Genomic DNA, 55637 nt, shown 5'->3' with positions numbered 1-55637 from the left:
TCCTTGGGCCGACCAGCGCGCGGGTTGGGAGGGGTTCGTGATGATCTATACCCCAATCAATGAAACCGAATTGGACGTGGTGCTGCAACTGGTCCGTGGCTCTTATACCTACATCACTGGCGAGGCCTTACCCGAAACGTAGCGATAGCAGCCATTCACATGCCGTACAGCATTGGGCAAAATGGGCTCATTGCTGCCGATCGCCGCTTGTGCCACGAAGGTCTGGTGTGCTGATGGGACTGGCCGTTCGATCAATTGGTAGAGTCGGTCGGTTGACGTGGTGTCGATGCTTGGAGCGGGAGGGTCGGATGGAGGACGATCAATGTCCAATATTCAACTTCCCGCCATCAAACCGCAACGCACGCCGTGGAATAAGGGGCGCCTGATCGGTCAGAAACGCCCGCTTCTTGCCAAGCAGGTCTGGGCCATCCGCGCCCGGCTGGAACTCGCGGGGAATCTCAGGGATTTGGCACTGTTCAATCTGGCGATCGATAGCAAGTTGCGCGGTTGTGACCTCGTCCGTCTCAAAGTCACCGATCTTGTTGTTGGTGACCGGGTTCGTGAGCGCGTGACAGTGATCCAGAGCAAGACTCAGCGACCCGTCCAGTTTGAGGTTTCCGAGAACACCCGCGATTCTATTTGGAATTGGGTGTGTCGCCCGGAGATGCTGGGATGCACGTTCTTGTTTCCCAGCCGCTTCCACGACAGGCCGCATGTATCGACCCGGCAATATGCGCGGCTGGTCCGTGATTGGGTGTCCGCAATTGGTCTTGATCCGAGCGGTTATGGCACGCACTCGCTACGGCGCACCAAGGCAGCGCTGATCTACCGGAAAACCGGCAATCTTCGCGCGGTGCAGCTTTTACTCGGCCACACCAAGGTGGACAGCACAGTTCGATACTTGGGCGTAGAGTTGGAAGACGCACTGAGTATCGCTGAAAAGATCGACATATAATCATTAGGCGGGCGGCAGCCGCCGCCCGCCTTTGATGACCTTTAAGGTCCGCATGATTGTCACTCTTCCACTGGACTTCCGAGCCAAGGCGAGCGTCACTAACGACGTTGAACGAATTGAGTCTCCCGCCCGGATCGCCGGGCTTTGGTCAGTACAGGGCGCGAGAAAGCCCTGCTTCCAAGAGGAGATGACAATGACCGAACAACAATCCCAGCCCCCTGAGACCGACCATGCCAAACCAAGGCCATTCAAACCCGCGGGCAGGACCAAGTCTGGAGAACTGTGTAAACTGCTATCGCGCCGTTCCGGGGCGACGGTGGCTCAGCTTCAAAGGCGACTGGATTGGCAACCGCATACAATTCGGGCGACGATCTCGCGGTTGAGATCGGCGGGCGTGGCGATCGAACTTGACCGGTCGGGCAAAGTGGCCCGCTACCGCATTGCGTCCGGAGGAAATAGATGAGTTCCAGGGAGGCAAGCATCAGACTTCAGTGGTTGGAAGAAGCTAACGCGGCCACGCTCCGACAGTTTTGGGCTGAGACTAGGGGCTCAGAACCACCTAGAACCTTGACAGCACGTCTGATGCGGCTGGCGCTGGCTTGGGATGTGCAGGTTGCTCTCTCTGGTGGTGAAACGGCCGGGACGCGCCGAGCGTGGAACCGGGCCATTCGGGCCCGGACTTACTCTCGCTCCCCGAAAAACCCCAATGGCGCCGTGCCACGAATGATTGGCGAGGGGACACGCATTCTGAAGGACTGGGGCGGAACCACTCATGAGGTTCAGATAACCGAAAACGGCGGCGTTACCTGGAATGGCCAGAGCTATTCATCGTTGTCCGCCGTCGCTCGGGGGATGACCGGCACCAACCGGAACGGGCCAAGGTTCTTCGGACTGCGTGAGGGTGGCAAGCGATGATCCGAAAACGCTGCGCCATTTACACCCGCAAGTCGACACAGGAGGGGCTTGAGCAGGACTTCAACTCGCTGGATGCGCAGCACGAGGCCTGTGCAGCTTACATCCTCAGTCAAAAGCACGAAGGCTGGACGGAACTCTCAAACCGCTATGACGATGGCGGGTTCTCGGGAGGGTCGATGGATCGTCCGGGGCTCACACAACTGCTGGAGGATGTGCGCGGTGGGCGCATCGATATCATCGTCGTCTACAAGGTGGATCGCCTGACGCGGTCCCTGGCCGATTTTGCGAAGATGGTGGATGTGTTTGAAAGGGCAGGGGTGTCGTTTGTGTCGGTCACCCAGGCTTTCAACACGACATCGTCGATGGGGCGGCTGACCCTGAATGTGCTTTTGTCGTTTGCCCAGTTCGAGCGTGAAGTGACCGCCGAGCGCATTCGGGACAAGGTCGCCGCCTCCAAGAGAAAAGGCATGTGGATGGGTGGTTCCGTTCCGATGGGCTATGACGTGGTGGAAAAGGCGCTGGAGGTGAATGAAACGGAAGCCTGTGCCATCAGGATGATCTTTGCCGAATACCTGACAACGGGATCTGTGCGGCAATTGTCTGCGCGACTGAACGACATGGGGGTTGTCAGCAAGCGCCGAACCGACCGGCATGGTCGCGGCAGCGGCGGCGAAGCCTTCTCGCGCGGTGCGCTTTACCACATCCTGCGCAACCCAATCTACATCGGGAAAACACGCCACAAGGGCGAGCTTTACGACGGGCTCCACGAGGCCATCATCGATGAAGAGACATGGCAGCGGGTTCAGGCATTGCTGGCGGATCACGGCGGCAAACAGATTAACGCGCCCCGCCGATGCGCAAAGCGACCTCTGGATGGCCTGCTGTTTGATTCAATGGGCCGTGCGATGCGCACGACCTATGCCAGCAAGTCGGCGCAGCGGGAAGGCACAACCCAAACGAAGCGCTATTGGTACTACACTTCAAAGACATCTTGCATAGAAGACAGAAACTGCATTGAGCGGTTGCCGGCGAAGGAGATTGAGGACCTTGCTCTCAGCAGCCTCAAAACCCGATTCTGCGACAAGAGCTGGTTAGCGGACCAAGTGGGGCAGGCTAAAGAATGCGATACCTCGATCGCCGATGTCGTGCGGGCGGCGGATGCTTGGTCTGCAGAGATTGCCGCGAATACCCACGGAATCGAGGCGCAGTTTCCTCGCGGATTGATTGATCGGATAGATGCGCAAAAGGACCAGCTGCATATCTCAGTAAACCTCCATGCGCTGCCGGGGCTTGGCAGGTCGCTTGAAACTCTAGTCGCTTCCTTCGAGGCCCCGTTCCAAAAGCGTCAGAGCGGACGGGCCAAACCAATCATCATCGTTCCGGAAGGTGCCCCGCAACCGGACCCGAACCTCATTGCGCTGGTCGCCGATGCAAGGCGATGGGCAGACGAACTTCTTGCGGGGAAGTCTTCATCGATTCAGCAAATCACCGAGCGGGAAGGGCTGCGCAGTGGATCCGTCAGCCGCATCCTGCCGCTCGCCTGGCTGGCACCTGACATATCGTCAGCAATTCTTGAGGGCCGTCAGCCACCGCATCTCAACGCAACAGCATTGCGCAATCTCCTAGAACTGCCGCTGGATTGGAACGAGCAGCGCCAGATTCTGGGCTTCCCGCATCCTTGAGTTCGCCTAAACGGGCCCAAGACCTCACCCGCACTTGCCCCGCTGAGACTTTCCTGGAAACAGCCCCCAAACGGGCAATATCTGAGACCTATTGTGAGGTCTCTGGTGCTCTGTGGTCCCGTAACTAACGGAAAAATAAACACTAATTAGAGCGCACGTTTTTTCTACGGTTTTAGGGAGATTGAGTGGTGGGCGACCCTGGAATCGAACCAGGCGTGCGTCTCCGCGAGGGAGTTACAGTCCCCTGCCACACCTTGCGGCCTGTCGCCCACGGACCGGACAAAGATTGCGCCGGACGTGAAGGCGTGATTACAAGCGCGCCTATGGGGCGTCAACCTCAAATATCACCTGTGGCGGGTGGATATACGACGCATGGGCACAAAGGCGGGATCAGATGAAAAAACCCAAATGGGTCGTTGAAAAGGAACAGGCGAAAAAGGCGGCCGGGGCCGAAACCGTCTGGCTGTTCGGTTTGCATGCGGTGCGGGATGCGCTGCAAAACCCGGCGCGGGCAAAACTGCGCCTGATCGTCACGCTGAATGCACAAACGAAACTGGCCGATGCGATCGCCGCGTCCGGAATCGAGCCCGAAATTGCCGATCCGCGCCGCTTTGGCGCGCCGCTGGATCCCGGATCGGTGCATCAGGGTGCAGCACTTGAGGTAAAGCCGCTGAACTGGGGGCGGCTGGAAGAGGTTTGTATCGGGGCCAAGGTACCCCGTGTGTTGTTACTGGATCGTGTGACCGACCCGCACAATGTCGGCGCGATCCTGCGTTCGGCCGAGGTTTTCGGTGCATCGGCGGTGATTGGAACGCGCCACCATTCCGCCCCGGAAACCGGGGCGCTGGCGAAAACCGCCAGTGGCGCACTGGAACGCCAGCCGTATCTTCGGGTGCGCAATCTGGCGGATGCCATTCGCGAATTGCAGGGCTATGGCTATCTGGTTCTGGGATTGGATGGCGAGGCTGACCAGACCATTGAACAGGCCGTCGCCGGTGCAACAGACCGCCCGATCGCTCTGGTTCTGGGCGCAGAGGGGCCGGGATTGCGCGAAAAAACCAAAGACACCTGTGATGCCCTGGTCAAAATCGACGCAGCGGGCAATTTTGGATCGCTCAACGTCTCAAATGCGGCGGCAGTTGCCCTATATGCCACGTTAGGACGTTAACAGGAGGCCGATATCGCCTATCCGACGAAAATCGCGACCTGCTGTTATTGCGGGACACGCGCGGCGCTAGTGCTGCGCGGCAAAGAGCGGCACGAATTGGCCTGTGCCTCTTGCGGGGCGCCGCTGCATGATCTGAAAATGCTGCGCAAGGACAAGGTTGGCGACCGGGAACTGGTTTCGCCCAGCCGCATCCGGGTTCGCCCCAAAGACCCGACGCCCGGTGGCAAGTGGGAGCCGCGACCGCATGTCAAAAAAACGAAGTACCGCAAAAAACGCAAAGGCTTCCTCAAATGGGCATTTGAAGAGGCGTTTGACGTGATCGAGGATATTTTTGACTGACATGTGCCTGCGGTCAAAAAAACCGATCACGTAAATGTCAGCGCCCCTTTTCGATCCGCAAATCGTTCCTATCTTTAATGCATGTAGCCGGTCCGGAACTCCGGTTACACCCTTCACTGTCCCTCGTTCCGCTACTGGCGCCCCTGGCTTTTTGCCTTGGGCGCTTTTTTCTTCTGATCGGGCGATGTATGGAACCAACATGACAGCGTATTCTGATGATCTTTTGCGATCCATTCTGACAAAAACCCGGCGCATTGCGGTGGTCGGGGTGTCAGCCAACCCCGTGCGCCCGAGTTATTATGTGGCGCGCTATCTGAATCTGAAAGGCTATGATGTCGTTCCGGTCAATCCGGGGCATGCGGGCGAGGTTTTGTTTGGTCAAAAAGTCGTCGCATCCTTGTCCGAGATCGACGGCCCGGTGGATATGGTGGATATTTTCCGCCGTTCCGAAGCGGTGCCACCGGTGGTGGACGAAGCGCTTGCAGCCTTTCCGGATCTGCAAACGATCTGGATGCAGATCGGGGTGGAACACGAGGCCGCCACTCAAAAGGCGCAAGCGCGCGGTGTTACGGTGATCCAGAACCGCTGTCCGAAGATCGAATATCAGCGCCTGTTCGGAGAGCTGCGCATGGGCGGGTTCAACACCGGTTTGATTTCATCCAAACTGTGAAGACCGGGGGCTGTCTGCCCCCGGACCCCCGAGAATATTTGGAAACAGAAGAAGATCAGGGCGTGCGGCCGGCTTTTTCGGCGATGCCGCTTTGGTTTTGGCGGCGATCAAGTTCGGCCATCACATCCGCCAGCGGTACGTCGCGCGCGGCCAGCATCACCAGCAGGTGATAGAGCACATCCGCCGCTTCGCCGGTCAGTGCGGCGGTGTCGCCCTTCACGGCTTCGATAATGGCCTCGACCGCTTCTTCCCCGAATTTTTCGGCGCATTTTTCGGGGCCTTTGGCCAGCAGTTTGGCGGTCCAGCTTGTTTCGGGATCGGCGGATTTGCGGGCGGTGATGGTGGCGTAAAGATCGTCCAGTGTCATGTCAGCCTCATCGGGATGCCTGCCGCGGCCATGTGGGCCTTGGCCTCGCGGATGGTGAAATCGCCAAAGTGAAAGATCGAGGCTGCCAACACGGCGCTGGCGCCGCCCTTGGTGACACCATCGACCAGATGATCAAGGGTGCCGACACCGCCGCTGGCGATGACAGGAATGTCCACGGCATCGGATATGGCGCGGGTCAGGGGCAGGTTGAACCCTGCGCGTGTGCCATCGCGATCCATTGAGGTCAGCAGGATTTCACCCGCACCCTTGGCGGCAACGGTGCGGGCAAATTCAACCGCGTCGACCCCGGTGGATTTGCGCCCGCCATGGGTGAAAATCTCCCATTTTCCGGGGCTGACGGTTTTTGCATCTATGGCCACCACAATGCACTGGCTGCCAAAATGATCTGCTGCTTGCGTCACAACATCGGGATTGGCCACGGCGGCGGAATTGAACGACACCTTGTCGGCCCCCGCCAGCAGCAGATCGCGCACGTCCTCGCGGGTGCGCACACCTCCACCCACGGTCAGCGGGATATAGCATTGTTCGGCTGTGCGGGTGACAACATCAAACATGGTGCCGCGGTTTTCATGAGTGGCATTGATGTCCAGAAAACACAATTCGTCTGCGCCTGCCGCGTCATAGGCCTTGGCGCTCTCCACCGGATCACCTGCATCAATCAGATCGACAAAATTCACGCCTTTGACAACGCGCCCGTTGGCAACATCAAGGCACGGAATGATACGGGTTTTCAGCATGATGCCGACATAATGCGATGCGGCCAAAGGATCAATGGCCAAGCGCTGGTGCATTGCACCGGCGGATATCATGTTTTCCCGTCAAGCGAACAGGTTGAACAGCCCCAGAACGACCATGTACCGGAGCGTTTTGGAAATCGTCACCAGAAGCAGGAACAGACCAAACCCCATCCGCAGGACGCCCGCAGCGACCGTGATCGGATCACCGATCAGCGGCATCCATGCCAGCAACACTGCCCAGTATCCCCATCGTGAAAACCAATTCTGGGCCTTTTCCAGTTGGCTGGCAGATGCCGGGAACCAGACGCGATCCTGAAAGCGGAGCGCGATGCGGCCCAGCAGATAATTCAGGATCGAACCAAGGATATTGCCGGTGCTGGCCACGACAAGCAGTGTCAGGGCGGAATATGTCGACAGCCACGCCAGTGCCAGCAGCGCAGCCTCGGACCCGCCGGGCAGCAGGGTGGCCGCGGAAAGCGAAATCAGGAACAGGCCGGCCAGAGGCCAGATCATCTCAGCCATTCAGAGCAGTCAGCGCCTCGGCCAGATCAATCGCCCCGTCATAAAGCGCGCGCCCGGATATCGCGCCGTTCAAATCTGCGCCGCAATCACGCAACGCGATCAGATCGGCAAGCGAGGACACGCCCCCTGATGCGATGACCGGAATACTCACGGCATTGGCGAGGGCTGCCGTCGCCTCTATGTTCGGGCCTTGCATCGCGCCATCGCGGTAGATGTCGGTGTAAATGATCGCCGCCACACCGGCGTCTTCGAACGACCGCGCCAGATCGGTGACCATCACATCGGTTTCCGTCGCCCAGCCTTTGGTTGCGACACGGCCGTTGCGCGCATCAATGCCGACAGCCACCTGACCGGGAAACGCACGCGCGGCCTGACGCACCAGATCAGGGTTTTCCACGGCGACCGTGCCCAGAATGACCCGCGCCAGACCCTTGGCCAGCCAGCGTTCAATCGTTGCCATATCGCGGATGCCGCCGCCCAGTTGCGCGGGCACGCGGGTTTGCGCCAGAATCGCCTCGACCGGCGCGGCGTTGACGGGTTCGCCTTCAAACGCGCCGTTCAGGTCGACGAGGTGCAGCCATTCGCAGCCTGCGTTGACGAATTCCATCGCCTGTGCGGCGGGATCATCGTTGAACACGGTGGCGCGGCCCATATCGCCATGGACAAGCCGTACGGCCTGTCCGTCTTTCAGATCAATCGCGGGGTAAAGGATCATGCTGCATCTCTTGGTAATGGTCCGCGCGTTCTTATCCCCGACTTGACGTCAATTGCAACGCGACGTTGGGTTACACTTGCCAGATTGCAGAATTGGTACGCAGGGTTTCGCCAGGTCCATCAAAACGAGGAGATGATGATGAGAAATCTGGCATTAACTGCGGCTATCGCGCTTGGTCTGGCGGGACCGGCTTTGGCCGATCCGGTTCTGGGCACGTGGCAAACCGTGAGCGATGACAATGGCAATTATGGCCATATCGATGTGGCGCCATGTGGTTCCAAAATCTGCGGCACGTTGGTGAAATCTTTTGCCGCTGGCGGCGCAGCCGGCCCAAGCGGCAACATCGGCAAGCAGATCATCTGGGATATGGAAGCCGAAGGTGGCGGGGCCTATGGCGGTGGCAAGGTCTGGTCGCCGGACCGTGACAAGACCTACAATTCCAAGATGCAGTTGAACGGCAATACGCTGGCGATTTCCGGCTGTATCCTTGGCATATGCCGTGATGGCGGTACATGGACCCGGGTGAACTGATCCAACTTCAACATTGACCCGTCGCTCAGGTGCGGCGGGTTCAAAACTGATCCCTTGGCTTGTGGTAAAATCGCATTATTGTTTTGAACAGTGTCGTTGGACCCTGATCAAGGAGTGATGCGGATGTTCAGATTTCTGTTTGCGGTGTCTTTTTCTGTAATCTGCACCGTATCAGCGGCGCAGGCCAGCGATGCCGTAATTGGCCTCTGGAAGACAGAGCCGGACCGCAAGAAACTGACTTCGCATATCGAAATCCGCGAGTGTGGCGTCAAAATATGCGGCAAGGTCATGGAAGCCTTCGACGTTTACGGAAAATCCGTGAAAACGCGCAATGTGGGGCGCGAACTGTTCTGGGATGTCGAGGATCTGGGCAGTGGAAACTATGGCAACGGCACGGTGTTTGTGCCTTTGCTGAATGTCAAAGCGTCAGCCAGCATGAAATTGGCAGGCAACACTCTGAAAGTGACCGGTTGCAAAGGCAAGATCTGTGACGGTCAGACCTGGACCAGATTGAAATAACTGGACGTGCGCCTAGGGTGACCATTTCAGGAAATTTGCGATCAGACGCAAGCCCGTGTTCTGGCTTTTTTCCGGATGGAATTGCATTCCGATCATGGTGGAGTGGCCGATCACAGCGGTGATGTCACCGCCATATTCCACATGCGCCAATCTGTCTGAAGAACGCGACACAACATAATGATAGGAATGCACAAAATAGGCGTGGTCGCCGCTGGAAATCCCGTCAAATACCGGGTGGGGCACATCAAGGATCAGATCATTCCAGCCCATATGAGGCACCTTCAGCGACGGATCGTCGGGCGTGATGCGCACGACTTCACCACTGATCCAGTCCAGGCCTTTGGTATCTGAATATTCGCGACCCCATGTCGCCATCAACTGCATCCCGACGCAAATGCCCAGAAACGGGCGGCCTTTTACCTCGACCGCTTCGCGCAGGGCATCAAACAACCCGCTATGTCCGGTCAGCGCCGCGTGGCAGGCGGGAAACGCCCCGTCACCCGGCAATACGATTCTGTCAGCGCGGGCCACAACATCGGCATCGCCGGTCACAACCACATCCCCGGCACCGGTGTCCTGCGCCATGCGCTGAAACGCCTTTTCGGCGGAATGCAGGTTGCCGCTTTCGTAGTCGATGATCGCAGTCAGCATGGCGCTACAGCGCGCCCTTGGTCGAGGGCAGGGCACCCGCGCTGCGCGGATCAGCCTCAACCGCTTCGCGCAGGGCGCGGGCGACCGATTTGAACGTGGCCTCGGCGATATGGTGGCTGTTGATCCCGTGCAGAGCATCGATATGCAGCGTTATGCCGCCATGGGTGCTGAGTGCCTGAAAGAATTCGCGCACAAGCTCTGTATCGAACGTGCCGATTTTTGCGGTTGGCAGGTCTGCGTTCCAGATCAGAAACGGGCGGGCCGACAAATCAAGGGCACAGCGCACCTGCGCATCATCCATCGGCAGCAGGCACGATCCGTAGCGGCGAATGCCGCGCTTGTCGCCCAGTGCCTTTGTCAGGGCCTGCCCCAAAGCAATTCCGGTATCTTCCACAGTGTGGTGATCATCAATGTGCAGATCGCCCGTGGCGGAAATTTCCAAGTCGATCATCGAATGGCGCGCCAACTGGTCCAGCATGTGATCGAAAAAACCGATCCCGGTCTGGTTGTCATAGGTTCCGGTGCCATCAAGGTTGATCTTGACCGAAATATCGGTTTCGGCGGTTTTGCGGGTGATCGTGGCCGTGCGCATGGTGTTTATCCTGAACGATTTCGAGGTCTTATAGGCGGGACGGACCAGCGGGCCAAGCACCCAGTTTGAGGGATTGCAGCGCCCGTGTCCGATATGCCAGTTTGTGCAGGCCTGAAGGAGCACCAAAGATATGAGCACCTGCGTCTTTATTCAAATCCGCTGTACCCCCGGAACCACCTATGCCGTCGCCGAAGAGATCGCCCTGCGCGAAATCCATTCGGAACTGTTTTCGACCAGCGGTGAATATGATCTGCTGATGAAACTCTACATTCCCAAGGACGCGGATGTCGGCAAGTTCATCAATGACAACCTGCTGACCATCAAGGGAATCGAAAGGTCGCTGACGACATTGACGTTCAAAGCATTCTGACCGGGCCACAAGGCAGGGGCGGACGATCTGGTTCCAGCTGCTGCGTTTACGGCGCGGGTTCCTGCTGGGTAATACAATGAATGCCGCCACCACCGATCGCGATTGACGGGATGTCTACCGCCACGACCTCGCGCTCGGGGAATAAATCATGATATATTTCAAGCACTTGGCCGTCTTCCTTGATCCCGTATGACGGCATGATAACGCCGCCGTTCACGATGTAGGAATTGACGTAAGAATCGCAAAAGATTTCGCTTTCGCTGTCCAGACCGGTCGCGCCGGGTAGCGTGCGTATCGTGATCGGCCGGCCCCTGGCGTCTGTCTGGCCCTTCAGCGCATCAAGATTGGCCAGATAGACCTCGTGCAGTTCATCATTCGCTGTCTCGGCGCCTTGGATCGCGACGACGCCGGGGGCGACAAAGGTGGCGATGCCGTCAACATGGCCGTCGGTTTCCACTTCGAACGCATCGCCTGGCAGCCAGATCACCTTTTCGCCGCCCAGCATCTCTTTCAGCTCTGCTTCGATCTGCGCGACCGACCAGTCGGGGTTTCGATTGGCGTTGGGAAAACAGCTGAGTGTTGTCAGAATGGTGCCTTCTCCATCCACGCTGACGCCGCCGCCTTCTGCAATCAGGTTGGATGTAAAGGCTGTCAGTCCGGCGGTATTCAGGATGGTTTCGGCCACGGCATTGTCGCCGTCAAAAGGCGTGTATTTCCTACCCCATGCGTTGAATTCGAACGCCGTGCCCGCGCGGTTGCCCTTGCCGTCGATCAGAAAGCAGGGGCCGGAATCGCGGCACCAGCTGTCATCAATCGGCGCCTGCAACATGTCGATATCGCTGCCCAGCAGATCAGCGGCCTGATTGGCATCGCGCGGATGCACAACCATGGTCAAAGGTTCAAAGCGGGCAATGGCGTGGGCGACCGCCGCATAATTCGCGCGTGTTTCACCGATATCATCCCACACTTCGGTCCGGCAGGGCCACATCATCCATGTGCGCAGGTGGGGCGCCCATTCGGCGGGCATGTAAAAACCGTCTTTTCGGGGCGTGGACATGATCGGCCTTTCTGTATTGCTACTGTCGAGCGCTATTCCGTCGCAAGGGTCTTGGAATATTGAACAAACGGAGTGAGCGTTGATACGCGATCATAAAGCTGGCGTGCGGTTTTGTTGTTGTCCTGCGTGTGCCAGTAAACCGACGCGGCCCCGTTTTCTGATGCAGCCTGATATACGGCCTCGATCAGGGCGCGGCCCAGTCCGGTGCCGCGCTGGGCAGGGTCGACATAAAGATCCTGAAGATAGCAGGTGTTGGCAACGGTCCACATGTCCCGATGGAACAGGTAATGCGTCAGCCCGACCGCTTTGCCGTCCAGCCGCGCGATAAAGCCGTGATATTCATGCGGATCACCCGATAACAGGCGCGCAAAGCTGTGTTCATACACAGTTTCGGGCACAGTGCTTTCGTAGAATTCAAGATATCTGGTCCACAAAACACGCCAATCGGCCTGATCCGCAGCCGTGACGGGGCGGATTGCCCACGCGGGCGTCATGTGGTGCCTGCTGGTCTGTTTGCGTTCAGCACGCAATTCGGGGCGGATAACGTCATGGGCAAATCCTTTGTGACAGGCGGGTTCGGGGGTTCGGCGGCCAGTGTCGTGCCGCGCGCGTCATTCTGCAATCCCTCGGATGCATGAAAAACGGCGGCTTTCAGGACGCGCAAAAAAGAAAGACCGCCCGAAGGCGGCCTGATCTTTGTTCCACTTTAAAGTGGATTGGAGCGGGCGAGGCGATTCGAACGCCCGACCCTAACCTTGGCAAGGTTTCGAGGTCCCCAGAAATACTAAACCATTCCAACGGCATAACAGGCTATCACCCCGAAATGCTCTGAAAATACTCCTAGACTGGCGCGGAATGGCAGTCAAGTGGCACGGATTTTGTGTGTTAGGGCAGCTCAGCCTTGCCGCTGAAACTCCTGACAACAAGACGATCTCAATCGACGCGATTTCCAACCAAGCAGGTAAGATTTAACGACGAATTATCTATTGCATCAACTCTTGTGCTCTGAGTGTGGGAATGACCGCTTATTCCAACACTGGACGTTCGCCGCGCTCCGCATCTATGACCGAGTTGCGGGACAAACCCGCCTGATGCTGATGCAGAGAAAATCCACTCTAAGTGACGGCCAAGTCGCCGAACATGTAGCGGCATTGCGGCACGCTTCCCCGAACCAGACATTCAAAATGGTCTAATGTGTCGCAATTCAAACCGGACTCTTGGTGCATGGGCACTGCTAGCCTCACTTGCGGGCTTAGTTGCTGTTGGTTTTCAACCAGTTCACTTCTTACGGCTCAGTTCAGTCATCGAGCAAGTGCTCGGACACCCAATCGCCCGCTTTGCTAACAGCAACTCTGGACTCAGGCGACTCCGGCAAAGCCGCCATGAAGACATGTGGCATACCTTCATAAAGGTCGAGCTTCACGGTCTGCCCGGCCTGATCCAATGCCTGATGGAGCCTGACAAAATTGCTGAGGAATATCTCTTTGGTGCCGCCCTGGATGAGCGTTGGCGGGAAGCCCTTTGCAAAGTCGCCGTAAACCGGAGAGACGTAGGGGTGCCGGTGGTCCGTTTCATCGGCATAAGCAAGCGCCGAGGGACCGAGGACGTCCTGGTATGTGAAGAACGGCTCGGCATCCCGGAGCGTCACATAGCTATCCCCAGTCTCAGAGATATCGGTCCAAGGCGACCAGAGAATCAATACTGCGGGCATTTCCATGCCCTGATCACGCATCTTCAACACACTGCCGGCCGAGAGGCCGCCGCCCGCCGAGTCGCCGTAGAGCACGATATCCGAAGCCGCAAAGTCTTTCTCACCAAGAGCGGCGAAGACGGATAGGACCTGATCGGTTGTTTCTTGCCACTTGGAATGTGGCGCCAGAGTGTAGTCGACGGCCATTACTGTCAGACCCGTTTCATCGGCAAGTAGGATCGCTGAGGTAATCGCACCTCTGGCGGAGTTGAAGACATAGGCGCCACCATGTAAGTAAACTGCGATCTTGTCGTTGCGTGCCAGTTTGTCAGGTGTGACCTCGACCACTGGGACGCCGCCAAGCGTGATATCCCGAAGCGCACCGTTGAACGCCTCAACGAACGGTGCCGCCGCTTTGATCTTAGCAGTGCTGTCGGCGTCCTGCAGTGCTTGCCACGCTTGCACATCATCCGGGGAAGGCACCGCCGCGTCCCGCCCTTGGCCAAGTGCGTTTAGCACTGCGCTCCATTCAGACGAGATCGTATCAGGCGCGTGCGCCCACAGGGGCTCAGCATCTTGAGCAAGCGATACTGTGGCGATTTGTGCGACGGCGGTGACACTCGCTATAAGCCAGAGCAGATGGTTGCGTTGCTTCATAGCGGATACACTCCTGAGCTGTTGTGGTTCTGCACAATGATAATTGATTTTCTCAAGGTTAGCGTTGACTCAAGTCATCTTGTGCTTTGAACTGGCCTTCGCCTCTCGCTAAACGTCGCCGCAACTATTTGTGGCTGAAGGATAGATGTCTACTTTACCTGCAGCGCCAAGTTTTGATTTATTACTGGCTCAGATCAGTAGCGAAGGACTGGTTCTGTCCGTAGCGCGGAAATAGATGTCCCAATCTCGCTGCGCTGTGAATGTACAGCACAAACCCAGCCAAAACTGAACCTTCTATACCGTCGGGTGCCAATCAGTGCTACGATTCCAACCCAAGACAAGGTTGCAGATGTCGAAAACCGAACGAGACGCAGTCCAACTCAAACGATCGATCGGCCTGATGGGGCTTGTCCTGTATGGTCTTGGGGTTACGATCGGGGCTGGGATCTATGTTCTTGTGGGCGAGACGATCGTGCGGGCCGGACCATACGCCCCTGCTTCCTTTTTGCTCTCAGCCTTTGTCATGGGATTTACCGCTGCGTCATTCGCTGAATTATCAGGGCGTGTGCCGCAAGCAGCGGGGGAGGCAGTCTACGTCGAGAAATCGTTTGGTATTGCCTGGATGACCATTGCCGTTGGTCTTGCTGTACTGATAGAGGCGATGATTGCGGCTGCTGCCATCTCTGTCGGGTCAGCAGGCTATATCGCTGAACTCATCCCCTTACGCAGCGAAGTGTTGGTAGCTTTTGTCGTCCTGTCGATGGCAATGATCGCAGCTTGGGGTATTCGCGAGTCCATCGCGATCGCGGGAGCAATGACGCTTGTAGAGGTCGCCGGACTGCTTATCATTATCGTCCTCGGACTGGTCAACGACCCCGGCAGCATCGCCGAATTGCCGCGATCGCTGACTCCGCCTGTTGGGGACTGGCCAGCCGTGTCTGGTGTGCTGGCGGCCAGCATGCTTGCCTTCTTTGCCTTCATCGGGTTCGACGACGTCGTCAATCTTGTGGAAGAAGCTAAGAACCCCAAAAAAATCATGCCCTGGGCTATAGGAATTACATTGGCCGTGGTCACGTTGCTCTATGTTTTGGTATCCTTCGTGGCCGCGAAAAGCGTATCGGTCGAAGAAATGGCCAAAACATCTGCCCCGATCAGCCTGCTTTTTGAACGCCTTACCGGATTACCCCCGCTCACGATCACATTGATCGCGATCATTGCCACGATGAACGGTGTGGTCATTATCCTTATCATGGCTGCCCGCGTCACCTACGGGATGGCAAAGGCGAGAAGATTGCCCGCTTGGATCGGGACCGTGTCGCCGCGCACGCAAACACCGGTTCGCGCAACCGTGATCATTGCCGCGGTCGTTCTGGTTATGGCGATCTTCACGCCGCTGGACGTCCTGGCAGAAACATCTTCGGAGGTGCTTTTGACAGTCTTCGCGGTGATCAATCTGTCACTGGTCTGGTTCAAGATCAAAGGCGTGGCGGCACCCGAAGGTGCTTTTACGGTTCATATCGTATTTCCGATTGCGGGCGCAGTATTCTGCTTCGCCCTGGTGGTGGGCGCGTCACTTGCCGGGGGTTGACGGCTAACACCGGCTCACGTGGATCATGGACCGCTGAACAGACTGCCGATATTGTCCTTATTCGCCGCAGTCTGCACCGATGTCGGCTCGGCGGACAATGAGGACATTCGTCTGCATTGCAGATGTCTTGCAAGCGGACAACGATTTCTTTCTCCAAACTTTCTGTTTTCCGGGACACCCAGTTTAGCACATGACTTGCCAACCGCCAAATTCGACCGATCAGGCTGATTTTTTTGAATTGACCAAGCATGATTGCGACTTGAAGCGGTCGTAATCCTTGCAGAGATATGAACAAAAACTGACCAAGGCTAAACCGTCATTCGGAGTCCTTTGGCCATGGTGCAAAACAACATTTTCCAAAACATGCTGCAGGCAATCGCGGAAGTCTATGAGAGCGAACCCGATCCGCAAGGGCCTCATACGGCCAAAACTCTTTTGGTGACACCATCGCCTGTGGCCTTTGACCCTGTTCTGCCCTGCCGGTTTCATGCGGGCATTCGCGCGGTCTTGGCTGACAGCACCCACCCGACAGCACGCTCGGTTCTGACAGCACAGAAATTTCTGTCTTGGGGATCAAACCCCGTCGAAGGGAATACCGAAGAGAGTATTGCCGCGATGATAAGCGTGTTGACACTGATGGGGCCAGAGGGACCGATCCCCGCGCCAGATGTAAGGCTGGGCTTGGTCTATATGCGACCCGAATGCTATTACCCGCTGCACCTTCATGATGCTGACGAGACCTATGCCATTATTGCAGGACAGGCGCTGTGGACAGCCGGCGATGACACCCGGATGCGAGGGGCGGGCGACATGATCCATCATCCCAGCCTGATGCCGCATGCCTTTCGCACCGGATCTGAGGGTTTTCTCGCAATCTGGCGTTGGAGTGGAGACATAAATACCCATTCCTATGCCTTCATCGAGGATCACGAGACTGAGTTGATGGCCTGACGAGCGCTTGACCCAGTTGTTTTCAATACTGTTGTTAGCAGAGTTATCCCAAAAGCAGACGTCAAAGATGATAGTAATAAATGTCGGCTGTGCGGGACAAAACGCTCTTTCGCTGCAGTAGGGTCAACGGCCGCTTCCAGTGCTTTGTACATGTGCTGGCAAAATTGCTTTGTATCATTAACTATTGAAAGTGCGCGGTTTGAAGAGCTTTATGCATCATGAACTGCGATCAAAAAATCACTCAAATCATCACTTGGCTAATAGCCGGAGCGCCTCCACCCGGCACGTTCGAGAACTTCATTGGGATATTCTCGGAGAAACTATTTGCCGCGGGCGTTCCGATAGCTTCCATTGCGTTTTACAAATTTAATGTTCATCCAATATTGCCAGCCGAAGGCGTTATTTGGACCATAAAAAAGGGTGTGTGGCATGTCCCTGTTTCCAATGACATGGTCGAGAGCGAAGCATTCCATCATGGACCGCAGGCGACGACGATACGCATGCAACGTATGCTCCGTTTCAGATTTGATGACGAAGAGGACGACGGTGGCGATGCAACCCTGAAAGGATACCGCGATGCAGGTTACACCGATCTCATTTGCCTGCCTTTGTTTAATGTTGATGGATCTGTCTCCCGTTGCGTGTTTGTTGGGACGAAGACCGATAACGGGTTCGATGACGATGTAGTCGCGCAATTGCGCCGATTGCAGGCGCCCGTTGCTCGTGTGTGTGAGCACTTTGGCGACCGAAGCGATATGAGGGTCTCCCTGACCACCTATTTGGGACAGGACATCGGCCGCAAGGTTATGGACGGGAAAATCCAGCGCGGCGAAGGGGAAACCATTTCTGCGATCATATTGTTCGTGGACTTGGTGAGCTACACCGCAATGTCAAATTCGCGTTCGGGGACCGAAGTTCTAAAGGTGTTGAATGCATTTTATGAAATTATCGATGCTGCCGTGGTTGCTAACTACGGCGAAATTCTGAAATTCATTGGTGACGGCGCTTTGATTATTTTTCCAGTTGTCGATGATCTAACCGCTCTGGAAGCTGCTGCGCAAAATGCATTGAATGCTGTTGCGAGTTCAAGGACCGGAATTGAAAAACAGCGCAGTGAAACGCCAATAGAATTTCGCGCCTCGCTCCACATTGGAGAAATATTTTATGGCAATGTTGGTAGTCAAAACCGTCTTGATTTCACGGCAGTTGGCCCAGCCGTCAATCTAGCGTCACGTTTGCTAGATCATGCAGCTAAATTGAATGCAAAGACGGTCTGCTCCCATGAGTTTCACACAATCACTGGAGACGTGACTGATGCAGGCATAAAATGTGATCTAAAGGGGTTCGATAACGCCGTGCCGGTTTTCATCTTGGAGTAACCCCCGAAGACTGAAGGCTCCTGCTTTTATAAGCCGACATTCAGCCCTACCACATTGTCGGTCAAAATGGGCTCAAAGCGGAAGTTCACAGGTTTTTGGCGAGTGTCTGCTGTGTCGCGTCAAGCCGCCGTTAGCGACTGGAAATTCGAAACTTTGGTTCCGAATAGCTGCTTTTACCGGCACCAGACGTTCGCTGCACTCTGTATTAATGACCGCCTTGCAGGACAAAACTGCCGTTCATTTGTGATGGTGATGCCAACCACATCAGCGTGTGTTAGCTGTCAGAAATGGATAAGCCAAACTCAATCAAAGGAGCAGCTACCCCCTATGCCCTTGCGGTAGCTGGTGTTCTTTTTGCATCCATCTGCTTTGGCTTTGTCCCGTATTTTAGCCGCGGGTTGACCGATCAGGGTCTCGCTCCCTACGCGGTTGCATTCTATCGTTACATATTGGCAGCGATTATCCTGATACCGGCAATTCTGAAGTATCGCTCAAATTGGCGGGAAATCGTCTGGGGAATGGTGGCCGGAAGCGTGATGGGGCTTGGCTGGGTCGGTTATGTCACGGCTCTTGAGACAGTTCCTGCATCGACCGTTGGTGTTTTATATATGACGTATCCGGTGTTCACGATTGTGATCGCATGGGCGCTTTTTGGCGACCGACCGACACGGCGCAGCATCGTTGCAGCTGGATTGATAGTTGTTGCGGCGATCATTGCTGGTTCTCCGGCATCTGTGCCCCCAGACCAGATTCCAACGCTAATCGTGTCCTTGGCGGCACCTTTTGGATTTGGTTTTGGCATATGTGTTCTCGTTCATCGCCTGTCTCGCATTGCTCCTTTGGCCAGAATAGCGTCGGTCTCGCTTGGGTCGGTCATTGGCCTTGCCCCTCTCATTCTGACGTCTGAGGTTGGCGAAATCCTGCCAAAGGGCGGGAGTAACTGGTTTCTGATTGTTGGGATCGGCCTTGTGACCGCGCTTATTCCGCAACTGATTTACACTGTCTGTTCACCTATAATCGGTGCGACGCGCACGGCTGTCATTGGAAGTATTGAATTGCCGACGATGTTTGCCGTTGGCGTGCTGGCTTTTGGTGAAGTGATTACGGCTGCACAGGCGATTGCCTGCGCTTTGGTATTGGGGGCGATAGCCATGACGCAAAGCCGCTCGACGCGAACTGTCACGACCGTAATCAGTAAGGAGCCATAAAGGTAACCTCTTCCGATTTAGGCTCGACAAACCGCATCTCCGGGCGCTGCGCAGCAATGACAATTGCTTCAGCGTCAGCAGCATCGTTCTTATGGCGCTTTACAAATGGTTTCACATATTGCGGCGCAATCAGTTTTGTCTCATGGCCTAGGCGGACCATCTCACGCGATCAATAATATGCGCTGCCGCATGCTTCCATTACAACGACTGCGGGTGGGTGGTCTCCCATGAACCTCAAAAACTGCACGCGTGTCAGCTTCTTGCAGAACCTGACTTGCCCTGTCATCGATGCGCCGTGAACCTGAAAACGCTCTCCGCCAGATCGACGCCTATCATTGTATCCTTCGTCATGGTTGCCGTCCTTTCCTGCTTCAGTGGCTGTACTCCACCATCATGGCACATTGCGATGCCGTCGAGGGAGGGCGGCAACCACCCCATCTTCAATCAGGAACGCAGCCTTTCAACTCGAACGAATTTCAAACTCAACCGTGCCGCCGCTCTGGCTGAGTGGCGCGGTCTCTTCGTGAATTAATGGACAGTGTCGCTGTCCTTGCAGAGACGGGTTCGAATTGGTCTGACAGCGCCATTGCAACCGCTTACCAGCCGCCTTCTGCACGGCGGTCATAGCTTTCGCCGCCCAGATCAAAGACTAGAAGTTTCTTCTCGGTGAAGGTTTCCAGGAACCATTGGGACAACTCACGGCCCACACCGGATTGGCCTGCGCCACCGAAGGGCGCGAGCTGATCCCAGTAGTTTGAGGTTTCGTTGATATTCACCGATCCGTGCGGCAGCGCCTCGCCCACACGCCAAGCGGTTGCCAGATCTCTGGTCCACAGGGAGGCAATTAGTCCAAGCCCCGACAAATGCGCGATGTCGATAGCTTCCTGAGCGTCTTTAAATTTGTAGATCGGGGCCACGGGGCCAAAGGTCTCTTCGCGCATGATGTCCATGTCCAGCGTAACATCGGTCAGGATCGTAGCTGGATAATAAAACCCTTCTTCATTGCCGATCTGCTCGATCTTGGCACCCTTTGCACGTGCGTCTTCGACATGTGCCTTTACCCGTTTCAACGTGTCGGCGTTGCAAAGCGGCCCCATTTCGGTATCTTCCTTGCTCGGATCACCGATCTTTAACTGAGCTGCCCGAGCCCGGAATTTTTCAAGAAATTCGTCATAGACGTCTTCATGCACAAGCAGTCGCTCGGCCGAAGTGCAGACCTGACCGGTGTAATAAAAACACCCGTTCATGGCGCCTTCGACGGCTGCATCGATATCGGCATCGCCCATGATGATGAATGGTCCGTCGCCCCCCAGTTCCAGAAGATGCGGGCGCAGAGCGCATTTCTCGGCGATCTTGCGGCCAGTTGCGGTCGACCCTGTAAAGAAGACCCCATCTACGTCGGAGTGATCGACAAGTGCCGCACCAACGTCGCCTTTGCCCTGCACTATGTTGATCACACCGTCTGGCAGGCCCGCATCGCGGAAAACGTCGCCCATCATGGCACAGGAAACCGCAGCGTATTCCGACGGCTTCCAGATGACCGTGTTGCCCGCGGCCGCAATATGCGCCAGTGCAATCGACGAAATGTCAGTGGGGAAGTTATAGGGCGTGATCGCCGCAACGACACCCAGGGGCCGATGGCTCATCACCAGACGTTTGTTGCGAGTGCGTTCCTGGGTTGATGGAAAGCTCAGTCCGCGATGTCGCAAAATCTCCTCGGCAGATTTGGCCCAAGACGGGGCCGAGTATTCGAAGACTTCCTCGCGCGCATCGGTGATGGTCTTGCCGATTTCGGCGGTGATCATCTGGGCAATCGGTTCGGCCCTTTCAAGAAAAATCTGGTGAATCCGGCGCATAATCTGCGCGCGCTCTATCGTCGAAAGCGCGGCCCAGCCCGGCTGTGCCGCCCGCGCGGCGGCCACGGCTTTGTCAACATCGCCGACATCCGCGCGCCCAACCTGGTGCAGCACCGATCCGTCATGCGGATTGTGGACATCGAATGTTCCGCCGCTGCCGTCCTGCCAACTGCCGTTCACAAGCATGGCCTTCAACGTGTCTGTATTTTTACTAATGTGCTTATTCATTGTGGTATCCTCCTTTTTTCGCCGCCTAGCGGCTGTTTGTTTTGTCTCTTAGAAGCAGAACCGACGTGACGATCAGAAAGGCCGAGGCCAGTACGATCAGTGCCCCAACGGCATTGATTTCCGGCGTGATGCCCCGCCGCATGGTTGACCAGATGTACATCGGCAGAGTGTTGTCGCGCCCGGTCAGGAAAAATGTCACTGGAATTTCGTCAAAGCTGAGTGTGAAGCTGAGTAATCCCGCCCCGATGACGGCTGCGCGGATATTGGGCAAGGTGACAAACAAAAAGGTGTGCAAGGCACCCGCCCCCAGATCCAGAGAAGCTTCCTCGTAACTTTTGGGAAGACGCTGAAGTCGCGCAAACACCTGTGTCACAACCACCGCAAGAAGGGCCGTTGCGTGCCCGATGATCACGGTTTCAAGGCTGAGCGGCATGCCAAACAGCTTGAACATCGAAAGCATCGAAATACCGGTGATGATCCCCGGCAGCGCGATTGGCAGCAACACAAGCTTGCGGAATATAGCCTTGCCAGGGAAATTCAGCCTATCCAGTGCAATCGCTGCGGGAACCCCGATGAGTAGGGTCAGGACCGTGGCACAGGTGGCGACATAGAGCGAGTTCCAAAGTGCCTCCAACAGTTGTTCATTGGCGGCAAGCTTGCGATACCAGTCGAGCGTTAACCCAGTCATCGGCCAGCTTAGCGAGCGCGAAGAGTTGAAGCTGAACAGAACCAGTACCGCGATCGGCAGATAGAGGAACGCCAAGATGGCACCTATGACCGTCCGCCAGACGGTGTCTTCGAAAAACTGCGCAGACCGGAATTTCTGCTGTTTCGCCGAAGCGGCCAAGACACGTAGTGTAGATGATGTTGAAACTGTCATGCCAACCGCCCTTGGCCAAGCCGTTCGAACCGGTCAGATGCGGAGATGATCAGCAGAACAATGACCAGCATCACCAATGCAAGGGCAGAGCCCAGCGGCCAGTTCAGTGCCGCGCCGAATTGTGAGGCGATCACATTGGCAACCATCGTTCCGTCAGGTCCACCGACAAGGAAAGGCGCGATGAAATCACCGAATGACAGACAGAAGGTCATCGTGAAACCGGCGACGACGCCGGTCAGCGACAATGGAAACGTCACCTTGATAAAGGTCGACAATGCGTTTTCGCCAAGATCGCGGGACGCCTCGATGTATGACCCGGGTATCTTCTCCAGCGCTGCATAGATCGGCATGACCATGAACGGGATGAACACGTAGGTCAAAGTCAGGACCATGGCGGTCTGATTGTAAAGAAACACCGACGACGGTTCATTCAGGATGCCGGTGGACATCAAGAATGAATTCAGGATTCCCTGCGTTCCTAGAATGGTTTTCCAAGTATAGGCGCGCAGAAGATAGCTGACCCAAAGCGGTGCTACGACCGCCATATAAAGCGCGAGCCTCACCCCCGGTCGCTTGACCTTGAAGACAAGGAAATAGGCGTATGGATAGGCTAGAACCAACGAACAGACACTCACCAGACCGGCGATTTTCAGCGTCCGCAGCAGGACATTGAGGTATTGCGGATCGGTGATCAGCGTCTTGTAATTCCCTAGCTGGAAATCCGGCACGAATAACGGAAATTGTGCCCTCCAGAAGGAATAAACCAGAAGAATAGTGTAGGGTACGAACATGAAGACGACCGTCCACAAAAGCGGCGGGGACAGAACCAGCGCCGCGCGAAGTTTGTTGCCGCGCGTCATGCACTCGCCTCTTGTTCAAAACACATCAGTGATTCCGGCGCGACTTCGACAGTAACCTCGTCACCAGGTTTGGGCAGACCCTCGCGCCCGCCGTGTCCTTGCAGCATGTGCGAGACCAAGATGGATTGTTCGCCTGTGCCGATAACAAGACGGGCGGTGCTTCCGTGGTAGAGAACTTCACTTAGCAGTCCGGAAATTTGGTTGGGGCCCCTTTGGGAAGCGGTGACGATCCGCGCCTTTTCCGGACGGAACCCGAACTGGCCATCGGCGTGCTGCTTGAGCCGATCCGGCAGATCAAGCGTTTGCCCGTTCAGGGTGACCTGCCCATCGATGACTTTTGATGTGAAAAGGTTGGTCGACCCTACGAACTCGGCCACATAAGGCGAAGAAGGGCGATCATATAGATCATCAGGGCTGCCATCCTGAATCACGCGGCCAGCCCGCATGACCAGCACACGATCTGCCATGGCAAGGGCTTCGTCCTGATCGTGGGTGACCATGATAAAGGTCAGCCCGACTTTCCGGTGCAGATGCCGCAACTCGACCTGCATCGCCTCGCGCAGGTTTGCATCCAAAGCCGAAAGCGGCTCGTCCAGCAACAACACTTTAGGTTGCCTGACCAGCGCCCGCGCCAGCGCGACTCGCTGTCTCTGCCCACCCGAAAGCTGACTGGGCATTGCATCGACCTTGTCCGACAGGCCAACAAGATCTAGCGCTTCGAGCGCTTTTTCGACGATCTTGCTTCGCGGCCCTTTGGTGAATTTCAACCCATAACCGACATTTCGCCCAACGCTCATATGCGGGAACAGTGCGTAGTCCTGAAAGACCATGTTCACGTCCCGGCGGTTCGGGGGCAGGTGCGTAACATCCCGGCCATCCAGCCAAATTGTCCCCGAGGTCGGCTGCTCGAAACCACCTATCATCCGCAGTAAAGTTGACTTACCACAACCTGACGGCCCCAGCAGTGTAACAAACTCGCCTGTTTCGACGGACAATGAGGCATCGTCGACACCGACAACATCACCCCACCGTTTCGTCACTGATTGAATTTGTACGATTTCTGACATGCGTTTCACCCTGAAAAAGCCGGACCCGTTTCCGGGTCCGGCGCAAAGGATTATTGGCTTTTCACGGCGTTCCAGGCGTTGGTGTAGGTCTGAAGGCGATCACCTAGATTTTCCCACAGCAGCAAGCTGTTGAGGTATTCCGGATCGTCTTGGTGCAACGCCGAGAACTGCTCTTCGCTCATGCAGTTCTTCGCCGCGACCGGGTTGGTGACTGAATAGCCGTTCACATTGGCCACACCGCACTGACCTTGCTCGCTGATCGCCATGTTCAGGAATTGGTATGCACATTCCTCGTTCGGCGTACCAGACACGATCATGAAGCTGTCCATCCACCCTTCCGCGTTTTCTTCCGGGATGAATTCGACAACCTCGATCCCTTCATCCGCCAGGAGCGCGGATTGGTAACCGGCCCAGGTGTTCGATATCCAAACCTCACCGGATTTGTAGAGATCGACAAGTTCGCCAGCGGTCGACCAGTACTTGCGCACAAGCGGGCGCTGCTCGGCAAGCGAGTTTTGCGCGGCCGCGATCTGTTCGTCGCTCAGGTTGTAGATGTCCATGTCGCCATTGTGACGGGCCGCAACGTAAAGCGCGCTCTTGTCATCCCAAAGCGAAACGCGTCCTTCCAGTGCCGGATCCCACAACGCCGCCAGAGATGTCGGCGGGGTGTCGAACTTATCCGGACGATACATGAAAGCAATTGCTCCCCAAGCATATGGCACGCCAAAGACCTTGCCATCGGCATTGATGTTCTCACCTGAGCGAAACTGTTCGTAAAGTTCGTCCCAGCGATCAATCCGGCTTGTATCGACCGGATCAACGAAACCTGCGGCAATAAGCGGGGCGGTCGAGTCGCTCGACGGCGAAATCAGGTCGAAAACGCCCCCGCCGGCCGCAAGTTTGGGCGCGAAATCATCGTTCGAGCCGACATATGTGGCCGTGACTTTACAACCGGTTGCTTCTTCAAAGGGTTTGATGAAGCTGTCGTCTGCATACCCTTCCCACGTTAGCAGGCTCAATTCACCGGCAAAGGCTGGCGCTGATGTTGCCAGCGCAAGCGCCATGGCACTGATGCCCAGTGTCAGTTTTGATGTCTTTCTCATACTTTTTTCTCCCTGTCAGGTGATTGTTTTGATGAAGGTGCCTGTGTCGTAGGTGCGGTCTTGCGAACCACTGTTCCGATATCCACGCCAAGTGCCTTTGCGGCTTTTCGTTTCGATCCGTGAACCTGAATTGCCTTGTCGATCAGCGCCCGTTCGAAACGGCGCACCTCGCTGCGCAAATCCAGAGTTGCGGCCCCTGAGAGTTCCTGCATCGCGCTGTCATTCGGGATGCTCATCGGACTCAGCAAGTCGCCCATGATTTCATCTAGCCCGTCCGCATCGTCGATGAAGACGGCGATGCGCTGGACGATGTTGTGAAGCTCGCGAATATTGCCTGGAAAGCTGTAATCGCTCAGGATTTCGCGGATGCGCTGGGGAATGATCACCGGGGCATGACGGCGCTGGTTTATCGTTCTGGCGAACCGGTCGACTAGATGGTTTACCAGAGGCGCCAGATCACGCAGTGGCGGTACCTTCAGGTCGATGACCGCAAGACGGAAATAAAGATCCGACCGGAACTGGCCCTTTGCGACAAGTTCTTTCAAGTTCCGGTTGGTCGCGGCAATGATACGCGACTGCCGATGCCGCGAAGCGGGCTGATATTCATCCCGCCGTTTCCTGTCTTCCAGATACCCGATCAACCTGACCTGAACCGCTGGTGGCAATTCGGCGACCTCGTCCAAAAAAACGGTTCCCCCGTTCGTCTGGCCCAGAAAGCCTTGCGTTCGGTCGCCTGGGGTGCCGAATAGCATCTCGCTCAATTCCACCTCGCCGGCAGACGCGCAATTTACCAGGTAAAATGGATCGCGCGAGTCAGAGATCGAGTTGTGAAGGAACCGTGCTATTTCCGTTTTTCCGACCCCCGGTTCACCTGTTATCAGAACACGCGCGCCCTGTCGTGTGGCGCGCTCACCTCGATTAAGCAGGCGATTGATCTCGGGGCACAATTGGCGCTGCACTTGGAAATCCGGTCGGGTTCCTTCTGAGGACATAAACCGGGAAGCGCCTTCCTGTTTTGGATTGAATACCCGGTTCTGCCGGTAAGCGAAGGCCTCAATGTCACGCAGCACGATCCAGCGAATTTCGCTTGAACCTGAGGCATGGCGGGTTGTCGCCATCAGTGGCTGACCCTCTGCTGCACGCACGGCGAAATCGCCGCTGCGGCCGGCCAATACTGCTGCGCGCAGGGCGCTCCAGCCATCGTTGTCCTTAGTGATCGAGCCGAGATCACCCAGATCAGCGTTCCTGCCAAACCGGAGCATTCTAGAGGCTTCCTTGTTGGCCGATACGATTGCGCCATCTGGCGCCAGTGCAATCAGCCCGTCACCCAGCGTATCAAGGCTAAACGCTGCGGCCTGATTGGTTGCGGCCGAGGATGCGGAATTTTCAGGTTGCTCGATCATGAGTGATGTACTTCTGCATCGTTTGGTTGCAGGCAAACCACGGCGCCACCAGATTTGCGCGCGGCGATATTCCAGCCAACCAGATTTTCTACGATTGTCTCGTCCTGTCCCGTCGCGATAACGCGGCGCACTGTATCCATTACGTCCGAGCTTTGAGTGTTCTGCGAAAGCGCCCCTGCAAGGAGGTTTTCCATCGGTATGCCAAGAAGTTTGCAGGCGGCAGGATTTACTGCAATGACCTCGGCAACTTCATTGAATGCAATTGCACCGCACGGCAAATCCATCAGGATGTTGAGCGCTTCGCTCAGCTCTTCCTGAATGGTTTCTTCGCGCAGGCGATGCTTGCCTACATTGCGGACGATCCCGAAAATGCGCAGCAGCTTACCGCCTTCAATATGCGCTCGGACATCATTTTCCACATATATTTGTACGCCATCGTAACGGGTATCAAGCGCCGGGCCAGCGTCCATTTCGAAGCCGTTATCGATCAGATTGCGAACGAATGCTTCGTTCTGTTCGTTCCACGGAAAAATTTCCGACGTCGGGCGCGAATTGAAATCTTTCTTTGGCTCCAGAAGATACAGGCGCGCCATGGCCGGATTGGTAAACCGCCAGAACGGGTCATTTTCGAAAACCTGTCTGACGATTTCCCGCTCCGGAGCGGTCAAATCGACGGGTTCGGAAAACTCCATACACCAGCAGGCATCATTCGAAGCTGAAATGATACCAGCAAGAATTTCTACGTCTAGCGTCGACGTGTTCGTCAAGGGATATGTAGCGGGGATTCGTTGTGATGCGATCATGCATCAAAGCTGCATTTATGCATCGCCGACGTCAACTGAAATGATCTGACCTCGTGAATAAAGTCGGTAAAGCACTGAAAGTGCACCGATGAAAAAGGCCGTCAGGCCGGAAATAGGTCTTGTTAGAAGGGTTTGAGTTGAGGCGGGCAGGGCGTTTCCGTGGTACTGTTAGAGCAAAATCGCTTGAGACGAGCAGGGCGGTTTTGTAGCCTCGTCGGATGACAAAACCTGATCCATTTCGCTATTTCAAAACGAGCCGAGAGATAATCCGCCTGGCGGTAATGCTGTATGTCCGACCCACGCTCAGTACCGGTGGGTTGTGATCTCGTCGTAAAGGCCGTCCCAGTCGGCATCATCTCCAGACCTGCGCAGCAGGGGCTCTGGAGCCCATCTTCTACTGTGCATGATCGATGATAAAGTTCCGACGCACGCCGCCAATTGGGGTAGATCGGCAATATCTGCCGACGGTGCGTCAATGATGCCGTCCAGCTCTGCGCGCAGAACAGGCAGGAGGGGGAGGTCGGGGGCTACCTTGTAACGTGCCGTCGATCGCGGATCATCGCGAGGCTCTGTCAGGATGCCGCTGACCTCTCCGGCGTGGAAGCTGCATGGATACTGGTCCGTTGGTCGCCGGTTAATCTCGACCGTTCCGTACGGGTGATCGATGCCCTGATAGGCGAGCATTGGCCGGTAGCGGCGATGGCTGAAGAGATCGACCTTTTCCTCCGATGCTGCGGCAACTGCGTTGCGCGTCCCGTTGAGCCGCTCGGGCTGTGCAGGGCCAATGGCGAGCATAATGGAACGAAGAGACGACCACACATCCCAGTTGAAATTGGATAGGGCGCGCACGGCCTCGCGCTGCGAAGTCATATCCTCGTCGAGCAAATGTGTCACGACGAAGACGTTCCTGCTTTCGCGGCTGTCACCACCGATCATTCCGGTCTCGTTGTGCTGCACATTCCGCTGCAGAGCCTGCAGCTGCCCGCCTGCGGCGACCAACCGGTCGTATCGCCAAAGCCAGAAACTGCCCAGAATGGGTATTTGAGTGGGTGCAACCCAGAGGCTTTTTACCACTGTGACTTCATTCATCCGGTCAACTCCTCATGGCTGGCCTGCAGTCTGTCGGGCCAGTTGTCACGCATCCGGGCAATGTGCGATTTGGTCCAAATCCGGTCCGCAACGGCAACGCCCATGCTGACCGAGTTCAGCACGTCGTCGAACTGGCTGATGCGGCTGTCGGGTTCGTCCACCAGGATGCGCCCGGAGCGGCTTATCTTGGTGCGAAGGCCATGAGCCTCCCTGATCAACGTATCACCGTGCTTGAGACCCTTGGGGATCACCAGCCTTTCGGCTTGGGATGCAGCGTCGAGGGCCGATAGGTGGCCCAGCTTGGATGCGAATAGTGTCATTAACGCCTGATCGAAGCGGTCACTCCTGCCGTCCTCTGATCCGGTGGCGATAAAACCGATCAGAACATTACTCCGGAATGTCTCCCGCGCGCGCTCAACGATGGCCCTGCCGAGACCGTTTGATCCTCCCCCTTTGAAGTGGTCCGCCCCCATAGTTAGGAAACGGAGGATCAAAGATGGGAATCAAGCGACACAAGCCGGAAGAGATTGTCACGAAGCTGCGGCAGGTTGAGGTGCTGTGCGGTGATGAACGCCATCTATGTGGACGAGATCCGGGGCGAACTGTCGGCTTTGGGTGTAAATGCATACGTGATTGCAGTGGGCGCGGCATTAGACGCCGTTTTTCTCGGCCAAGCTGTATCGCGAGACTGATCATGCAAGGATCTTTCAAATGAATGAAAACACGTCCCTTTCAGAACCGATCGTTTCCCTCGGCTTGCCCGTCTTCAATGGTGAAAACTATCTTGCCCAAACGCTGGACTCTATCCTTGCCCAGTCCTTCAAAGATTTCGAATTGATCATTAGTGACAATGCGTCGACGGATGCGACCCAGAGCATCTGTGAAAATTATGCAAGGAAAGATGATCGCATCCGATACATACGCCAATCGAAAAACCTGGGAGCCGCCGCGAATTATGACTTCACCTTTCACGAGGCAACGGGTGAGCTTTTCAAGTGGTGCGCTCATGACGATATACTGGGGCATGATTTTCTTAGATATTGCGTCGCACATCTAAACGAGCATCCCGAAAATGTTGGTGCGCTTCCACAAGATGTCCGTAAAATTGACCCAACTGGAAAGACACTCAGCCACGTCACCATCGATTTTTTCAGCTCTGATGACGTTAGTGATGCTAAGCGCTTTGCATTATTTGTGCCAAGGAGTAGACAGATTCACTGCGCGCCATTCTTTGCGCTATTTCGCCGTAAAGCGCTCGCGTGCACCAATCTTCATGGGAATTATCTAAGCAGCGATCGGGTGCTGATCGCCGAAATGCTGCTGCATGGGGGCATCGCTCTTCTGAAAAGTTCGGACTTTTCGTTCCGAGTACATGATCAGCAGTATAGTCAGCGGATGTCCGCAGGACAGGACTTTTGCATAGATTGGATAGATCCCAAAAAATCGGGCAGACGCGTGATGAAGCATTGCCGATATGTAGTTGAATTTGCGCGGTCGGTTAACAGAGCAGGGCTACCACTTAGAGATCGCATGGTTTGCTATGGTGGCGTCGCAAGACTTTTTTGGTCCACGCGTCGGCCCATAGCAAAGGAGCTGCTATTTCCATTCTACCGAAATGGAAATAGAACTAAGCTTCACACGCATATTCGAAGCCTAGTGAGAGGCTTTAAACTCAGAATTTGATCCGATGGAAAGTCGGCCCACTGACGCTGAATTTCCATAGTTGCGATGTCAAAATTAGATGGTTAAGGAATCTCTGAAGAACTTCCCCATTTTGGCGTGATTTGGTATGGTTTCTGCGGATGAGAGAGGAGCCCGCCGATGCCCAAACAGCCTGCCATTCCCGGCCTTGGTGATGCGGTGAAGAAGAAGGTGACGCGCCGCGAGAAGTTCCTGTCGGAGATGGATGCGGTGGTGCCTTGGGGTCGTCTGTTGGCGCTGATCGAGCCGCACTATCCGAAGGTTGGGTCAAAGGGTGGTCGGCCACCGATGCCACTGGAGACGATGCTGCGAGTGTATTTCCTTCAGAGCTGGTACGCGCTGAGCGATCCGATGGCCGAAGAGAGCCTGTATGACAGCGAGGCCATGCGCCGGTTTGCCGGTATCGAGCTTGGCGATGACCGCATCCCCGACGAAACAACGATCCTGAACTTCCGGCACCTGCTGGAGAAGCATCAGCTGACCGAGAAGCTGTTTGCCGAGGTGAATGCCTATCTTGCCGACAAGGGCGTCACGCTGCGCTCTGGCACGTTGGTGGATGCGACGATCATCGATGCGCCGTCCTCGACCAAGAATGAAGCCAAGGCCCGCGATCCCGAGATGTCATCCACCAAGAAGGGTAATGACTGGTACTTCGGCATGAAGGCCCATGTTGGCGTCGATGCAGACAGCGGCATCGTCCACAGCCTGGAGACCACCACTGCCAAGACCCACGATAGCCAGGTCTGGGACGAACTGCTGCACGGCAACGAAACATCCGTCTGGGCGGACAAGGGCTACGTGCATTCCGAACGAGAGGCGGCCTTCACCAAGGATGCAGGCCGGTTCTGGGGCGTGATGCGCAAGGCACCCAAAGGTGGCGAACTGGATCCGCTCGACGTGCAGATCAACCGGATCATCGCAAAGGTCCGGGCCAAGGTTGAGCACCCGTTCCGGATCCTGAAGCGCCAGTTCGGCCACGTGAAGACGCGCTACCGTGGGCTGGCCAAGAACCGGGCGCATCTGTTCACGCTCTTCGCCCTCGGCAACCTGTTCATGACCCGGAGAAAGCTGGCAGCATGAGGCAGAGTCTGCCCAAAAACGCCGAAACCGCCACTCAGGCGGCCGAAACAGCGGGAAAATCGCTGGAAATGGGACGTCTGACGCCCCAAACTACCTTCAAGCCGGCACGGCGGCGAAGCCGAAGGCGTTGATCAGACGTTCCTTAAGTCTGCTGAAATGGGATCGGATCAGGGGACGAAACCCTATGGATGTCCCCGTTTGCTAAGTAGGGCTAAAGAACTCTCAACTGCAGCGAAGGACCGCTTCCCGCCCATGGATACGTGATGCCAATCGTAATCTTTTTTGGCAGAAAATTGCTCGTTTAGCAAAATCGGGCGTAGCTCAGGGGTAGAGCTATCGTGCCAAAGCCTTGCTTTGCGCACCTTGCCAAGCCAAACGTTCACAATCTCAACTGTGAACGCCAACGAAAAAAGTTGATTTCGCACAGCAATGCTGTGTAATTTCTACACAGCAAGTGCTTGTTTTGATTGATTTTCCCATTGGAGCGGGCGAGGCGATTCGAACGCCCGACCCTAACCTTGGCAAGGTTATGCTCTACCCCTGAGCTACGCCCGCTTCCTTGGGTGAGGTTCAGATACTCACCACTGACGTGTCCTGCAAGAGGAAAATCGGCCTGACCGGCGAAAAAAGTGCTGCCCGGCGGAAAACCGGACAGCAGGGCGGCGCAACTTTGGCCGCGCGCCCTTTATTCCAGTTCGACCAGCAAATCCTTGGCGTCGATCTGCCCACCGGGTTGCACATGCACCGCCTTGATCACCGCGTCGCGTTCGGCGTGGATACCGGTTTCCATTTTCATCGCTTCGATGGTCAACAAAAGATCGCCGGCCTTGACGGGCTGTCCGGCGGTTACACCCACTGTGGCCACGACACCGGGCATCGGCGCGCCGATGTGGTTCTGATTGCCGCTTTCCGCCTTGGGACGCTGGATTGTTGATGCTTTGACCAGACGGTCCGGGACACGAATGACCCGTGGTTGCCCGTTCAGTTCGAAAAACACCTTGGCCTCGCCGTCTTCGTTGGTTTCGCCGACCGCCTGCAGGCGAATTTCCAGCGTCTTTCCGGGATCGATTTCGGCGCTGATTTCCTCGCCCGGTTGCATGCCGTAGAAAAACGTCAGCGTCGGCAGGGTGCGCACGGGGCCATAGATGCGATGGCGGCCCATGTAATCCAGAAACACCTTTGGATACATCAGATAGCCGTTCAGGTCTTCGTCATCGACAGGTTTGCCCTCAAGCTCGGCAATGACCCTGGCGCGGACCTGTTCCAGATCGACCGGGGGCAGGTGGCGGCCGGGGCGTTCGGTGTTGGGGCTTTCCGATTTCAGCACTTTCTTCACGATGCTATCGGGAAAGCCGCCGGGGGGCTGGCCCAGATTGCCGCGCATCATGTCGATTACGCTGTCGGGAAAGGCCACGTCGATATCGGGGTCTTCCACCTGCGCGCGTGTCAGGTTCTGGCTGACCATCATCAACGCCATATCGCCCACAACCTTGGAGGACGGGGTGACTTTGACAATATCGCCGAACATCTGGTTCACGTCGGCATAGGTCTGCGCCACTTCGTGCCAGCGTTCTTCCAGACCCAGCGAACGCGCCTGCGCCTTGAGGTTGGTGAACTGACCGCCGGGCATTTCGTGCAGGTAAACTTCTGACGCAGGCGCCTGCAGGCCGGATTCAAAGGCCGCGTATTGTCCGCGCACGGCTTCCCAGTAATTGCTGATCTCGCGGATGGCACCGATATCCAGACCTGTATCGCGACCGGTATGTTTCATTGCCTCAACCACGGAGCCAAGTGTCGGCTGGCTGGTGTTGCCGCTAAGCGCATCCATCGCGGCGTCAACCGCATCCACTCCTGCTGCCGCAGCGGCCATCACCGTTGCAATTGCAGCGCCGGATGTATCGTGGGTGTGGAAATGGATCGGCAGGCCGACCTCTTCCTTCAGGGCGGTGATCAGTTTGCCTGCGGCGGCTGGCTTGAGCAGTCCGGCCATGTCCTTGAGGCCCAGAACATGAGCGCCCGCATCCCGCAATTCCTTGCCCATCGCGACGTAGTATTTCAGATCGTATTTGGCGCGGTCCGGATCCAGAATGTCACCGGTGTAACAAATCGCACCTTCGCACAGTTTGTTGTTGTCCAGAACCGCATCCATCGCGACACGCATGTTTTCAACCCAGTTCAGGCTGTCGAACACGCGGAACACATCAACGCCGGTTTGCGCGGCCTGACGCACGAATTCCTGCACCACGTTGTCGGGGTAGTTGGTATAGCCCACCCCGTTCGAGCCGCGCAGCAGCATCTGGGTCATCAGATTGGGCATGGCTGCGCGCAGATCGCGCAGGCGCTGCCAGGGGCATTCCTGCAGGAACCGATAGGACACATCAAAAGTCGCACCGCCCCAGCATTCCACACTGAACAGTTGCGGCAGGTGTGCCGCATAGGCGGGCGCCACCTTGATCATGTCAATTGATCGCATCCGCGTGGCCAGCAACGATTGGTGCCCGTCGCGCATCGTTGTGTCGGTGATCAGCAGTTGCGGCTGGGCTGCCATCCAGTCGGCGACCGCTTGCGGGCCTTCGCGTTCCAGCAAGGTGCGGGTGCCTTCAGCCGGTTCATTGCGCGGCTGAACAGGGCGGGGCAGCTTGAGGTCAGGTGCCGGCTTGGGGCGCCCTTTGGTTTCGGGGTGCCCGTTGACGGTGATGTCGGCAATATAGGTCAGCACCTTGGTGCCCCGGTCGCGGCGTTTGTGGAACACAAACAGATCGGGTGTCTCGTCAATGAATTTGGTGTGGTATTCGTTGTTCAGAAATGTCGGATGTTTCAGCAGGTTCTCGACAAATGCGATATTGGTGCTGACGCCGCGAATACGGAACTCGCGCAGTGCGCGGTCCATCCGCGCAATCGCCATGTCGGGCGTCGGTGCCTTGGCCGTGATCTTGGTCAGCAGACTGTCGTAGTAGCGCGTGATCACGCCGCCAGCATAGGCCGTGCCGCCATCCAGACGGATGCCCATGCCTGTTGCCTCGCGATAGGCCGTGATGCGCCCGTAATCGGGGATAAAGTTGTTTTGCGGGTCTTCGGTGGTGATCCGGGTTTGCAGGGCATGGCCCGTCAGTACCACGTCGTCCTGACTGGGTTTGCCGGTTGCTTCGGCAATTGTCTTGCCTTCGGAAATCAGGATTTGTGCCTGCACGATGTCGATGCCGGTGACCTCTTCGGTCACGGTGTGTTCAACCTGAACGCGCGGATTGACCTCGATGAAATAGAACTGGCCATCGTCCATATCCATTAGGAATTCGACAGTGCCGGCACATTCGTAGTTCACGTGTTTGCAGATCTTGTAGCCCAGTTCGCAAATCTCACGGCGCTGCAATTCGCTAAGGTAGGGGGCGGGCGCACGTTCGACGACTTTCTGGTTGCGGCGCTGGACGGAACAATCGCGTTCGAACAGGTGATACATGCCGCCATGTTTGTCGCCCAGTATCTGAACTTCGACATGGCGCGCCTTGAGGATCATTTTTTCAAGATACCCTTCGCCGTTGCCAAAGGCGGCTTCGGCCTCGCGCCGGCCTTCGCGCACCTTTTCCTCGACTTCGGCTTCGGAATGGATCGGGCGCATGCCACGTCCGCCGCCGCCCCAACTGGCTTTGAGCATCAGCGGATAGCCGACCGCGGCCGCCTCGGCCTTGATCGCGGCCATGTCATCGCCCAGAACCTCGGTTGCGGGAATGACCGGCACGCCAGCCTCGATCGCAACGCGCCGGGCGCTGGCCTTGTCGCCCAAGGCCCGCATGGTTTCAGCGCGCGGCCCGATGAACGTGATGCCCGCCGCATCGCAGGCATCGACGAAATCGGGGTTTTCGGACAGCAGGCCATAGCCGGGATGGATGGCATCCGCGCCGCTGGCCTTGGCCACGCGAATGATCTCGGGGATGCTCAGATAGGCCGCGACCGGCCCCAGCCCTTCGCCGATCCGGTACGCCTCGTCCGCCTTGAACCGGTGCAGGCCCAGCTTATCCTCTTCCGCGTAGACGGCGACCGTTTTCTTGCCCATCTCGTTGGCGGCGCGCATGATGCGGATGGCAATTTCGCCGCGGTTGGCGATCAGGATTTTGCGGAAATCGGTCATGGCGGCCTCTGGCTGGCGTGAAATCACGTTTTGTCTAGGAAGTTTCTGCAGGTGCGTAAACACGTAGTTCTGGGTAGATGTGGCATGATTGCGCTAGCAATGCTGCAATCAGATGCGACTTGCAGGCCCGCAAAAACGAAATGCCCCGTTTGCCAGGACATTTGACGCCTCCGGCGGCCGTATTCAGGGCAAAAAGAAAGGCTTGGGCAGGGTGTTCAGATCGCGCGCGCCGATCTGTCCCATATTGGCGGCCATATCCTTGGCCAGCATATCGACCAGATGCGCCGGCCCCGGGGCGCCAAGGGCGGCAAGGGCGAAATGAAAGGCACGCCCCAGCATCACGAAATCCGCACCAAGTGCGAGTGCGCGCAGGATATCCAGCCCGCCTTCGATGCCGCTGTCAAAAATGATCGGCAGGCCGGTTGCGGCCCGCAGGGCGGGCAGCGCTTCGATCGCGGCAGGCGCGGCATCGAACTGTCGCCCCGCGTGGTTTGATACCCAAAGCGCGTCGATGCCGGCGCTTTCCAGTTTCGGGGCGTCATCAGCGCTCAAGACGCCCTTGATCACGAACGGGCCGTCCCAGGCATCGCGCAGCCACTTGACATAATCCCAATCGGGCGCGGTGCGCAGCAGGTACCCGATATGGGCCGTGGGGGGCAGATTGCCGACATTGCCGGTGCTGTATTTGTCGAGCATGCGCATATGCGGCATGCCGCGCCGGGCCATGCCCATTGCCCAGGCAGGGCGCATCGCGACCTGTGCCAGAAGGCGGGGCGTCAGGCGGGGCGGCTGGGTCAGGCCCGAGCGCGTCTGGCGTTCGCGCCGGCTGGCCACGGGCACATCGACGGTCAGAACCAGTGTCTTGAAACCGGCCTCTCTGGCGCGGTTCAGCATGTCGGTGCGAATATCCTCGTCACGGGGGGGATACATCTGAAACCAGCCATGCGCACCCAGATGGGGCGCAAGGTCTTCGGGCATCTGGCTGGCCACGGTGGACAGGGTGTAGGGTATGCCTGCCTGCGCTGCGGCGCGGGCCAGATGGCCTTCGGCGTCCGGCCAGATCAGACCGGACATGCCGACCGGCGCAATCCCGAAGGGCAGGGGATGGGTTTCGCCCAGAAACGTTCTGGTCAGGTCAGGGGTGAATTCGCCATGCAGAATCGAGGGGTTGAACAACACCTTGTCCAGCGCGGTGCGATTGCGGGCCTTGGTGGCTTCCTGCCCGGTGCCGCTGTCAAGATATTCCCATACAAATCTGGGAACGCGCCGTTGTGCGCGCTGTTTCAGATCGAACAGTCCGGGATAGGTGCTGTGCAGGTTCATGCCGGTATGTGACTGAGTTCACATGGGTTTGTCGAGTCCGTCATTTAATGGGGAACATTGTGTGAACGTGTCTTTATCTTGGAGGCATCGCGCGCTAGATTGGCAGCCATGAGCAGTTTTGACGAAGCCGACGCCTTTGAGAGCGCATCCCTGTCCGCACGCGCGATGGCCGCGCGCCCGCAGCCTTATCTGGAGGGGCTGAACCCGGAACAACGTGCGGCCGTTCTGGCGCTTGAGGGTCCGGTGCTGATGCTGGCGGGGGCGGGCACCGGCAAGACCAAGGCCCTGACCGCACGGATTGTACATCTGCTGAACACCGGCACCGCCCGCCCGAACGAGATTCTGGCCGTGACCTTTACCAACAAGGCCGCGCGCGAAATGAAGAACCGCGTTTCGGGCATGCTGGGACAGACCGTCGAGGGCATGCCCTGGCTGGGAACGTTTCATGCGATCTGCGTGAAACTGCTGCGTCGGCATGCAGAACTTGCAGGCCTGAAAAGCAATTTCACCATACTGGACACCGACGACCAACTGCGCCTTGTTCGCCAGATACTAGACGCGGAGAAAGTTGATCGAAAAAAATGGACGGACCGTTGGTTTCTCCTTCACATCGAAAATTACAAAAACAGAGCGGAGTCGGCCGAAAGAGTTGGCGCGGGAAACGGAAAACGCGCCGATCGAATTCCCGGTGCCGCAGCGGATGGTACTGGGTTTCAACGTTCAGTAGGTGATGTGTATATCCAGTACCAGACCCGCCTGCGCGAGCTGAATGCTGTGGATTTCGGCGATCTGCTGCTGCATGTCGTCACGATATTCCAGACCCACGAAGACGTTTTGAAACAGTACCAGCGCTGGTTCCGCTATATTCTGGTGGACGAATATCAGGACACCAACGTGGCGCAGTATATGTGGCTGCGCCTGCTGGCGGCGGATCACAAGAACATCTGCTGCGTGGGGGATGACGATCAGTCGATCTATGGTTGGCGCGGGGCCGAGGTGGGCAATATCCTGCGGTTTGAAAAGGATTTTCCGGGCGCGCATGTGGTGCGGCTTGAGCAGAACTATCGCAGCACCCCGCATATTCTGGGTGCTGCATCGGGCGTGATTTCGGGCAACAAGGGCCGTCTGGTAAAAGAGCTTTGGACAGAGGCCGGAGAAGGCGAAAAAGTACGCCTGATCGGCCACTGGGATGGCGAGGAAGAGGCGCGCTGGATTGGTGACGAGGTCGAGGCGATGCAACGCGGCACGCGCGGCCATGCGCCGGTATCGCTGGATGATATGGCGATCCTTGTGCGGGCCAGCCACCAGATGCGCGCCTTTGAAGACCGGTTTCTGACCATCGGATTGCCCTATCGCGTGATCGGCGGGCCGCGGTTTTACGAGCGGATGGAAATCCGCGATGCGATGGCCTATTTCCGGGTTGTCACCAGCCCGGACGACGATCTTGCTTTCGAGCGGATTGTGAATACCCCCAAGCGCGGGCTTGGCGACAAGGCCCAGCAAATCATTCAGGTAACGGCGCGCGAGAATGGCGTGTCTCTGGTCGAGGGCGCGCGTCTGGCCGTTGACGCGGGGCAGATCAAGGGCAAGGGCGGTTCCGAGCTCGTCAAACTGATCGACGGGTTGGCGCGCTGGTCACGGATGGCGGACGCGCCGGACATCAGCCATATCGAACTGGCCGAGATTATTCTGGATGAAAGCGGCTATACCGGCCATTGGCAGAACGACAAGACACCCGAGGCTCCGGGGCGGCTGGAAAACCTCAAGGAACTGGTCAAGGCGCTGGAGCAGTTTGAAAACCTGCAAGGGTTTCTGGAACATGTCAGCCTGATCATGGACAATGAAAGCGAAGAGGGCGGTGCAAAAGTCAGCATCATGACCCTGCATGCCGCCAAGGGGCTGGAGTTTCCGGCCGTGTTCCTGCCGGGATGGGAGGATGGTCTGTTTCCCTCGCAACGGTCGATGGATGAAAGCGGTGTGAAGGGATTGGAGGAAGAGCGGCGGCTGGCCTATGTCGGGATAACCCGTGCAGAAGAGCTTTGTACCATTTCGTTTGCTGCCAACCGGCGGGTATACGGGCAATGGCAGTCTTCTATGCCGTCCCGCTTTATCGATGAATTGCCGCAAAAGCACGTTGAAGTGCTGACCCCGCCTGGATTGTACGGCGGCGGGTACGGGGCGGCGGGCATGGCGCAGGAACAGCCGGTACACTCCAGTCTGGCAGAAAACGCGGCGCAGGCGGATGGCTATAATTCACCCGGATGGCGGCGTTTGCAGGCGCGGGCATCACAGCGCCCGATGTCGCAGCCCAAGGAAACCCGCAACACGGTGATCGACCTTCAGGCGGTGTCCAGTTTTATGATCGGCGAACGGGTGTTCCACCAGAAATTCGGTTATGGCGCCATCATCGGGATCGAAGGCGACAAGCTTGAGGTCGCGTTTGAAAAGGCGGGCACGAAAAAGGTCGTTGCCAGCTTTGTGTCAGCTAGCGACGACATTCCGTTTTAAGGGGCGCCAGACACTTGCTGCCCGGCAATCAAACGGATGCTAGGTGTCGGGCTCTCCGCCCAGACGATCCCAGAAATCCGCGCGCACGTTCTGATGCGGAAACGGCGTGTCGGGAACCGGCACATCCAGAAACGCGCACAAAGGCTCCCAGCCTTCGGCGACATCAAAAACCAGCAAACGTTCCGGCGGGATAGCGGCCATTACGTCTTCTGTCCTCTGGCGGTAGGCGGCCAGTAACCCTTCCTGATCGTCAAGGCGGGTTTTGAATGTTTCGGTTGTGATCAGGTGAGATGTTGCATCCATCATATCTTTGATGTGGGGCGGCAATTCCATCGTCTGATAGGTGTACATCAGCTTGCCGATGGTGCGCGAAAAACTTTTGACCCAACTGGCTTCGGGGCGGCGCGTGTGCAGAACCTTGGCATCGGGAAAAGCCGTGGCCAGTTCCCGCCAGACATGCGCGCCGGGCCAATCCACCTGTGACGTATAACCGTGAAACACCGTATTCCAGTCAACCGGACGACCCGCTGCAATATCCTGCCAAAAGGCGACCTGCGGCGGGTTTTCGATCACTTCGTACATGTGATGGCAAGGGCCGAAGCCCAATTGTTCCAAGGCATCCTTGGCCGATTTGGTTCCTGTGCGGCCAAATCCGGAACCGATTACTTTGAGTGCCATCCTGAAATTCCTTTTTGAAAAAAGGGCCGCGGTGCGCCCCAGTGTTTCCAGTAAAACCACAAATGTCAGGGCTGTCCGGTAAGTTTTCAACTGTTTTCTACTTGCCAACGGATTGATCCGGTCACGCGCGGGTGACGGAAACGGGACAGGTGGCTTCGGTTTTGGCGTTGCGCCCCAGCGACGTGATGATAGCCTGTCGGTCCAAGGTGCCGCAGACAAAGCGGAGAATTGGGAAGCCGGTGCGAATCCGGCGCTGCCCCCGCAACGGTGAGGGCGGGATGAGACAGGCAAAAGCCACTGGGCCACTGAGGTCTGGGAAGGCGCCTGATCATGGCAGAAATGCCGCCCGCCCCAAGCCCGGAAACCAGCCTTGGATGTACGTCAAACCGCGGGTGGCGGTCTGGGCGGTGGTGCGCCCGGATAGGCGTGTCACGGTCCTTTCTTGCCCTTCGCATCCTAACAAAGGCCACGGGGCGTGGCAGAAAGGCAAGATCATGGGTTTCGCACGAATCCTGCAGGGGCTGGACACCATCACCGCGGAAGGCGCACGCGCCGAACAGGCCGCGCGTCTGGGCTTTCTTGAATGGGCGCTTGGCCTGGACAGGGGCGCAAAGGATGCCGCTTGCGCGGCTTTGGACGGGTTAAACTCGGGCCAGCGCCATAGTGTGGCAGCTGAAACCTTTGTGGGTTTCGTACGTACCGTGGCAACGACAGATGCCGCGCGCCCGTTACGGCGCGGCGGTGCATTTGCGCGCCGCAAAACGTTTCACTGACCTGATTTCAAAGAAAAAAGCGGCAGCACCAGGGAGGAGGAGAGGTGCTACCGCTCATTTCACGTACCAGCCCCAGGGAGGAGGAGAGGGACCGATACGATGCGGTGTCACACCCGAAGGTGCGCGAATAAAAGGTGCGGCGACATCAGGGAGGAGGTCGATGCCGCCGCCAATCACAGACCCTCCAGGGAGGAGGAGAGGAGAGCCTGATCTCAAAATTCGGGACCCGAAGGTCTTTGGTTGTTAGAGGTGTTGACCCCTGAAAATCAGCCCACCCAGACCCAACTGGGCCAATGCAATTGCTCCGATCGCCTGAACGTCCTGTGTCGTGCGGCGCAATTTGCGCTGCGACCACGGGGCGGCGCGCCAGAATGACCAGCCGGTCAGCGGAATGTAACGAACGTTTCTCATCTTGCACCTCTGTGCGGTGGCGGGTGTTTCATCTGTTGGGTTAAAGATAGGGAAATGCTGCACGTGCACAATGGTTTTTTGCCTCAATGCTGCTATGCAGCAATTGCATAGGCTGCACGCCCAGAATTGAGGCAGCGAAAAGCCCTGTTGCGCGTTTTGAAGGCACGCCTTGAGATTTCGCAAAAAGCTGCCACCTATTGCAGCAACAAGAGGAGAGATTGAGCATGGCCGTGACGAAGCAGATTATCGAAGACACTTTGGCACGCCTTGCCTTGCCCGACGGCGGCACCCTGATCAGCCGCGATATGATTCGTGCGCTGGCAATCGAAGGGGGAGCAGTGCGGTTTGTGATCGAGGCGCCAAGCCCCGAGATCGCGCAACAGATGGAACCCTTGCGCGCCGCCGCTGCCAAGCTGGTTGAAGACCTGGACGGAGTGACTTCTGTTTCCGTGTTACTGACGGCCCACGGACCAGCCCCCAAGGCCCCTGCCGCGCCCAGCCTGAAAATCGGCGGCCATCCCAAGCCGCAGGACGGACCGACCAAACCATCGGGTGTTGACCGGATACTGGCCATCGGTTCGGGCAAGGGCGGTGTCGGTAAATCAACCGTGTCCTCAAACCTTGCCGTGGCGCTGGCGCGGGCAGGGCGCAAGGTGGGGCTGCTGGATGCGGATATCTATGGCCCCAGCCAACCGCGCATGATGGGGGTCAACAAACGCCCCGCATCTCCGGATGGAAAGACTATTATCCCGTTGCATGCGCACGGCGTTACACTGATGTCGATCGGTTTCATGCTGGAAGAAGGCAAGGCCGTGGTCTGGCGTGGCCCCATGCTGATGGGAGCCTTGCAGCAAATGCTGGGTCAGGTCGAATGGGGCGAACTCGATGTGCTGATCGTCGATCTGCCGCCGGGAACGGGTGATGTTCAGCTGACATTGTGCACCAAATCGCAGGTTACGGGCGCGATTGTGGTCAGCACGCCGCAGGATGTGGCGTTGATTGATGCCCGTAAGGCGCTTGATATGTTTGATACTCTGAAAACGCCGGTTCTGGGCCTGATCGAGAATATGTCGATGTTTGTGTGTCCTGATTGTGGATCAGAGCATCGGATCTTCGGGCAGGGCGGCGTGGCAAGCGAGGCTGAAAGGCTGGGTGTTCCATTGCTGGGGGCATTGCCGATTGATCTGGAGACGCGTCTTGCCGGTGATGGTGGCACACCGATCGCAGCCGGTGACAGCGCGGCCGCGCAAGCCTATGCAAAGATCGCCGAAGGGCTGATCAAGGGCGGCATGGCCTGATTGCACTGAAACGGGGTACCCGCCGGCGTTCCAAATTTACGGGAATTGATGGGACGCAGTGCGCGCAACCGTTCTAAAAGCGCGAATCAATCAGTGATTCAGCTGAATTTCGTCAGGATTCGCGGGTAATTTCCTCTACGTTTGGTGGAACAAAGCAAAAACATCGACGGCAGCTCCAATTTTGATCGAAAAAAATGGGAATTTGTGGGAAGAATACGCGCTTTCGCATTATCTACCAGATATAGTGCTCAGAAATCCATAAATCGCAATTGAATGTGTCGAAAGGTCCAATTTTCGCACCATATCTTGTCTTTTCGGTGCGCTGAAAACAAGATTTAGCAGTGATTTCCCATAAAAAACTGTTGCCTCCCATGAATTCCCATCTTATCCATAATGCATGAGATGAGAACGAGACAGCAGGGGCGCTAAACGACCCCGAACACAAAAAACTCTAGCAGGTTTCATACAGGTACCTCGCTTTCATCTAATTGAAGATCCGGCGCGCGGGCGAGCAGACATCCCCCCAGGTGGCGCGCGCAGCTGGACATCCCGCGAAAGCGGACGAGGGCGGCAGGTTGATCAGTGGCAGCAGATCAACCTGCCGTTTCCACATTCTGGGGACGAAAATTCAGCGCTGTTTCAAGTTTTTTGGGGTGGCGTAATGTGAGGGACCAGTAAGTTGGGTCGCAGATTCAGAGGCGAAAGCCATCACAAGGTGGATGCGAAGGGCAGGGTGTCTATCCCGGCCTCGTTTCGTCGTGTGATCGAAGCGTCTGATCCGAACTGGACCGATGGTCTTAATCCCGAACTGGTGATCGTATACGGCGATCATCGTCGCAATTACCTGGAATGCTACACAATGGAGGCGATCGACGAGGTCGATGCCAAGATTGATGCGTTGCCGCGCGGCTCAATGGAGCGCAAGATGTTGCAGCGCCTGTTCCACGGACAGTCTTTTCCGACAAATATAGACGAGACCGGCCGTCTGGTTCTGCCCGCAAAACTGCGCCAGAAAATCGCGCTTGATGCAGAGGCATTTTTCATCGCGGCGGGCGATACGTTCCAGATCTGGAAGCCCGAGACCTACGAAACCGAAGAGTTGGCCAAAACCGAAGACTGGCTGGACGAATTGCCGGACGATTTCGATCCGCTGGTTTATCTGGATGGTCCAAAGGGGGATTAAGGTTATGGCTGCTGCGGCCCGCCCCGATCAGACTGCCCCGCACACCCCTGTTTTATTGCGCCCCTTGCTGGCGGCAGTCGCCCCGGTGACAGGAACCTGGCTTGACGGCACATTCGGCGCGGGTGGCTATACGAAAGGTTTGCTGGATGCAGGTGCCGCGCGTGTCATCGCGGTGGATCGTGACCCGCTGGCCTTTGAAATGGCGCAAAGCTGGGCCGCGGACTACAGCGGGCGCATCGTGATGCAGTTGGGTGTGTTTTCGCGCATGGACGAATATGCGACCGGCCTAGATGGCGTGGTGCTTGATCTGGGCGTGTCGTCAATGCAGCTTGATCAGGCTGATCGCGGGTTTTCGTTCATGAAGGATGGCCCGCTGGATATGCGGATGTCGCAAAGCGGGATATCTGCGGCCGATATCGTCAATACGGCCGACGCAGAAACGCTGGCAGATATTCTTTTTCATTACGGTGAAGAACGCGCCAGCCGCCGGATCGCGGCGGCCATTTTACGCGCCCGGGCCGAGGCGCCGATCACGACCACGCTGCGCCTTGCCGGAATAATCGAAAGCTGTCTGCCGCGCGCCAAACCGGGCCAGTCGCATACCGCGACACGCAGTTTTCAGGCGCTGCGCATCGCGGTAAATGATGAATATAAAGAGCTTTTTCAGGGGCTTATGGCCGCAGAGCGTGTATTGCGCCCCGGTGGGCAGTTGGCGGTTGTCAGTTTTCATTCCATCGAAGACCGGATGGTCAAACGGTTCTTGCAGGCGCGTTCCGGCGGGGGTGGCCGTGCAAACCGCTATGCGCCCGAAACAGTGGCTGATGCGCCTCATTTTACCCAGAAAACCCGCAAGGCCATTGGACCTGATGCGCAGGAACTGGCGGAAAATCCGCGCGCGCGTTCTGCGAAATTGCGTGTTGCTGTCCGTACTGATGTGCCGTCAGACAGCGGGACGCAACCGGATGAAAAATCAATTGGCATGCCGATGTTAAAGGATACGAAGTAAGATGCGCAGTTTCATGTTTTTGCTGACAGCGATGGCGGTGATCGCGATGGCGTTCTGGGCTTATCGCGAAAATTATTCGACGCAGCGTGCGCTCAGCGAAACCACCCGTTTGCATAAGGAAATCGGTGAAACCCGCGCGCGGCTGGCTGTGCTGCGCGCCGAATGGGCCTATCTGAACCGGCCCGACAGGCTGCGCGAGTTGACGGAAATCAACTTTGACCGTCTGGGCCTGCTGCCGCTGCGGCCAGACCAGTTTGGCAAGGTTGATCAGGTTGGCTATCCGATGCCCGAAGCATTGCCGATCAGCAATGCGATCGACGTGGCAAATACGGAGGAGACACAGTGATCCGTACGCCGCTTCGTCCGCTTGCCCGTATCCTGGAGGCCCGCAAAAAGGGGGAAAACCCCGACGCGATCGAGCGCGAGAATATTCGCATTCGCCACGAACAGATACGTGACAAGGCGCGCGCCCGTGCCGAAGGGCGGCTTCTTGTGCTTGGTGTGTTCTTTTTCTGCGCATTTGCCGTTGTCGGTGCGCGTATGGGGATGCTGGCCACCAGCGACCCCACCGAACCTCTTGCCAGCGCAACCGGCGCTGCCATCAACGCAAGCCGCGCCGATATCGTAGACCGGCATGGCCGCATTCTGGCGACGAATTTCGATACCTATTCGCTTTACGCCCAACCGCCGCACATGGTGGACAAGGTTGCGGCCGCCGATGCGCTTGTCGCCATTTTCCCCGATCTGGATCGTGAACGGCTTAAGCGCCAGTTCACCGGAAACCGCAAATTTGTCTGGATCAAGCGCAAGATCAGTCCGGAACAAAAACAGGCGGTTCATGATATCGGCGATCCCGGCCTGTTATTCGGCCCGCGCGAGATGCGGCTTTATCCCAATGGCAAGCTGGCAGCGCATGTGCTGGGCGGTGCGTCTTTCGGAAAAGAGGGTGTCAATGCAGCCGAAGTGATCGGCGTGGCCGGTGTCGAGAAATATTTTGACAGCTATTTGCGCGATCCGGCCCGGCAGGGCGCACCGCTGGAACTGTCGCTGGATCTGACCATTCAGGCGGCATCCGAACGGGTGTTGTACGGCGGCATGAAATTGATGAATGCCAAGGGCGCAACCTCCATCCTGATGGATGTGCACACAGGCGAAGTGATTTCGGTTGTATCGCTGCCCAGCTTTGATCCCAACGACCGGCCAAGACCGCCGACATCGGGTGACCCGTCCGACAGCCCGCTGTTCAACCGTGCGGTGCAGGGTGTCTATGAACTGGGATCGGTGTTCAAGATTTTCACCACTGCGCAGGCGATGGATCTGGGGCTGGTCAATCCGGCGACGATCATCGACATTCGTGGGCCGCTGCAATGGGGCAAGTTCCGAATTCGGGATTTTCGCAATTACGGCAAGGAATTGTCGGTCACGAACATTATCGTCAAATCGTCCAACATCGGCACTGCCCGTCTGGCACAGCAGATCGGTGCAGGCCGGCAGCGCGAATTCATGCAGTCGCTTGGCATGCTGGAGGCAACACCGTTCGAAATCGTCGAAGCGCAGGGCGGCCAGCCTCTGTTGCCAAAGAACTGGTCTGAACTGAGCACGATGACCATATCCTACGGTCATGGCCTGAGCACGAGCCCGATGCATCTGGCGGCGGGATATGCGGCCATCGCAAATGGCGGACATTACGTGAAACCGACGATCCTTAAACAAAGTGGTCCGGTTTCGGGGCCACGCGTGATTTCCGAACAGTCCGCCGCCGCATCGCGCATGATGCTGCGTCAGGTTGTAACCGAAGGCACCGCCAGTTTCGGCGAAGTGCCGGGCTATGCGGTTGGTGGGAAAACCGGCACTGCGGACAAGCCGAAGGCGCGCGGTGGCGGCTATTATGAAAACAAGGTGATCGCGACATTCGCCAGCATCTTTCCCGCGCACGATCCGAAATACGTCCTGATTGTTACGCTGGATGAACCGTCTGAAAATTCCGGCGATGAACCACGCCGCACCGCAGGCTGGACAGCGGTGCCTGTCGCGGCGGAAATGATTGGTCGCATTGCCCCGCTTTTGGGCTTGCGACCCAATATTGAACCCGGGAAGCTGGCTGGTATAACGCTGACATCGAATTAGGGAAGACCGCTTTGGGGGCAGGGCCGATGAGCAAAACACTGGCTGCGTTGGGCCTGACAGCACCCGGAGGACGGGATGTTGCAATCACCGGATTGAGCGTCGACAGCCGCGATGTGAAGCCGGGCCATCTGTTTGCAGCACTTCCCGGTTCAAAAATGCATGGCGGGGAATTCATTCAATATGCCTTGCGAATGGATGCGGCCGCGATCCTGACGGATCCCGAAGGGGCTGCGATTGCCAAGAACGAACTGGATGCATCTGATGCGATTCTGATCGTAACGGAAGACCCGCGCCAAACGCTTGCCTATGCCGCCGCCCTGTGGTTCGGCGCACAACCTGCGACAATGGTTGCGGTGACAGGAACGAATGGCAAGACATCCGTGGCCAGTTTCGTGCGCCAGATCTGGGTGGAAATGGGATACAGCGCCGTCAATCTGGGGACGACCGGTGTCGAGGGAAGCTGGACCGCGCCTTTGGCGCACACAACGCCCGAACCGATCACCTTGCACCGCGCGCTGGCCGAGGCGGCGAAAAACGGTGTCACACATGCAGCAATGGAGGCGTCAAGCCACGGGCTGGATCAGCGCCGGCTTGACGGGGTTCATCTGCGAGCGGCCGGATTTTCCAATTTTTCGCAGGATCATCTGGATTACCACAACACGTTCGAAGAATATTTCGCCGCCAAGGCGGGCCTGTTCCGCCGCGTGTTGCCCGAAGACGGCAGCGCCGTGATCAATATCGATGATCCCAAGGGCGTTGATATGCTGGCGATTGCAACAGCGCGTGGTCACGATGTGATCAGTGTGGGGCGCGATGGCGGTGATATTCACATTCAGGGCCAGCGGTTTGATGCGACAGGGCAGGATGTCCGGTTTTCCTATCAGGACAAGGTGCATCAGATCAGGCTGAACCTGATCGGCGGCTTTCAGGCCGACAACGTGATGCTGGCGGCGGGCCTTGTGATGGCGTGCGGCGAAGAGCCAGCGCGTGTGTTTGAAACACTCGAACATCTGGTCACGGTGCGCGGGCGCATGCAGCTTGTGGCGACGCGTGACAATGGCGCGTCTGTCTTTGTCGATTTTGCACATACGCCCGATGCGATTTCCACGGCGCTTCAGGCGTTGCGCCCGCATGTGCTGGGACGTCTGATTGCGATTGTCGGGGCGGGCGGGGATCGTGATGCAACCAAGCGCCCGTTGATGGGGCGGGCGGCGTCGGAACACGCCGATCTGGTGATTGTGACAGATGACAATCCGCGCAGCGAAGACCCCGAGATTATCCGTTCCGAGGTTTTGCTGGGCGCGCCGGACGCAACCGAAATCGGTGATCGTGCCGAAGCGATCCTGCGCGGGGTCGATGCGCTGGGGCCGGGCGATGCGCTGCTGATCTGTGGCAAGGGGCATGAAACCGGACAGATCGTCGGGGATGACGTTCTGCCTTTTGATGATGCCGAACAGGCCAGCGTCGCTGTGGCTGCTTTGGACGGGCGGCTGGCATGACGCTTTGGACCGCGCAGCAGGCAGAGGATGCAACGGGTGGAACATCCACAGCCGATTGGTCCACGTCGGGTGTGTCCATCGATACCCGCAGTTTACAGCCCGGTGATTTGTTTGTGGCCTTGCAGGCTGCGCGCGACGGGCATGAATTTGTAGCGCAGGCGTTCGAACGTGGCGCTGCGGCGGCCCTTGTCAGCCATGTGCCGGACGGTGTGCGCCCGGATGCGCCATTGCTGATCGTGCCGGACGTGTTGCAGGCACTGGTTGCACTGGGGCAGGCAGCGCGCGCGCGCACCAAGGCCCGCGTTGTGGCGATCACCGGATCGGTTGGCAAAACATCGACCAAGGAGATGGTGCGGGCCATGCTGGCAAGTCAGGGTAAGGTTCATGCCGCCGAGGCCAGTTACAACAATCACTGGGGCGTGCCGCTGACGCTGGCGCGGATGCCGCAGGACAGTGATTTTGCCGTGATCGAAATTGGAATGAACCATCCCGGCGAGATTGCTCCGCTGGCGCGTATGGCGCGACCGGATGTGGCGCTGATTACCACAATTGCCGCTGCCCATCTGGAAGCGTTCGACAATATTGACGGGATTGCCCACGAAAAGGCCGCGATCATGGACGGATTGGGCGAAGGGGGCATCGCGGTCTTGAACGCTGATGTGGAGCAGATCCCGATCCTGCGTGAAAAGGCGGTGAACGTTGGTGCGCAAATCATTGAATTTGGTGAAAAAGCATCTGATTACCATCTGGACGACGTGATCCTGAGCAATGAAACAACCGTGGTCAAAGCCACCGCTTTTGGCGTGCCTGTGCTGTTCCGTATCCAGACAGCCGGGCGTCATTTTGCAATGAACGGGCTGGGCGCTTTGGCGGCGGCACAGGCATTGGGGGCCGATCTGGCGATGTCGGCGCAGGGTTTGGGGCGCTGGCATCCCTATAAGGGGCGCGGCGCACGGGAAAAGATCGTTCTGGATCCTGTCGAAACGGATCAGGTACTGGACCTGCTGGACGATTCATACAATGCCAATCCAACCTCACTGGCCGCAGCACTTGAAGTGCTGGCGGTTGCGCAAGTGCATAACGGGTTGGGCCGCGTGGCCCAGGGGCGGCGCATTGCCTTTCTGGGCGACATGAAGGAACTGGGCTCAAACGAGGCGGAGTTGCACCGCGATATCGCCACCCTGCCAGCGCTGTCGCAGATTGACCGCGTGCACTGCATCGGCCCCTTGATGAAGCATCTTTATGCGGCCTTGCCCGATCACCAGCGCGGTGTCTGGGTGGAAACCAGTCGGGCGCTGCTGGACGATGGCCTGCGCCGTCATCTGGACAGCGGCGATGTTGTGCTGGCCAAGGGGTCATTAAGCATGAAACTGGGCCTGATCGTTGACGCCATCCGAAAAATGGGCCATGCGCTCCCACAGGACGAGACACAAGATGATGAGTAGGGACCGCTGAAATGCTCTATTGGTTGACCGCACTTTCAGACGGGGGGGATGTGTTCAACCTGTTCCGGTACATCACATTCCGTGCAGGGGGCGCGTTTCTGACGGCGCTGGTATTCGGTTTCCTGTTCGGAAAACCGCTTATTTCCGTGTTGCGGCGCAGACAGGGCAAAGGCCAGCCCATCCGCGATGACGGGCCAGAGGGCCATTTCATCAAGGCCGGAACCCCCACTATGGGCGGGTTGCTGATCGTTGGCGCGCTGCTGACATCCACGCTGCTTTGGGCGCGTCTGGACAATCCCTACATCTGGATGGTGTTGTTCGTGACAATGTCTTTTGCCGCCATCGGGTTTGCCGATGATTATGCCAAGGTGTCAAAGCAGACCACCGGTGGCGTATCGGGGCGCGTGCGTATGGTTCTGGGCCTGCTGATTGCGGCCATTGCGGGCTTTTGGGCGGCGCAGTACCATCCCGAAGGGCTGCAAAACCAGTTGGCGCTGCCTGTCTTCAAGGACACGCTGATCAATCTGGGGTTCCTGTTCGTGCCGTTTGCCATTCTTGTCATTGTCGGGGCGGCCAACGCGGTGAACCTGACAGACGGTCTGGACGGGCTGGCGATCATGCCGGTGATGATCGCCTCGGGCACGCTGGGGATCATCGCCTATGCCGTTGGTCGTGTCGACTTTACCGAATATCTGGATGTGCATTATGTGCCGGGAACGGGTGAAATCCTGATCTTTACGGCGGGTCTTTTTGGCGGCGGACTTGGCTTTCTTTGGTACAATGCGCCCCCTGCGGCCGTGTTCATGGGCGATACCGGATCGCTGGCGCTGGGCGGCGCGCTGGGTGCGATTGCGGTTGCCACGAAACACGAACTGGTGCTGGCTATCGTAGGTGGCCTGTTCGTGGTCGAGGCGCTGTCGGTGATCATTCAGGTGCTGTATTTCAAGCGCACCGGTAAACGTGTCTTCCTGATGGCGCCGATCCACCACCACTATGAAAAAAAGGGATGGGCGGAACCGCAGATCGTGATCCGTTTCTGGATTATTTCCCTGATCCTCGCCATGATCGGGCTTGCCACACTGAAAGTCCGGTAGGGGGTTGGGCATGCGTATGCGTTTGAGACAAAACCAATGATCGCAACCCAGGGATTTGCCGGAAAAACTGTGGCTGTTCTGGGGTTGGGGCGCTCTGGTCTGAGTGCCGCGCTGTCTTTGCGGGCGGGCGGGGCGCATGCGATCTGCTGGGATGACAATGCCGATGCCCGCGCAAAGGCGCAAGCAGAAGGGTTGGATATCGTCGATTTGCGTAACCAGGGCGCTTTTGATGACGCAGCGGCGCTGATCGTGTCCCCCGGAATTGCGCATCTTTATCCGGCACCGCACCCTGTTGTGGTCCTTGCGCAGGCGGCGGGCGTGCCGGTTGACAACGATATCGGTCTGTTCTTCCGCTCGTTCGCGACATCGGACTGGGACAGTTTCGATACCGCCCCGCGGGTGATCGCGGTGACGGGATCAAACGGAAAATCCACGACATCGGCCTTGATTCATCACATTCTGACCCATGTCGGGCGCCCTGCCCAACTGGCCGGAAATATCGGGCGCGGGGTGCTGGATATCGATCCCGCAATCGATGGTGAGGTAGTTGTTCTGGAACTGTCCAGTTACCAGACGGAACTGGCCCGCGCGCTGACGCCCGACATTGCTGTTTTTACCAACCTGTCCCCTGATCATCTGGATCGTCATGCGGGATTGGGCGGATACTTTGCCGCCAAACGCCGCCTGTTTGCAGAAGGCGGGCCGGATCGTGCCGTTATCGGTGTCGATGAACCGGAAGGGCAGTATCTTGCCGGGCAACTGTCCGAAGGGCCGGGGGATGATCGGGTGATCCGGATATCGTCCGGGCAAAAACTGTCCGGGCCGGGCTGGCATGTCTTCGCGCGCAAGGGGTTCCTCTCAGAGCATCGCAACGGGCGGCAGGTTGGTTCTGTCGATCTGCGCGGTATCGCCGGATTGCCCGGCGCGCATAATCATCAGAACGCCTGTGCTGCCTATGCCGCCTGCCGCACACTTGGATTTGCGCCCAAAGTGATCGAAGCGGCCTTTCACAGCTTTGCGGGGCTGCCGCACCGCAGCCAGATCATTGCGCAGGCGGATGGTGTGACCTTTGTGAATGACAGCAAGGCCACCAATGTCGACAGTGCCGCCAAAGCGCTAAGCGCCTTTCAGAACATTCGCTGGATTTGCGGCGGTCTGGAAAAAGAAGGCGGGCTGGACGGGTTGAAGAATGCGACCAGCCAAGTCGCCAAAGCCTATGTGATCGGGCGCGAGGCGGCGGCCTTCGCGATGCAACTGAACGTTGAAGCCGAGGTGTGCAATACGATGGATATCGCAGTGGCCCGCGCGATTGACGATGCACAAGAGGGCGAAACCGTGTTGCTGGCCCCTGCGGCGGCAAGTTTCGATCAATATGACAGTTTCGAGCGGCGCGGAGAGGATTTTATCGCGCAGGTCAAGGCAAGGCTGGGGTGATCCTAAGCGGCGGCGATGGCGGTACCAGCGGCCCAGCCCGATGACCATGCCCATTGGAAATTATAGCCGCCCAGCCAGCCGGTCACATCGACCGCTTCACCGATGAAATAGAGGTTCGGCACCGATCTGCTTTGCATGGTCCTTGCATCCAGCGCATCGGTATCAATGCCGCCCAGCGTCACCTCGGCGGTGCGGTATCCTTCTGATCCATTGGCAGTGATGCGCCAGTTTTTCAGATCATGTTGCAACGCTTTCAGGGCGGCATCCGACTGGTCCGCCAGATTGCCACCCATGGGCATGAAATGCGCCAGATGATCGACCAGCCGTGTGGGCAGAACCTGCGCCAGTTCCGTTGTCAGATTGCGCCGCCCGCCGGTCTGGCGTTGAGTGCGCAACCTTTCAAACAGATCGATACCGGGAAGCAGATCAACGCAAATCTCTTCGCCTTCGCGCCAGTAGGACGAGATTTGCAGGATCGACGGTCCTGACAGGCCGCGATGGGTGAACAGCATCGCTTCGTCGAAACTTGCACGCGCATTGTGTATGCGTGCCGGGGTTGCGACACCGGCAAGCGGCGCAAATCGCCCGTCCGGAAAGGTCAGCGGCACCAGTGCGGGGCGGGTTTCGGTTACCGGCAGGCCGAACTGGCGCGCAATATCATAGGCAAAGCCCGAAGCGCCCATTTTCGGAATGGATTTGCCACCGGTTGCGATCACTACGTTTGTGGCAGATATCTTGCGCCCGTCGCCCAGATCAAGATCAAAACCTTGCGGCGATTTCGCAATGCGCGACACAGATGTGTTCAGTTCAAGCGCGGCATCCGCGTTTTTCATTTCGGCCAGAAGCATCGCAATGATGTCTTTGGCAGAGTGGTCGCAAAACAACTGGCCCAGCGTTTTTTCATGGTAGGCAATACCGTGACGGGCAACCAGATCAATGAAATCCCATTGCGTGTATCGCGCCAGCGCCGATTTCGCGAAATGCGGATTGCCCGAGATAAAGTTTTCCGGACTGGCGTAAAGATTGGTAAAGTTGCAGCGCCCGCCGCCTGATATTCGGATTTTTTCGCCCGGGGCCTTGGCGTGATCAATCACCAGACACGATCCGCCGGCATGGGCGGCGCACATCATTCCGGCGGCTCCGGCACCAATGATCACCGTTTCGAAGTGCAAGCGTGTCCTCATAACCTTGCAGGTGACGCGCTTCTTGCGCCAGTGCAAGAGGAAGACACTGGCGCAACGATGTTTTTCGCGCTAAACTCTGCCTCAGATCCCGAAAAGGGACGATGTTGAGGCAGTGATCGGCGGTGATCCATGACGGAAATGGTCTATGGCGCGGTTCCTATGCGGGACGGCGAACCAATTTTACCAAAATGGTGGCGGACCATCGACAAATGGTCGATGTCCTGTGTTCTGATCCTTTTCGCGATCGGAATTCTGTTGGGTTTGGCGGCATCGCCGCCGCTGGCAGCCAAGAACGGGTTTGAACCGTTCCATTATGTTCAGCGGCAGGCGTTTTTTGGCGGTCTGGCTTTGATAGCGATGTTTCTGACATCCATGATGACGCCGCTGGTGGTGCGCCGGTTGTCAGTCATCGGTTTTCTTGTGGCCTTTGTTGCGATGGCGTTCCTGCCGGTTTTCGGCACCGATTTCGGCAAAGGGGCCATGCGCTGGTACTCTCTTGGGTTTGCCTCGATCCAGCCGTCGGAATTTCTGAAGCCCGGATTTGTCGTTGTGGCGGCGTGGATGATGGCCGCAGGCCAGGAAATCAACGGACCGCCCGGGCGAACCTGGTCGTTTGTCCTGTGTATCACGATCGTTCTGATGCTGGCCTTGCAGCCTGATTTTGGACAGGCGTGTCTTGTGTTGTTCGGCTGGGGCGTCATGTATTTCGTTGCAGGTGCGCCGATGCTGTTGCTGGTGGGCATGGCCTGTCTGGTCATTCTGGCCGGCACGGTTGCCTATTCGAATTCAGAACATTTTGCCCGCCGAATTGATGGCTTTCTGTCGCCGGACGTAGACCCGACAACCCAGTTGGGATATGCAACTAACGCCATTCGCGAAGGTGGTCTGTTCGGCGTGGGTGTTGGCGAGGGCGAAGTCAAATGGTCGCTTCCCGATGCGCACACGGATTTCATCGTGGCCGTCGCCGCCGAGGAGTACGGCCTTGTTCTGGTGCTGGTCATCATTGCGCTTTATTCGATTGTTGTGGTCCGTTCGCTTTTGCGGCTGATGCGGGAACGTGATCCGTTCATCCGGTTGGCCGGTACCGGAATGGCGTGTATTTTTGGTGTGCAGGCCATGATCAACATGGGCGTGGCCGTCCGGTTGTTGCCAGCCAAGGGCATGACATTGCCGTTTGTCAGTTACGGCGGATCCTCCCTGATTGCGGGCGGCATTGCGGTTGGTATTTTGCTGGCCTTCACCCGCACCCGCCCGCAAGGCGGCATCGGCGATCTGCTAAGGAGCGGGCTGCGATGAACGCGCGCGAAAACCGCTTTGGTGGGTGTCATGCGTGATGGGCCACTGATCGTCATCGCGGCAGGCGGCACTGGCGGCCACATGTTTCCCGCCCAGGCACTGGCCGAGGCGATGACGGGGCGCGGCTGGCGGGTCAAACTTTCGACGGATGCGCGCGGTGCGCGCTATACGGGCGGATTTCCCGATACAACTGAGATCGAACAGATCAGCAGCGCAACATTTGCCCGCGGCGGTGTTGTGCAAAAAGCGATTGTTCCGTTCCGCTTGGCGGCGGGTATCCTTGCCGCGACGTTCAAGATGGTCAAGGATCGCCCTGCTATCGTGGTGGGCTTTGGCGGATATCCAACCATTCCGGCCATGGCGGCGGCGTTCTTGTTGCGCAGGCCGCGTATGATCCATGAACAGAACGGTGTGCTGGGCAAGGTGAATAGACTGTTCGCGCGCAAGGTTGATGCGGTGGCATGCGGTGTCTGGCCAACAGACCTGCCAGAAGGCGCAGAAGGTGTGCATGTGGGCAACCCGGTGCGCGGGGCCATTCTGGAACGTGCAGGCGCGCCCTATATTCCACCGGGCGATTATCCGATGTCCGTTCTGGTGATGGGCGGCAGTCAGGGTGCGCGCATTCTGTCTGATGTGGTGCCGCCTGCCTTGGCCAATTTGCCGGTGAAATGGCTTAAGAACATCCGTGTTGCCCATCAGGCCCGCGAGGAAGACGGCCAGCGCGTTGCAGATTTTTATGCCGAACATGGCATTGATGCCGAAGTGCAGCCCTTTTTCAAGAACGTACCCCGCAGGATGAGCGAAGCCCAGTTGGTGATCAGCCGCGCGGGTGCTTCCACGATTGCGGATCTTACGGTGATCGGTCGCCCGTCGATCCTGATCCCGTTCGCGGCTGCGG

General features: G+C 57.4%; 54 protein-coding genes, 2 tRNA genes, 3 pseudogenes and 1 riboswitch (2 of these 60 only partly in view). Of the genes and pseudogenes, 33 read left to right on the top strand and 26 right to left on the bottom strand.

Going from position 1 to position 55637, the window contains the following annotated elements; genetic code table 11:
- The 5 genes from C1J05_RS13980 to C1J05_RS13960 form a co-directional block, all read left to right on the top strand.
- Positions 1-142: the 3' portion of a luciferase domain-containing protein gene (locus C1J05_RS13980; protein ID WP_114870791.1), read on the top strand. It extends 407 nt beyond the left edge of the window; 142 of the gene's 549 nt are visible here — the last part of the coding sequence; its start codon lies beyond the left edge, outside the window; its stop codon occupies positions 140-142.
- A gap of 180 nt (positions 143-322) precedes the next feature.
- Positions 323-955 (top strand): tyrosine-type recombinase/integrase, encoded by a 633-nt coding sequence (locus C1J05_RS13975; protein WP_114870790.1) that lies wholly within the window; start codon positions 323-325, stop codon positions 953-955.
- Between the two features lie 34 nt (positions 956-989).
- On the top strand, positions 990-1418 hold the full coding sequence (locus C1J05_RS22190; RefSeq protein WP_114870789.1) for a DUF3489 domain-containing protein: 429 nt from the start codon (positions 990-992) through the stop codon (positions 1416-1418).
- Positions 1415-1870, top strand: a complete 456-nt coding sequence (locus tag C1J05_RS22185) for a DUF2924 domain-containing protein (RefSeq protein ID WP_114870788.1) — start codon at positions 1415-1417, stop codon at positions 1868-1870. The genes C1J05_RS22190 and C1J05_RS22185 overlap by 4 nt, the downstream gene beginning before the upstream one ends.
- Positions 1867-3552: a recombinase family protein gene (locus C1J05_RS13960; protein ID WP_114870787.1), complete on the top strand. Its 1686-nt coding sequence runs from the start codon at positions 1867-1869 to the stop codon at positions 3550-3552. Before C1J05_RS22185 ends, C1J05_RS13960 begins: the two co-directional genes overlap by 4 nt.
- A 186-nt stretch (positions 3553-3738) precedes the next feature.
- On the opposite strand, the gene C1J05_RS21520 is transcribed toward C1J05_RS13960, so the two are convergent.
- A tRNA-Tyr gene (locus C1J05_RS21520) sits at positions 3739-3822 on the bottom strand.
- Positions 3823-3946: 124 nt separating this feature from the next.
- Here C1J05_RS21520 and rlmB point away from each other — a divergent pair.
- From rlmB to C1J05_RS13945, 3 genes are all read left to right on the top strand, one after another.
- Positions 3947-4720: a 23S rRNA (guanosine(2251)-2'-O)-methyltransferase RlmB gene (gene rlmB, locus C1J05_RS13955; RefSeq protein WP_114870786.1), complete on the top strand. Its 774-nt coding sequence runs from the start codon at positions 3947-3949 to the stop codon at positions 4718-4720.
- A gap of 12 nt (positions 4721-4732) precedes the next feature.
- Positions 4733-5059 carry a hypothetical protein gene (locus C1J05_RS22270; protein WP_114870785.1) on the top strand — a complete coding sequence of 109 codons (327 nt, stop codon included), beginning with the start codon at positions 4733-4735 and terminating at the stop codon, positions 5057-5059.
- A gap of 199 nt (positions 5060-5258) precedes the next feature.
- Positions 5259-5729 (top strand): CoA-binding protein, encoded by a 471-nt coding sequence (locus tag C1J05_RS13945; RefSeq protein ID WP_114872325.1) that lies wholly within the window; start codon positions 5259-5261, stop codon positions 5727-5729.
- A 55-nt stretch (positions 5730-5784) separates the two neighbouring features.
- Here the strand turns inward: C1J05_RS13945 and C1J05_RS13940 are convergent, their stop codons facing one another.
- The 4 genes from C1J05_RS13940 to hisA form a co-directional block, all read right to left on the bottom strand.
- Positions 5785-6096: a phosphoribosyl-ATP diphosphatase gene (locus tag C1J05_RS13940; RefSeq protein ID WP_114870784.1), complete on the bottom strand. Its 312-nt coding sequence runs from the start codon at positions 6094-6096 to the stop codon at positions 5785-5787.
- Positions 6093-6854, bottom strand: coding sequence for an imidazole glycerol phosphate synthase subunit HisF (gene hisF, locus C1J05_RS13935; protein ID WP_114872324.1), 762 nt, complete (start codon positions 6852-6854; stop codon positions 6093-6095). The genes C1J05_RS13940 and hisF overlap by 4 nt, the downstream gene beginning before the upstream one ends.
- Before the next feature lie 81 nt (positions 6855-6935).
- Positions 6936-7376 carry a YqaA family protein gene (locus C1J05_RS13930; protein WP_114870783.1) on the bottom strand — a complete coding sequence of 147 codons (441 nt, stop codon included), beginning with the start codon at positions 7374-7376 and terminating at the stop codon, positions 6936-6938.
- Positions 7369-8091, bottom strand: coding sequence for a 1-(5-phosphoribosyl)-5-[(5-phosphoribosylamino)methylideneamino]imidazole-4-carboxamide isomerase (hisA, locus tag C1J05_RS13925; RefSeq protein ID WP_114870782.1), 723 nt, complete (start codon positions 8089-8091; stop codon positions 7369-7371). The genes C1J05_RS13930 and hisA overlap by 8 nt, the downstream gene beginning before the upstream one ends.
- A 138-nt stretch (positions 8092-8229) precedes the next feature.
- On the opposite strand from hisA, the gene C1J05_RS13920 reads away from it, so the two are divergent.
- Positions 8230-8622: a DUF2147 domain-containing protein gene (locus C1J05_RS13920; protein ID WP_114872323.1), complete on the top strand. Its 393-nt coding sequence runs from the start codon at positions 8230-8232 to the stop codon at positions 8620-8622.
- A gap of 123 nt (positions 8623-8745) precedes the next feature.
- Positions 8746-9141 (top strand): DUF2147 domain-containing protein, encoded by a 396-nt coding sequence (locus C1J05_RS13915; protein ID WP_254684603.1) that lies wholly within the window; start codon positions 8746-8748, stop codon positions 9139-9141.
- 12 nt (positions 9142-9153) lie between these two features.
- Here the strand turns inward: C1J05_RS13915 and hisH are convergent, their stop codons facing one another.
- Both hisH and hisB read right to left on the bottom strand, forming a co-directional pair.
- Positions 9154-9792 (bottom strand): imidazole glycerol phosphate synthase subunit HisH, encoded by a 639-nt coding sequence (hisH, locus tag C1J05_RS13910; protein ID WP_114870781.1) that lies wholly within the window; start codon positions 9790-9792, stop codon positions 9154-9156.
- A gap of 4 nt (positions 9793-9796) precedes the next feature.
- Entirely contained in the window at positions 9797-10384 is a 588-nt protein-coding gene (gene hisB / locus C1J05_RS13905) for an imidazoleglycerol-phosphate dehydratase HisB (RefSeq protein WP_114870780.1), read from the bottom strand.
- A 130-nt stretch (positions 10385-10514) separates the two neighbouring features.
- Here hisB and C1J05_RS13900 point away from each other — a divergent pair, with 130 nt between their 5' ends.
- Positions 10515-10754, top strand: a complete 240-nt coding sequence (locus tag C1J05_RS13900) for an Lrp/AsnC ligand binding domain-containing protein (protein WP_114870779.1) — start codon at positions 10515-10517, stop codon at positions 10752-10754.
- Between the two features lie 46 nt (positions 10755-10800).
- Here C1J05_RS13900 and C1J05_RS13895 read toward each other — a convergent pair whose 3' ends face one another.
- From C1J05_RS13895 to C1J05_RS13885, 3 genes are all read right to left on the bottom strand, one after another.
- Positions 10801-11811 carry an agmatine deiminase family protein gene (locus C1J05_RS13895; RefSeq protein ID WP_205388952.1) on the bottom strand — a complete coding sequence of 337 codons (1011 nt, stop codon included), beginning with the start codon at positions 11809-11811 and terminating at the stop codon, positions 10801-10803.
- A gap of 32 nt (positions 11812-11843) precedes the next feature.
- The gene (locus C1J05_RS13890) at positions 11844-12305 is read right to left on the bottom strand and encodes a GNAT family N-acetyltransferase (protein WP_114870777.1); all 462 of its coding nucleotides are present in this window, start codon (positions 12303-12305) and stop codon (positions 11844-11846) included.
- An 803-nt stretch (positions 12306-13108) separates the two neighbouring features.
- Positions 13109-14158 carry an alpha/beta hydrolase gene (locus C1J05_RS13885; protein WP_114870776.1) on the bottom strand — a complete coding sequence of 350 codons (1050 nt, stop codon included), beginning with the start codon at positions 14156-14158 and terminating at the stop codon, positions 13109-13111.
- A 349-nt stretch (positions 14159-14507) separates the two neighbouring features.
- Between C1J05_RS13885 and C1J05_RS13880 the strand changes: the two genes are divergently transcribed.
- From C1J05_RS13880 to C1J05_RS13865, 4 genes are all read left to right on the top strand, one after another.
- Entirely contained in the window at positions 14508-15746 is a 1239-nt protein-coding gene (locus C1J05_RS13880; RefSeq protein WP_114870775.1) for an APC family permease, read from the top strand.
- Between the two features lie 336 nt (positions 15747-16082).
- A complete protein-coding gene (locus tag C1J05_RS13875) occupies positions 16083-16697 on the top strand; it encodes a dimethylsulfonioproprionate lyase family protein (RefSeq protein WP_114870774.1) in 615 nt (204 codons plus the stop codon).
- A 218-nt stretch (positions 16698-16915) separates the two neighbouring features.
- Positions 16916-18076, top strand: coding sequence for an adenylate/guanylate cyclase domain-containing protein (locus tag C1J05_RS13870; RefSeq protein WP_114870773.1), 1161 nt, complete (start codon positions 16916-16918; stop codon positions 18074-18076).
- Between the two features lie 287 nt (positions 18077-18363).
- Positions 18364-19284, top strand: coding sequence for a DMT family transporter (locus C1J05_RS13865; RefSeq protein ID WP_114870772.1), 921 nt, complete (start codon positions 18364-18366; stop codon positions 19282-19284).
- Positions 19285-19291: 7 nt separating this feature from the next.
- On the opposite strand, the pseudogene C1J05_RS21910 reads toward C1J05_RS13865, so the two are convergent.
- A pseudogene (locus C1J05_RS21910) lies at positions 19292-19635 on the bottom strand (IS110 family transposase); the annotation flags it as partial.
- An 88-nt stretch (positions 19636-19723) separates the two neighbouring features.
- On the opposite strand from C1J05_RS21910, the pseudogene C1J05_RS21905 reads away from it, so the two are divergent.
- Positions 19724-19816, top strand: a pseudogene (locus tag C1J05_RS21905) (IS6 family transposase); the annotation flags it as partial.
- 64 nt (positions 19817-19880) lie between these two features.
- On the opposite strand, the gene C1J05_RS13850 reads toward C1J05_RS21905, so the two are convergent.
- From C1J05_RS13850 to C1J05_RS13820, 7 genes are read right to left on the bottom strand one after another with little or no spacing between them, the layout of a single operon-like run.
- The gene (locus tag C1J05_RS13850; RefSeq protein ID WP_114870771.1) at positions 19881-21368 is read right to left on the bottom strand and encodes an aldehyde dehydrogenase family protein; all 1488 of its coding nucleotides are present in this window, start codon (positions 21366-21368) and stop codon (positions 19881-19883) included.
- Positions 21369-21393: 25 nt separating this feature from the next.
- Positions 21394-22248 (bottom strand): ABC transporter permease, encoded by an 855-nt coding sequence (locus tag C1J05_RS13845; RefSeq protein ID WP_114870770.1) that lies wholly within the window; start codon positions 22246-22248, stop codon positions 21394-21396.
- Entirely contained in the window at positions 22245-23108 is an 864-nt protein-coding gene (locus C1J05_RS13840) for an ABC transporter permease (RefSeq protein WP_114870769.1), read from the bottom strand. The genes C1J05_RS13845 and C1J05_RS13840 overlap by 4 nt, the downstream gene beginning before the upstream one ends.
- A complete protein-coding gene (locus C1J05_RS13835) occupies positions 23105-24175 on the bottom strand; it encodes an ABC transporter ATP-binding protein (RefSeq protein ID WP_114870768.1) in 1071 nt (356 codons plus the stop codon). Before C1J05_RS13835 ends, C1J05_RS13840 begins: the two co-directional genes overlap by 4 nt.
- A gap of 50 nt (positions 24176-24225) precedes the next feature.
- Positions 24226-25239 (bottom strand): ABC transporter substrate-binding protein, encoded by a 1014-nt coding sequence (locus C1J05_RS13830; protein ID WP_254684602.1) that lies wholly within the window; start codon positions 25237-25239, stop codon positions 24226-24228.
- A gap of 35 nt (positions 25240-25274) precedes the next feature.
- Entirely contained in the window at positions 25275-26681 is a 1407-nt protein-coding gene (locus tag C1J05_RS13825; protein WP_114870766.1) for a sigma 54-interacting transcriptional regulator, read from the bottom strand.
- Positions 26678-27373 carry a PAS domain-containing protein gene (locus tag C1J05_RS13820; RefSeq protein ID WP_205388950.1) on the bottom strand — a complete coding sequence of 232 codons (696 nt, stop codon included), beginning with the start codon at positions 27371-27373 and terminating at the stop codon, positions 26678-26680. Before C1J05_RS13820 ends, C1J05_RS13825 begins: the two co-directional genes overlap by 4 nt.
- A gap of 329 nt (positions 27374-27702) precedes the next feature.
- Here C1J05_RS13820 and C1J05_RS21900 point away from each other — a divergent pair.
- Positions 27703-27792: pseudogene (locus tag C1J05_RS21900) on the top strand (IS6 family transposase); the annotation flags it as partial.
- Here the strand turns inward: C1J05_RS21900 and C1J05_RS13810 are convergent.
- Together C1J05_RS13810 and C1J05_RS13805 are read right to left on the bottom strand one after the other, a co-directional pair.
- Entirely contained in the window at positions 27788-28573 is a 786-nt protein-coding gene (locus C1J05_RS13810) for a hypothetical protein (RefSeq protein WP_114870764.1), read from the bottom strand. The pseudogene C1J05_RS21900 and the gene C1J05_RS13810 overlap by 5 nt on opposite strands.
- Positions 28570-28893, bottom strand: coding sequence for a hypothetical protein (locus C1J05_RS13805; protein ID WP_162798073.1), 324 nt, complete (start codon positions 28891-28893; stop codon positions 28570-28572). Before C1J05_RS13805 ends, C1J05_RS13810 begins: the two co-directional genes overlap by 4 nt.
- Positions 28894-29139: 246 nt before the next feature.
- Here C1J05_RS13805 and C1J05_RS22010 point away from each other — a divergent pair, with 246 nt between their 5' ends.
- The 3 genes from C1J05_RS22010 to C1J05_RS13795 all read left to right on the top strand — a co-directional run bounded on the left by C1J05_RS22010 (position 29140) and on the right by C1J05_RS13795 (position 31354).
- Complete coding sequence (locus tag C1J05_RS22010) at positions 29140-29265, top strand: hypothetical protein (RefSeq protein WP_302622774.1); 126 nt, start codon at positions 29140-29142, stop codon at positions 29263-29265.
- A gap of 19 nt (positions 29266-29284) precedes the next feature.
- A complete protein-coding gene (locus C1J05_RS13800) occupies positions 29285-30256 on the top strand; it encodes a glycosyltransferase family 2 protein (RefSeq protein WP_114870762.1) in 972 nt (323 codons plus the stop codon).
- A gap of 138 nt (positions 30257-30394) precedes the next feature.
- Entirely contained in the window at positions 30395-31354 is a 960-nt protein-coding gene (locus C1J05_RS13795) for an IS5 family transposase (protein WP_114868636.1), read from the top strand.
- A gap of 480 nt (positions 31355-31834) precedes the next feature.
- Here the strand turns inward: C1J05_RS13795 and C1J05_RS13790 are convergent.
- The 3 genes from C1J05_RS13790 to C1J05_RS13780 all read right to left on the bottom strand — a co-directional run bounded on the left by C1J05_RS13790 (position 31835) and on the right by C1J05_RS13780 (position 36803).
- Positions 31835-31909: transfer RNA gene (locus tag C1J05_RS13790), tRNA-Gly, on the bottom strand.
- 130 nt (positions 31910-32039) lie between these two features.
- Positions 32040-35480: a pyruvate carboxylase gene (locus C1J05_RS13785; RefSeq protein WP_114870761.1), complete on the bottom strand. Its 3441-nt coding sequence runs from the start codon at positions 35478-35480 to the stop codon at positions 32040-32042.
- A 183-nt stretch (positions 35481-35663) separates the two neighbouring features.
- A complete protein-coding gene (locus C1J05_RS13780) occupies positions 35664-36803 on the bottom strand; it encodes an alpha-hydroxy acid oxidase (protein WP_114870760.1) in 1140 nt (379 codons plus the stop codon).
- A gap of 108 nt (positions 36804-36911) precedes the next feature.
- Here C1J05_RS13780 and C1J05_RS13775 point away from each other — a divergent pair, with 108 nt between their 5' ends.
- On the top strand, positions 36912-39311 hold the full coding sequence (locus tag C1J05_RS13775; protein ID WP_114870759.1) for an ATP-dependent helicase: 2400 nt from the start codon (positions 36912-36914) through the stop codon (positions 39309-39311).
- A gap of 39 nt (positions 39312-39350) precedes the next feature.
- On the opposite strand, the gene C1J05_RS13770 is transcribed toward C1J05_RS13775, so the two are convergent.
- Positions 39351-39989 (bottom strand): sulfotransferase family protein, encoded by a 639-nt coding sequence (locus C1J05_RS13770; RefSeq protein WP_114872321.1) that lies wholly within the window; start codon positions 39987-39989, stop codon positions 39351-39353.
- Between the two features lie 187 nt (positions 39990-40176).
- Positions 40177-40376, top strand: a riboswitch (cobalamin riboswitch).
- A gap of 107 nt (positions 40377-40483) precedes the next feature.
- Here C1J05_RS13770 and C1J05_RS13765 point away from each other — a divergent pair.
- Positions 40484-40762, top strand: coding sequence for a hypothetical protein (locus tag C1J05_RS13765; protein ID WP_162798072.1), 279 nt, complete (start codon positions 40484-40486; stop codon positions 40760-40762).
- Between the two features lie 243 nt (positions 40763-41005).
- Here C1J05_RS13765 and C1J05_RS21510 read toward each other — a convergent pair whose 3' ends face one another.
- Complete coding sequence (locus tag C1J05_RS21510) at positions 41006-41173, bottom strand: hypothetical protein (protein ID WP_162798071.1); 168 nt, start codon at positions 41171-41173, stop codon at positions 41006-41008.
- A 224-nt stretch (positions 41174-41397) separates the two neighbouring features.
- Between C1J05_RS21510 and C1J05_RS13760 the strand changes: the two genes are divergently transcribed.
- The 9 genes from C1J05_RS13760 (at position 41398) to murD (ending at position 52259) form a co-directional block, all read left to right on the top strand.
- Positions 41398-42471: an Mrp/NBP35 family ATP-binding protein gene (locus C1J05_RS13760; RefSeq protein ID WP_114870757.1), complete on the top strand. Its 1074-nt coding sequence runs from the start codon at positions 41398-41400 to the stop codon at positions 42469-42471.
- A 679-nt stretch (positions 42472-43150) separates the two neighbouring features.
- Positions 43151-43654: a division/cell wall cluster transcriptional repressor MraZ gene (gene mraZ, locus C1J05_RS13755; protein WP_114870756.1), complete on the top strand. Its 504-nt coding sequence runs from the start codon at positions 43151-43153 to the stop codon at positions 43652-43654.
- Positions 43655-43658: 4 nt separating this feature from the next.
- Positions 43659-44660 carry a 16S rRNA (cytosine(1402)-N(4))-methyltransferase RsmH gene (rsmH, locus tag C1J05_RS13750; protein ID WP_114870755.1) on the top strand — a complete coding sequence of 334 codons (1002 nt, stop codon included), beginning with the start codon at positions 43659-43661 and terminating at the stop codon, positions 44658-44660.
- A 1-nt stretch (position 44661) separates the two neighbouring features.
- The gene (ftsL, locus tag C1J05_RS13745; RefSeq protein ID WP_114870754.1) at positions 44662-45006 is read left to right on the top strand and encodes a cell division protein FtsL; all 345 of its coding nucleotides are present in this window, start codon (positions 44662-44664) and stop codon (positions 45004-45006) included.
- Complete coding sequence (locus C1J05_RS13740; protein WP_114870753.1) at positions 45003-46787, top strand: peptidoglycan D,D-transpeptidase FtsI family protein; 1785 nt, start codon at positions 45003-45005, stop codon at positions 46785-46787. The genes ftsL and C1J05_RS13740 overlap by 4 nt, the downstream gene beginning before the upstream one ends.
- Positions 46788-46813: 26 nt before the next feature.
- Positions 46814-48286 carry a UDP-N-acetylmuramoyl-L-alanyl-D-glutamate--2,6-diaminopimelate ligase gene (locus tag C1J05_RS13735; protein ID WP_114870752.1) on the top strand — a complete coding sequence of 491 codons (1473 nt, stop codon included), beginning with the start codon at positions 46814-46816 and terminating at the stop codon, positions 48284-48286.
- A complete protein-coding gene (locus C1J05_RS13730; RefSeq protein ID WP_114870751.1) occupies positions 48283-49731 on the top strand; it encodes a UDP-N-acetylmuramoyl-tripeptide--D-alanyl-D-alanine ligase in 1449 nt (482 codons plus the stop codon). The genes C1J05_RS13735 and C1J05_RS13730 overlap by 4 nt, the downstream gene beginning before the upstream one ends.
- A gap of 11 nt (positions 49732-49742) precedes the next feature.
- Positions 49743-50825, top strand: a complete 1083-nt coding sequence (gene mraY / locus C1J05_RS13725) for a phospho-N-acetylmuramoyl-pentapeptide-transferase (protein ID WP_114870750.1) — start codon at positions 49743-49745, stop codon at positions 50823-50825.
- 36 nt (positions 50826-50861) lie between these two features.
- Entirely contained in the window at positions 50862-52259 is a 1398-nt protein-coding gene (murD, locus tag C1J05_RS13720) for a UDP-N-acetylmuramoyl-L-alanine--D-glutamate ligase (protein ID WP_114870749.1), read from the top strand.
- A gap of 2 nt (positions 52260-52261) precedes the next feature.
- Here the strand turns inward: murD and C1J05_RS13715 are convergent, their stop codons facing one another.
- Positions 52262-53443 carry an NAD(P)/FAD-dependent oxidoreductase gene (locus tag C1J05_RS13715; protein WP_441351667.1) on the bottom strand — a complete coding sequence of 394 codons (1182 nt, stop codon included), beginning with the start codon at positions 53441-53443 and terminating at the stop codon, positions 52262-52264.
- Between the two features lie 129 nt (positions 53444-53572).
- Between C1J05_RS13715 and ftsW the strand changes: the two genes are divergently transcribed.
- Complete coding sequence (gene ftsW, locus C1J05_RS13710) at positions 53573-54739, top strand: putative lipid II flippase FtsW (protein ID WP_114870748.1); 1167 nt, start codon at positions 53573-53575, stop codon at positions 54737-54739.
- Positions 54740-54769: 30 nt separating this feature from the next.
- Positions 54770-55637 carry the 5' portion of an undecaprenyldiphospho-muramoylpentapeptide beta-N-acetylglucosaminyltransferase gene (gene murG, locus C1J05_RS13705; protein WP_114870747.1) on the top strand. It continues 230 nt past the right edge of the window, so 868 of the gene's 1098 nt are visible here — the first part of the coding sequence; its start codon is at positions 54770-54772; the stop codon falls past the right edge of the window.

The organism is Sulfitobacter sp. JL08 (assembly GCF_003352045.1).
In the GTDB taxonomy this organism is placed as follows: Bacteria; Pseudomonadota; Alphaproteobacteria; order Rhodobacterales; family Rhodobacteraceae; genus JL08.
The sequence above is the reverse complement of the archived record's forward strand: the minus strand, read 5'-3'. Positions and strand labels throughout refer to the sequence as shown.

What these genes read in the sequence shown, in the direction of transcription:
- C1J05_RS13825 (WP_114870766.1), bottom strand. Translation starts at nt 26,681, where the DNA reads ATGATCGAGCAACCTGAAAATTCCGCATCCTCGGCCGCAACCAATCAG.
- C1J05_RS13845 (WP_114870770.1), bottom strand. Translation starts at nt 22,248, where the DNA reads ATGACAGTTTCAACATCATCTACACTACGTGTCTTGGCCGCTTCGGCG.
- C1J05_RS13795 (WP_114868636.1), top strand. Translation starts at nt 30,395, where the DNA reads ATGCCCAAACAGCCTGCCATTCCCGGCCTTGGTGATGCGGTGAAGAAG.
- C1J05_RS13715 (WP_441351667.1), bottom strand. Translation starts at nt 53,443, where the DNA reads ATGAGGACACGCTTGCACTTCGAAACGGTGATCATTGGTGCCGGAGCC.
- C1J05_RS13940 (WP_114870784.1), bottom strand. Translation starts at nt 6,096, where the DNA reads ATGACACTGGACGATCTTTACGCCACCATCACCGCCCGCAAATCCGCC.
- murD (WP_114870749.1), top strand. Translation starts at nt 50,862, where the DNA reads ATGATCGCAACCCAGGGATTTGCCGGAAAAACTGTGGCTGTTCTGGGG.
- C1J05_RS13835 (WP_114870768.1), bottom strand. Translation starts at nt 24,175, where the DNA reads ATGTCAGAAATCGTACAAATTCAATCAGTGACGAAACGGTGGGGTGAT.
- C1J05_RS13840 (WP_114870769.1), bottom strand. Translation starts at nt 23,108, where the DNA reads ATGACGCGCGGCAACAAACTTCGCGCGGCGCTGGTTCTGTCCCCGCCG.
- C1J05_RS22190 (WP_114870789.1), top strand. Translation starts at nt 990, where the DNA reads ATGACCTTTAAGGTCCGCATGATTGTCACTCTTCCACTGGACTTCCGA.
- C1J05_RS13960 (WP_114870787.1), top strand. Translation starts at nt 1,867, where the DNA reads ATGATCCGAAAACGCTGCGCCATTTACACCCGCAAGTCGACACAGGAG.
- C1J05_RS13775 (WP_114870759.1), top strand. Translation starts at nt 36,912, where the DNA reads ATGAGCAGTTTTGACGAAGCCGACGCCTTTGAGAGCGCATCCCTGTCC.
- C1J05_RS13735 (WP_114870752.1), top strand. Translation starts at nt 46,814, where the DNA reads ATGAGCAAAACACTGGCTGCGTTGGGCCTGACAGCACCCGGAGGACGG.
- C1J05_RS13785 (WP_114870761.1), bottom strand. Translation starts at nt 35,480, where the DNA reads ATGACCGATTTCCGCAAAATCCTGATCGCCAACCGCGGCGAAATTGCC.
- rsmH (WP_114870755.1), top strand. Translation starts at nt 43,659, where the DNA reads ATGGCTGCTGCGGCCCGCCCCGATCAGACTGCCCCGCACACCCCTGTT.
- C1J05_RS22010 (WP_302622774.1), top strand. Translation starts at nt 29,140, where the DNA reads ATGAACGCCATCTATGTGGACGAGATCCGGGGCGAACTGTCGGCTTTG.
- C1J05_RS13850 (WP_114870771.1), bottom strand. Translation starts at nt 21,368, where the DNA reads ATGAATAAGCACATTAGTAAAAATACAGACACGTTGAAGGCCATGCTT.
- mraY (WP_114870750.1), top strand. Translation starts at nt 49,743, where the DNA reads ATGCTCTATTGGTTGACCGCACTTTCAGACGGGGGGGATGTGTTCAAC.
- C1J05_RS13975 (WP_114870790.1), top strand. Translation starts at nt 323, where the DNA reads ATGTCCAATATTCAACTTCCCGCCATCAAACCGCAACGCACGCCGTGG.
- C1J05_RS13870 (WP_114870773.1), top strand. Translation starts at nt 16,916, where the DNA reads ATGAACTGCGATCAAAAAATCACTCAAATCATCACTTGGCTAATAGCC.
- C1J05_RS22185 (WP_114870788.1), top strand. Translation starts at nt 1,415, where the DNA reads ATGAGTTCCAGGGAGGCAAGCATCAGACTTCAGTGGTTGGAAGAAGCT.
- C1J05_RS13780 (WP_114870760.1), bottom strand. Translation starts at nt 36,803, where the DNA reads ATGAACCTGCACAGCACCTATCCCGGACTGTTCGATCTGAAACAGCGC.
- C1J05_RS13880 (WP_114870775.1), top strand. Translation starts at nt 14,508, where the DNA reads ATGTCGAAAACCGAACGAGACGCAGTCCAACTCAAACGATCGATCGGC.
- C1J05_RS13830 (WP_254684602.1), bottom strand. Translation starts at nt 25,239, where the DNA reads ATGGCGCTTGCGCTGGCAACATCAGCGCCAGCCTTTGCCGGTGAATTG.
- C1J05_RS13820 (WP_205388950.1), bottom strand. Translation starts at nt 27,373, where the DNA reads ATGGAGTTTTCCGAACCCGTCGATTTGACCGCTCCGGAGCGGGAAATC.
- C1J05_RS13730 (WP_114870751.1), top strand. Translation starts at nt 48,283, where the DNA reads ATGACGCTTTGGACCGCGCAGCAGGCAGAGGATGCAACGGGTGGAACA.
- C1J05_RS13900 (WP_114870779.1), top strand. Translation starts at nt 10,515, where the DNA reads ATGAGCACCTGCGTCTTTATTCAAATCCGCTGTACCCCCGGAACCACC.
- C1J05_RS13865 (WP_114870772.1), top strand. Translation starts at nt 18,364, where the DNA reads ATGGATAAGCCAAACTCAATCAAAGGAGCAGCTACCCCCTATGCCCTT.
- rlmB (WP_114870786.1), top strand. Translation starts at nt 3,947, where the DNA reads ATGAAAAAACCCAAATGGGTCGTTGAAAAGGAACAGGCGAAAAAGGCG.
- C1J05_RS13800 (WP_114870762.1), top strand. Translation starts at nt 29,285, where the DNA reads ATGAATGAAAACACGTCCCTTTCAGAACCGATCGTTTCCCTCGGCTTG.
- C1J05_RS13920 (WP_114872323.1), top strand. Translation starts at nt 8,230, where the DNA reads ATGAGAAATCTGGCATTAACTGCGGCTATCGCGCTTGGTCTGGCGGGA.
- C1J05_RS13765 (WP_162798072.1), top strand. Translation starts at nt 40,484, where the DNA reads ATGGGTTTCGCACGAATCCTGCAGGGGCTGGACACCATCACCGCGGAA.
- C1J05_RS13760 (WP_114870757.1), top strand. Translation starts at nt 41,398, where the DNA reads ATGGCCGTGACGAAGCAGATTATCGAAGACACTTTGGCACGCCTTGCC.
- C1J05_RS13945 (WP_114872325.1), top strand. Translation starts at nt 5,259, where the DNA reads ATGACAGCGTATTCTGATGATCTTTTGCGATCCATTCTGACAAAAACC.
- ftsL (WP_114870754.1), top strand. Translation starts at nt 44,662, where the DNA reads ATGCGCAGTTTCATGTTTTTGCTGACAGCGATGGCGGTGATCGCGATG.
- C1J05_RS13915 (WP_254684603.1), top strand. Translation starts at nt 8,746, where the DNA reads ATGTTCAGATTTCTGTTTGCGGTGTCTTTTTCTGTAATCTGCACCGTA.
- C1J05_RS13810 (WP_114870764.1), bottom strand. Translation starts at nt 28,573, where the DNA reads ATGAATGAAGTCACAGTGGTAAAAAGCCTCTGGGTTGCACCCACTCAA.
- hisH (WP_114870781.1), bottom strand. Translation starts at nt 9,792, where the DNA reads ATGCTGACTGCGATCATCGACTACGAAAGCGGCAACCTGCATTCCGCC.
- ftsW (WP_114870748.1), top strand. Translation starts at nt 53,573, where the DNA reads ATGACGGAAATGGTCTATGGCGCGGTTCCTATGCGGGACGGCGAACCA.
- hisA (WP_114870782.1), bottom strand. Translation starts at nt 8,091, where the DNA reads ATGATCCTTTACCCCGCGATTGATCTGAAAGACGGACAGGCCGTACGG.
- C1J05_RS21510 (WP_162798071.1), bottom strand. Translation starts at nt 41,173, where the DNA reads ATGAGAAACGTTCGTTACATTCCGCTGACCGGCTGGTCATTCTGGCGC.
- C1J05_RS13930 (WP_114870783.1), bottom strand. Translation starts at nt 7,376, where the DNA reads ATGGCTGAGATGATCTGGCCTCTGGCCGGCCTGTTCCTGATTTCGCTT.
- C1J05_RS13875 (WP_114870774.1), top strand. Translation starts at nt 16,083, where the DNA reads ATGGTGCAAAACAACATTTTCCAAAACATGCTGCAGGCAATCGCGGAA.
- C1J05_RS13770 (WP_114872321.1), bottom strand. Translation starts at nt 39,989, where the DNA reads ATGGCACTCAAAGTAATCGGTTCCGGATTTGGCCGCACAGGAACCAAA.
- hisB (WP_114870780.1), bottom strand. Translation starts at nt 10,384, where the DNA reads ATGCGCACGGCCACGATCACCCGCAAAACCGCCGAAACCGATATTTCG.
- C1J05_RS13890 (WP_114870777.1), bottom strand. Translation starts at nt 12,305, where the DNA reads ATGACGCCCGCGTGGGCAATCCGCCCCGTCACGGCTGCGGATCAGGCC.
- C1J05_RS13805 (WP_162798073.1), bottom strand. Translation starts at nt 28,893, where the DNA reads ATGACACTATTCGCATCCAAGCTGGGCCACCTATCGGCCCTCGACGCT.
- hisF (WP_114872324.1), bottom strand. Translation starts at nt 6,854, where the DNA reads ATGCTGAAAACCCGTATCATTCCGTGCCTTGATGTTGCCAACGGGCGC.
- C1J05_RS13885 (WP_114870776.1), bottom strand. Translation starts at nt 14,158, where the DNA reads ATGAAGCAACGCAACCATCTGCTCTGGCTTATAGCGAGTGTCACCGCC.
- C1J05_RS13895 (WP_205388952.1), bottom strand. Translation starts at nt 11,811, where the DNA reads ATGTCCACGCCCCGAAAAGACGGTTTTTACATGCCCGCCGAATGGGCG.